The organism is Glaciimonas sp. PCH181 (genome assembly GCF_003056055.1).
In the GTDB taxonomy this organism is placed as follows: domain Bacteria; phylum Pseudomonadota; class Gammaproteobacteria; order Burkholderiales; family Burkholderiaceae_D; genus Glaciimonas.
The window spans coordinates 1,095,758-1,153,428 of the sequence record NZ_PYFP01000001.1 but is presented as its reverse complement, the minus strand read 5'-3'; the positions used below and the strand labels follow the sequence as shown (position 1 = coordinate 1,153,428).

Here is a 57,671-nt window from a genome sequence, read left to right as displayed (position 1 = left end):
CAGGATTAGTGCCGCCGTGACCAAACGGCGACGTCCCGCCGGTGCCTATCCATTTATTGCCGCCTTCATGACGGCCTTTTTGTTCTTCCAATAGCTGCTTGATGCGATCCATCAGCTTGTCGTAGCCGAATTTTTCCAGCTGGGCAATTTGCTCTGGCGACAGATCACGTTTCATCCGCTGGACTAGCCAATCAAGCGGAATTTCCGGATTCTTGTCAAAGATGGTCTGAATGCCTTTGAAATACAGGCCGAATGCTTTGTCGAACTTGTCATAGTGGGCCTCGTCCTTGATCAGCGTGGTGCGGGCCAGATAATAGAAATTATCCAGAGAAGGCGAGATGACTTGTTTCTGCAAAGCCTCCAGCAGGATCAGAAATTCCTTGATCGAGACCGGAATTTTGGCGTCTTTGAGGGTATAGAAAAAATCAATCAGCATGGAAGATATGAACAGTTATTGCCATTAAACATACTATTAGCGATTTTTGCGTGCCATGAATATCAGGCGCTCGAACAAATGTACGTCTTGTTCGTTCTTTAGCAGCGCCCCATGCAATGGCGGAACGATGGTTTTAACGTCGCTGCTTTGCAAAGCAGCGGCTGGAATATCTTCTGCGAGCAGCAATTTTAGCCAATCGAGCAATTCGGACGTTGATGGCTTTTTCTTCAGACCAGCTACGTCGCGCACTTGATAGAAGGTTTCCAATGCCTGGGCCAGCAAATCCTTTTTTAATTGTGGAAAATGGACGTCGACGATGTCGCGCATGGTGTCCTTGTCCGGAAATTTGATGTAATGGAAAAAACAACGGCGCAAAAACGCATCCGGTAATTCTTTCTCATTATTCGAGGTAATGATGACTAGCGGCCGATGTTTTGCCTTCACCATTTCCCGCGTTTCGTAGACATAAAACTCCATTCGATCGAGTTCTCGTAACAAATCATTGGGGAACTCAATATCGGCTTTATCTATCTCATCAATTAACAAAACAACTTGCTGGTCTGCGTTAAACGCTTGCCACAGAACACCTTGAACTATGTAATTGTGGATATCCTTGACCCGTTCATCCCCGAGTTGCGAGTCACGCAAACGAGACACGGCGTCATATTCGTACAATCCTTGCTGTGCCTTTGTTGTCGATTTAATATGCCATTGCAGCAAAGGCATGTCCAACGCGGCTGCGACTTCTTCCGCCAGCATGGTTTTGCCCGTGCCCGGCTCTCCCTTAATTAGCAAAGGTCGCTGCAGCACTAGCGCTGCGTTAACAGCCAGCTTCAGGTCGTCGGTGGCGACATAATTGCTGGAACCTTCAAAACGTGTCTGTTGTCGCATAATCTGTTGTCATTTGGAAGAAAATAAAATGCAGTATAAAGGAGAACTATCCAGAGAGCTGCCGGGCATGATGCGCAACGTTTATGAGAAATATCTGTTGGGAAAATTTATATGCGTACACTGCGAAGCTATTTGTTCATATCAACCTGTATTTGCGGTCATCAATTCCATCAAATAATAATTAAAAAATGAAAATATTCCTTCTTCGCCTGCGTGTCATGTGGCGGCGATTTCGTCAAGGTGAGCGCTCTCCCGATCAGCACGATGCACAATATGCAACCGAAATAGAAGCGCTAATGCGACGCGCCAATCCGTTCGCAACCTGGCAGGAACGCGCTAATTGGACTATCGATATTGCTGAGTGGATTCGTCATGAGCCGACTGTTTCTCTATTAGAGGAGGGTGCATGGCGACGCGTAAAGCAGCAGCGGGTCGTTTTCATGCTGGACTGGCTGGATGCAAATCGGGATGTGCGCCGCGTAGTGCAGACTACTTTGCAAAAAACGCTACGGGAAGCAGCGGGCCCAGAGCTTTTTAGCGCCACCGGTCTGCCGAACGAGCCCGCTTTTTTCAATGAGCTTTCAGAGCACGTTATTAAGTATTTGTTGCCGAAACCGCCTGCAGAAGCGGATCTTTCGGTGCTATTCACCGCGATGTTCCCGCATCCCGAAGATGCAGAATGGTTGTTAGAACTTGATGCACAGACGGTTGAGCGGATTTGGAAACTGACTGCGGACGATGGCATTTCGCACATGTATCACCAGCAGATCGACGAAGCGTTGATCTATCTGGTCACCGCCGTTTTGGCGGACGGGATTAGCAAGGCGTTTCGCTATCGGCTCGATCCAAAGATGCCATTGCAGGCGACGCCATTTATGGTGCTGCGGCGTGAATTGGAAAAGTATTTATATCTCAGTCCGACCGATGAAGGAGCTTTGCGCAGCGTGCGTATGTTGATCGCGGTTTGTCAGGCGCAGACCGATAGGATTTATGCGCATTTGGATGAGCATGGCGTATCGGTGAGTCTGGTATATCGTGTCGAGCGCATGCGAGCGCATTTGAGCCGCATGACGCGTCTGATCGACTTACGCGCTGCGGTGGCAGCTAGTCAAGAGTTTGATGTATCGCAGATTTTGCGCGACGAAGCGGAGTTAGAGTTGCATGCCGGTTTAGCCGATCAGCCTGAATTTGCAGCGCAGGGCGATATCGTTAAGCCGAAGAGGAAAATCGCTGCAATGTCGGGTGAATGGTCGGTCGATAAAACAAAGTTGGGCACGGGGCAAATTCAGGCTTTATTAGTTGACTTTATTCTGGCGCATCATCATCGGTCGTCTATTCGCGGCTTATTGCGGCGCAGCTTTTCGCTGTTGGCGCGGAAAATGGTGGAGCGCAATGCCGATCACGGCGAGCATTATATTGCGCGTGATAAGGCCGGTTATCGGGCAATGCTGCTGGCGGCCTGTCGTGGCGGCGTTGTTACCGCGTTTACTGTGCTTGGTAAAAGCCTGCTGTCAGCCGCTGGCTTTGCCAGATTTTTCGAAGGTTTGTTTGCATCGTTAAATTATGCAGTCAGCTTTTTGTTGATATCCTCCGTTGGGGGTGTGTTGGCGACCAAGCAACCAGCCGTTACGGCACCTGCGCTGGCTGCCAAGATGAGTCAGTTGGATACGGTTGAAGGTTTGCGGACATTGCTGGCAGAGGTGGCATTGTTGTTGCGCTCTCAGGCTGCGGCGGTATTCGGCAATCTGATCGCAGTCGTGCCGACTATGTTGCTGATCTCTATGGTCATTCTCTTCACGACGCATGCGCCAATGATGGGGGCGGCAGAGGCGCACAAAAATATGGATAGCCTGTCGATAGTCGGGCCGACGCCGTTGTTTGCCGCCCTGACCGGTATCTTGCTATGGTTATCCAGTCTGGCATCCGGCTTTGCCGATAATTGGTTTGCGTTACGCCGTCTGCGCGAAGCTTTGACGCATCAACGTCGCCTGGTGCATGTCTTGGGACCGCTCAGAGCGCAGCGTTGGGCTGCTTGGCTAGAGCGTCATATTGCGCAGATTGTCGGGAATATTTCGCTGGGCTTATTGCTTGGCATGTCGCCTGTCATTGTGCAGTTTTTTGGCTTGCATCTGGATGTGCGCCACGTGACGCTGGCTACCGGTAGCTTAACTGCTGCTGCCAGCAGCCTAGGTTGGTCGGTGCTATTGTTGCCGCATTTTTGGCTGGCTGTGGCAGGTATCGCCAGCATCGGATTATTGAACGTCGGCGTTTCGTTTGGCTGCGCGCTTGTGCTGGCCTTGCGTGCGCGTGAAGTGCCTGTGCGGATTCGTAGACTAGTATTCAGAGCGGTATTGCGGCGTTTCAGTGCTTCGCCACGGTCTTTTCTGTTTCCCGAGGCGGCATCAACAACGGTGACGACACCTCAGGGTGACGAAATTGTTGAGGGCGAAACCGACGCAGAAGAGGCGACTATCGTGGATCAGGATTCTGCGGATGTTATCGCGCAGGTAGCGACGTCAGACACTTCATCGACTGTGCAGTTTGTTGACGACAAGCGACACGGTTGAGGAATGCCGCGCCGCAGCGTGGACTGGGGGCTAATCTTGAGTTAAACTTAACCGTTTTTGGTTTCGGATAGCGGCACATTTTGCTACGCATGTGAATTTAATGCGCAATAAATGGGGCGTCGATAGTGGCTTTAATCGTCACTGGAAGCGGCAAGCGCACTGAAAATCAAACCGGTTTCGCTACAACTACTCGGCTATTTACCCACAGCTATTATGAAAAAATTAATTGCACTTCTCGCGCTCGCGGGTATTGCCAACTTCGCCGCAGCTGCGGATGTTGTCGGCAACGCTAAGGCAGCTGAAAACAAGGTATCCATGTGCATCGGATGCCACGGCATACCTGGCTATAAAGCCAGTTTCCCTGAGGTCTATCAGGTGCCTATGCTTGGCGGCCAATCCGCCAAGTACATCGAAAATGCATTAGCTGCCTATAAAAAGGGTGATCGTCAACATCCAACGATGCGTGGCGTAGCAGCTTCTTTGTCGGACCAGGACATGGCCGATCTTGCGGCTTACTACTCTCAGCAAAAATAAGGAACCCACACTATGAAAAAAATTCTTGCTGGCGTGGTGTTTTTTCTTTCCGCGAGTGCTTCAGTTGGTGCGCTGGCTAGCGGTAATATCGCCGCTGGCGAAGCCGCAGTAAAAAAATATTCTTGCGCGTCGTGCCATGGCGCCAATTTGCAAACGCCGATTGATCCGGCCTATCCGAAATTGGCTGGTCAGCATGAGGATTATCTGAAGCATGCGCTGATCTCTTATCAGCGCGGTGCGGCAGGCCCGAACGGTCGTACCAATGCGATTATGGGTGGCGTGGCTAAAGCGCTGACTCATCAGGATATCCAGGATATTGCAGCTTATCTGCATAGCTTGCCAACGTCGTTGGTATTGCGTAAGTAAGGTATATTATTTCTCGAATCGCTTATTCTTAAGCTGATTAACCGAGAGTTGCGATCATTAAAAAGCCACCAGAGAAATCTGGTGGCTTTTTGTTTGGTTTTCTCGGTTTTCAACCGATTTTTGATGCCAATGCATTTATTAGCTTGAACAACGCTTGTCGGTCAATTTATCAAAAGCAGTATTAAATCTTTAAACCTTCTTTTTTACACATTCAATATATTCAGCGCCATTTGGCGGTAAGCCGCTGCGTTGTGAGTTCCAGATCATTTCGCCTAAACATTCCATGATGTGGTGATAGGCGTCGTGTTCCGATTGCAGCCGCTGCGCAAGGGAGGTGGAAGCAGCGCGAATCCCGGGCGGTTGATCAATCGATATTTGCTCAGCAATCGATAAATGCATTGCCAGATGCAGAAAGGGATTGGTCTGGCCATTTTCAACTGAATAGTCCGCTGCCAGCGCGGCTTCTATATCGGCGAGATCGTCGGCATATTCCGGATGCTGGATGATCCAGTCGCGTGCGATGGCTTCAATTGGCGTCAGTATTTCATTTGCCCGTTGCTTGCGATAAGTTTCGCAAAAAAAACGGCGTACGTCGTGCTGAGAAGGATTGAACATGGTGTGATTCTAGCTAATGAGTTTGGCAATGCTAAAGGCGGTCGCTGCGGCCAGACCGCCGACGAGCAAAGTTTGTACGGCAGATTTTAACCCTCCAGTGCCGGTGACGCTGCCCTTCAGATAGCCGAATATAAATAATGCTAATAGTGTTACCACTGTCGACACCGTCAATGCGCTTTCGGTCGTTTTCAGAAATATGTAGGGCGAAAGCGGAATCAGGCCACCAACGAGATACGAAAGGGCGATGGTCAGCGCACTTTTTCTGGCGGCGGCTGGATGTGGTTCTTCCAGTCCAAGTTCAAAGCGCATCATGAAATCACGCCAAGCTAGTGGAGTCCGTTCAAGCCCCGCCAGCATGGGTTCGCATTCCTGTTTGGTGACACCGTATTGGGCCATGATGTCGATGACTTCTTTGCGTTCACGATGCGGTACGGTCAAAATTTCTTGTTCTTCGCGATGGCGTTCGGCGAAATAATGCTGGCGTTGGGTGCGTGCGGCCAAATAGCCGCCCAATCCCATCGCGATTGAACCGGCGGCAATTTCTGCCACTCCAGCGGTGACGACTATGTCGATTGCTATTGCCGCGCCGCTGATTCCGGCTGCTAGCGCAAATGGTACTGTCAGGCCATCGGCCATGCCGATAACGATGTCGCGGACGGTATCACTGGCTTCGAAGTGATGTTCTGTGTGTGGGATAGACATGGCGGATTAGATACCTTTTTCTGGTAACGGCGTTTTGGTTTTATAGTCGCAGAGGTCGGCGATGGTGCAGTTCCAGCATAAAGGCTTGCGGGCGATACAGGTGTAGCGACCGTGCAAAATTAACCAGTGATGAGCGTCTAGCTGAAATTCCTTCGGTACTAGTTTCATCAATTTATGCTCAACTACAACCACGTCTTTGCCGGGTGCGATCCCGGTTCTGTTTGAGACCCGAAAAATGTGTGTATCGACGGCAATCGTGGCCTCGCCGAAAGCGGTGTTAAGAACGACATTAGCAGTCTTGCGACCTACGCCGGGTAAGGCCTCCAGCTCTTCGCGTGTGCGAGGGACTTCGCCTTTGTGACGCTCAATGAGAAGGCGACAGGTCTCAATAGTGTTCTTGGCTTTGGTGCGAAATAACCCGATGGTCTGAATATAGGGAATCAGTCCATCCACGCCGAGCGCCAGGATTTTTGCAGGTGTATTGGCGATCGGATACAACTTGCGCGTGGCTTTATTGACGCCGACATCAGTGGCTTGTGCTGAGAGTAGTACCGAGATCAACAATTCGAATGGCGAGGTGTAGTCCAACTCGGTTGTTGGGTGCGGCATCGCAGTGCGTAGACGGGTGAATATTTCACGTCGTTTTTCTGCATTCATAGCGTGTCCTTAGGTTGCGTGCCACGCTGGTCGTCCGAGGCTATTTGTTGTTCAGCTTGCTGTTCTTTTTTTATGCGAGCACGCTCAATGGCGGCCTGAATGATCGCTTTTTTACGGTCTTGCTCGGCGCGTTGCTCAGGATTGGTAGCGACTTCTGTGGCAATTACTTTTAATTTTTCTGCGGCTTTGGCGGCCAGACGGTCATCGTTTTCCTGCTTTTCGCGCTTTAAACGCGCAGTGCGCAGATCGTGGCGTTCGCGTGCATCGTCGGCTTGCTGCTGGGTCCATGCTTCCCAACCGGTTTTGTCTTGTGTGACATCGACCATGGTGATGCAGTCGACCGGGCACGGGGCAACGCATAAATCACAGCCGGTGCATAAATCCTCAAGCACGGTGTGCATTTGTTTGGCTGCGCCAAGGATCGCATCAACCGGGCACGCTTGAATACACAACGTGCAGCCAATGCAAATGGCTTCATCAATGACGGCGCGCGGTCGTGGACGTTCCGCACCGTTGGCTGGATTGAGTGGAATAACCGGCTGATTCAGCAGTCGCGCTAATCGGACTACACCTTCTTGTCCTCCCGGCGGACATTGGTTATAGCTGGCGCTACCTTCGGCGATTGCCTCTGCATAAGGATGACAGCCTGAATAGCCACATTTAGTGCATTGCGTTTGCGGTAGCAGTGCTTCAATACGGGCGGCGAGGGAAGGGAATGTTTGGTTGGACACAGCAGACGTTAACAACATAAAAGTCTATTATCCGCGTAAATCATCGGTGCGCCAAATGGAAAAAGCCACTCTATTTGAAAGAGTGGCTTTTATCTCGTGCAACGATTCTCATCAGCATTTGGATCACTGCTTAATCGCTATCAGATCAACTTTGACGCCATCTTATCAGGCGTGGGCCTTGATAAATTCGGTGATCTTCGGCGCAATCAATTCACGCCAGCGACGTCCAGAAAAAATTCCGTAGTGGCCGCATTTTTCGGCCGTGAAATGCTGCTTATCGGCTTCAGGAATTGAGGAGCACAAATCGTGCGCGACTTTAGTCTGACCTGGGCCGGAAATATCATCGAGTTCACCTTCAATCGTAAACAAGGCAACGTTCTTGATATCTTGTGGCTTGACCAGTTTGCCGCCAACTTCCCATGTGCCTAATGGCAAGCTGAAATCCTGGAAGACCGTTTTGATGGTTTCCAGATAGTAATCAACCGGCATATCCAATACGGCATTGTATTCATCGTAGAACTTGCGATGATTTTCTGCCGACTCGTTATCGCCTTCGCGCAAGTGCATGTAAAAATCCCAATGACTTTGTGCATGACGATTCGGATTCATCGATACAAAGCCTGCATGTTGCAGAAAACCTGGATATACCTTGCGGCCTGCGCCGGGATAATTCGACGGTACGGTATAGATAACGGTATTTTCGAACCAGCTAAATGGCTTCTCGATCGCCAGATCATTGACCTCAGTTGGTGAGATCCGAGCATCAATCGGGCCGCCCATCATTGTCATGCTTTTCGGCAATTTAGGATCGTTGTCGGATGCCATCAGTGCAATCGCCGCTAATACCGGAACGGTAGGCTGACACACGGAAATAACGTGCAGGTCAGGTCCTAGCAAACGGATGAAGTCCTGAATGTAATAGATGTAATCGTGTAAATGAAAGGCACCTTCCGCTTCCGGCACCATGCGGGCATCGGTCCAGTCAGTAATATAGACATCGTGGTCGGGGAGCAGGCCTTTGACTGTGTCGCGCAGCAGCGTCGAATGATGGCCTGACAATGGCGCGACTAGCAAAACTGTTGGCTGTTTTAGTGCTGCTATTTCTTTCTTGCCTAAATTTTTCTTGAAATGCAGCAAGCGGCAGAATGACTTTGTCATTTCTACTTCTTCAACGATACCTACGTCGGTACCATTGATGGTGGTGGTCTCAATATTGAAGTTTGGTTTTTCGTAGTCTTTACCCAATCTGTACATCAGCTCGTAGCCAGCCGCAATTCGCTGAGCGAAAGGGGTATGGGCCAGCGGTGAGACTGGATTGGTAAAAAGCTTGGCGCTCGTTTCTGCGAATTGCACCAGAGGTGTAAGTAGCGAACGACTGAATTCGTGCATGTGATAAAGCATACAAACCTCTTTGGTGTCTCTTGCCGGGAAGTCGGAAAGCTATGCTGCAATGCAGCAAAGGCAATATTCTAACTGAATTCGTGTCTTTAAAAAGTGTGCATTTCAGTACTTTTTAAAACTGTCGCATATTTGTTAATGAGAAATAAAAATATGCAACCATTTAGTTAAATTTTTTTCATTATATAGTGTTTAGCAGAAATGATCGTTTTGCCCCATTCCTTCCGCTAGCGGTTCTTTTTACGATGATATCGCTAACAAGAGACACATTGTATAAAAATTAATTTTCCTTATTGCGCCCGGATAGCGTCACTCATAGTAGATATACGGCCAAATTCTGTTTTTTGAAGCGCCATTTTTGATGCATAAGTAGAAACCGCAACGGATGGTCGCGATGTAATAGCAGCAAGCGTGCGGCTGCCCTCATTGGGCCGCGCGGTTAATCTATGGGTTGATGCGAGGGATGCTTACTTGGTAACCAGATCGGGCGACATCACGGCTTTTAGAAAAGTGGTCGTAATATCACCGCGTTCGCGTTGTGCAATCCACCATGCATTGCCTTTGCGAATTGACCATTCTTTTTTCTCACTGGCGATCAGCATCGCGGCGACCTGGCCTAGGGTGGGTTGATGACCGATGATCAGGACCGGTTCACGCGAATCCGGCCAGTGGGCTGCTGCCAGCAATTGCTCTGGTGTGCAGTTTGGCGCAAGGTCGGGATGAATTTTGAATTTGCGACCTAATGCTTCGGCGGTTTGGCGCGTGCGCATGGCGGGACTGCAAAGTATCTTGCAGGTATTGGGTAAATTCTGGTCAAGCCATTCGGCCATTTTCCACGCCTGCTTATGTCCTTTGCCAGTCAGGGCGCGGCCTTCGTCAGGTTCGCCAACTTCAGCCTCGGCGTGTCGCCACAGTATCAGTTCCATGATGTTTTCCTTCTTGCAATGCGGTTAATTAGCTTCTGAGGAAGCGCCGAGAAGGGACATCAAGTGTTCCTGCACACTAAACGCCGCTCGCCGCCGCCCTGGTGTACATTTTTGCCAGTTGCCATCGGATGACAGTTCCCACGCGTTGGTGTTGTCTTTCAAGTAGGGCGTCAGGCCTTCATTAATGACACGTCGTTTGAGGGCTTTGTCTAATACCGGGAATGCGACTTCTACGCGCCGGAAAAGATTGCGATTCATCCAGTCGGCGCTGGCAAGGTAAACATCGTGCTGTAAATTATTCCGAAAGTAATATATCCGCGTATGTTCCAGAAAACGCCCGATGATCGACCGTACCGAGATGTTTTCCGACAACCCCGGTACACCTGGCCGCAAGGCGCACGCGCCGCGAATGATGAGTTCTATTTTTACGCCATCTGCAGAGGCCGCATACAGCGCTTTAATCACAGATTCGTCAAGCAGCGCGTTCATTTTTGCAACGATCCGTGCCGGCCGGCCCTGACGAGCGATATCTGCCTCATTGCGAATGGCGCGAATCAGTTCTTTTTGCAGCGCAAAGGGTGCCAGCCATAAATAATCCATCTTTTTCGGCTTGGTCAGACTGGTCAGATGAATGAATACTTCATTGACTTCTATTGCCAGTTTTTGATTCGCGGTCAGCAAACCAAAGTCGGTATATAGCTTGGTCGTGTTCGGGTGATAGTTTCCGGTCCCCAAGTGGGCATAAAAACATAATTCACTGGCGCTACTATCTTTAGCCGCACTAGCTTGTTTCACGGGTTCGCGACGGATGACGAGGGCAAGTTTGGCGTGGGTTTTAAGGCCGACCACGCCATAGACGACATGTGCTCCGGCCCGCTCAAGGCGATCTGCCCAATTGATGTTGGCTTCTTCATCAAAGCGCGCCATTAATTCGACGACTACGGTGACTTCTTTTCCGAATTGTGCGGCCATGATTAATGACTCGATCAAATCAGAATTCATTCCGGCACGGTAAATTGTTTGTCTGATGGCAACGACCTGCGGGTCATTTGCCGCACTGCGGATAAAATCGATGACCGGTTGGAAGGACTGGAACGGATGGTGCAGCAAAATATCTTTTTGCTTAAGTAGCGTAAATATATCGTCGGATAACAAATACGCAGGAAGACCGGGCGTAAAAGGTGGGAAACGTAATCCCGGCAGAGATATCTGATCAATCATTTCGGATAATCTGACCAAATTAACCGGGCCATTCACGGCATATAAGCGATTCGGTGCGATTGAAAATTGTTTCAGTAGCAATTCGGATAAATGGGCGGGGCAGTTTTGCGCCACTTCCAACCGCACAGCTACGCCAAATTGACGGCTTTGCAATTCACTTTTTAATGCCTGACGCAGATTTTTTACTTCTTCTTCATCCACCCACAAATCACTATTACGCGTCACCCGAAATTGATAATAGGACAGTATTTGGCGACCACTAAACAAGTCGTTGATATGCGCGTGGATGATGGAGGACAACAGGCAGAATGAAATGCCGTTTGGGGATAAAGCATCGGGTAATCTGATCACTCGCGGCAATACACGCGGGGCTTTGATGATCGCAATCGTCGTATCACGTCCGAACGCATCTTTCCCTGCCATTTCAACAATGAAATTCAGACTTTTATTCAGTACTTGCGGAAACGGATGCGCCGGGTCCAGGCCAATTGGGGTAAGCAAAGGCCTGATTTCCTGCTCAAAATAGGATTTCACCCAAGCGCGCTGCGCTGGATTGCGGTCTTTTTGTCGTAGTAGATGGACGCCATTGGCAGATAATTGCGGCAATACGTCTTTATTCAGAATCGCATATTGGCGAGCGACGATATCGTGACATTCCGTGCTGGTGAGCTTAAGGGCTTCGGTCAAAGCAGGGGGATCGACAATATCACCAGCGCTGCTGATGCGACTGAGGCCTATACCGCTATCTGCATAGCTATTCGCCAGCAGACTCGCGATACGCACTTCAAAAAATTCATCCAGATTATTGCTGACGATGCAGAGGTAGCGCAAACGTTCTAGCAATGGAATATTTTGCTGCTCGGCTTGTGCCAGCACGCGTCTATTGAACGCTAATAGCGATAGCTCCCGATTTAAATAGGCGGGATTACTGCCAATATTTACAGTAGTTATTTCAGTACTTTCGTCCGAGCGGGTTTTTTTATCCATACCTCTGACAAGTAATTCAAATGGTTTTGCGCGGAGTGTATGCAGACAATATGACATCTTGATGACAAAAACGGAAGCGTTTTGGCACTATTTTGTGTCTCATTTTTTACTTAAGCGCAGTCTTGTTTACTGTCACAAACATGTCATAAATGTTGGTTACAGTTCGGCCTGTCTTGGTGGAAGTTGTGAAATCGGCGGTTGAAAGCACCTCAATTTCTAAACGACGCGCTCTTGGCAGCTATCTAAAGTTTATTTAAGTCTGATCTTCATTTAAAAGTAAATATGGGAGTAACGAATGCGTCTCAATAAACTCTTTACATCCGTCGTCTTGGCGTTGGGTGCAACATTTTCAGTTTCATCGGTTATGGCAGCGGAAATCACCGGCGCTGGTGCATCGTTTCCTTATCCTATTTACGCAAAATGGGCTGAGTCCTACAAAGCTGCAACCGGTAATAGCCTGAACTATCAATCGATCGGCTCCGGCGGCGGTATCAAACAGATCAAAGCGAAGACAGTCGATTTCGGCGCCTCGGATATGCCATTGAAGGCAGAGGAATTGGCTGCTGACAGCCTGATGCAATTCCCAGCGATCATGGGCGGCGTCGTGCCAGTCGTGAATCTGGACGGCATCGCACCGGGTCAGTTGAAGCTGACCGGCGCGGTATTGGGCGATATTTATTTGGGCAAAGTTACAAAATGGAATGCTGCAGAAATCGCTGCACTCAATCCAGGTGTAAAGCTGCCTGATAGCGACATCACTGTCGTGTATCGCGCTGACGGTTCAGGTACTTCGTTCGTATTCACCAGCTATTTGTCAAAAACCAGCCCTAGCTTCAAGAGCGGCGTTGGTGCTGGTACTGCAGTTAAATGGCCAGTTGGTGTAGGTGGCAAGGGTAACGAAGGTGTTGCTGCGAATGTTCAAAAAATCAAGGGTGCAATTGGTTACGTTGAATATGCTTACGCTAAAAAGAACAAGCTACAACACACACAATTGAAGAATCGTGACGGTGGCTATGTACAACCTGATGACGCCACTTTCAAAGCTGCTGCTGCTGGCGCTGACTGGGCAAAAACACCAGGTTTTGCTGTTGATTTCACTGATGCAGCGGGTAAAAACAGCTGGCCTATCACCAGCGCTTCTTTCATCTTGTTGCACAAGTCGCAAGCTGATGCAGCAAAGGGTAAAGAAGTCTTGAAGTTCTTTGACTGGGCGTACAAAAACGGTGGCGCGGCAGCAACTGAACTTGATTATGTTGCGATCCCGTCATCGGTTGTAAAGCTTGTGAATGACGCTTGGAAATCAGAAGTTAAAGATACAGCTGGCAAGTCAATCTGGTAATACGTCGTTTTGTATTGGCAAATTTGTCGATATAAAGTGGTGGAATAGCATTAAAGAAGCTGCAATAAAAAGTTGAAGCTGGCAAAAACAGGCAGGCCTTATCGAAAAGGCTTGCCTGTATTAAGTAATCAGAAATGATCAGAATTCATTTGCGTCGAAAAGCCGTCATTTGATACATCGCAGAGCAGTGCTGCCGATTGGCAAAGCAGATGTGTCAGATTCACGGAAAGTAGGCGAATACGGCACACACTTCATCGGATATCGCTACTCATGAGTGCAAATATTCCTGTTATGGCACAACCACTATCTCTCCAGGCCAAAAGCGTTGAACAGGCCGGTTTGTCGCAGCAAGCATTGCTTGCCACTATGCGCAAACAACGCATCCAGGATTTCTTCTTTCATAAAGTCACGATGGCGTTTTCGCTGATCGTGCTATTCGTCTTGATGGGGATTATCGTTTCGCTGGCAATTGGCGCATGGCCGGTATTTCATGAATTCGGGCTGTCGTTTATTACACGCGTTGAGTGGGACCCCGTGAATGACCAGTATGGCGCGATGATTGCGATTGTCGGCACGCTGGTGACATCTTTTATTGCGCTGCTGATCGCGTTCCCGATCAGCTTTGGCATCGCGTTATTTTTGACCGAAATCTGCCCGGCAAAACTACGTCAGCCGTTAGGCACCGCTGTCGAATTGCTGGCAGGTGTACCTAGTATTATTTACGGTATCTGGGGCTTGTTCGTTTTTGCACCGCTGTTTGCCGAATACGTGCAACCAATTTTAGGTGACACCTTAGGTCACATTCCGGTGATCGGTATTTTGTTTTCCGGACCGCGGATGGGGATTGGTATTTTGACTGCCGGACTGATTTTGGCGGTCATGATTATTCCCTTTATCGCCTCAGTCATGCGGGATGTGTTTGAAGTTGTACCGGCGGTATTAAAAGAATCGGCTTATGGCCTGGGATGCACCCGTTGGGAAGTAGTGCGCAAAGTAGTGCTGCCGTATGCCAAGACTGGAGTAGTCGGCGGTGTCATGTTGGGACTTGGTCGGGCGTTGGGCGAGACCATGGCGGTGACCTTTGTGATTGGTAACTCGCACCGCTTGTCATGGTCGCTGTTCGGTGCCGGTAATAGTATTGCATCGACGCTGGCAAACGAGATCGCCGAAGCTTCTTCAACCTTGCACGTATCGGCGTTGTTCGCCCTCGGTCTTATCTTGTTTGTCATTACTTTCCTGGTGTTGTCTGCGGCTAAGTTGATGTTGATGGGAATGTCTCGCAAAGAAGGTGCTAAATGAGCGCGCAAAACCCAGTTTCTTCGATGGAAAACTCCCCATCTCAGGGCTTCCAAACTAATCCATCTGCAAACAAGGTGTATCGCAAGCGGATTTTGACCCACAAAATAGGCATGGTGCTGTCGTTTCTGGCGATGGCATTTGGGCTGGTTGTGCTGATGTGGATTTTAGCGACGCTGGTGTTCAAAGGCGTTGGTGCGATGAATCTTGGCTTGCTGATCCAAAACACGCCATCTCCAGGTGGCGAAGGCGGCGGTTTGCTGAATCCGATTATTGGTAGCTTGATGCTGGTTGGTCTGGCGACACTGATTAGTACACCGATTGGCATCTTGGCAGGTATTTATCTGGCGGAGTATGGCGAAGAAAGCAAACTTGCCCAAATCACTCGTTTTGTGACTGACATTATGTTGTCAGCGCCATCGATTGTGATTGGTTTGTTTGTGTACGCGATCTATGTCGCCAAAATCGGCCATTTTTCGGGCTGGGCCGGTACTTTTGCCCTGTCATTGATTGCGGTGCCAGTAGTGGTGCGGACAACTGACAATATGCTGAAACTGGTGCCCGGCAATCTGCGCGAAGCGGCATTTGCGCTTGGTGCGCCACGCTGGAAAGTCGCATTGACAGTGCGTTTGCGTGCGGTCAAAGCGGGTGTGGTAACGGGTGTGTTGCTGGCTGTGGCAAGGATTGCCGGTGAAACTGCGCCGCTACTATTTACCGCACTGAATAATCAGTTCTTCAGCACCAACATGAATAAGCCAATTGCCAATCTGCCGGGCGTGATAAATCAATTCGCGAATAGCCCTTACGACAACTGGGTGGCGCTGGCATGGGCAGGTGCGTTGCTGATTACGTTGGGTGTACTTGTATTGAACATTGTTGCACGCACTTTGTTCAGCCAAAAAATCCCGAGTTGATAAGGTCAGCAACGCCAGACCTTGCTGACTCTGCTGAACAAGATATTGATGGCGCAGAAGCATTTGTACCATCCACTGAAAACTGCATTTAATGACTGCGATTGCCATGACACCTCAAACACTGCAAAGCAACGATTACAGCGCGGCTAAAAAGCCAACCATAGAGATTTCGAAGCTGAATTTTTTCTACGGTCATTTTCAGGGATTGAAGGATATTAATCTGAATATCAATGAAAAGAAGGTCACCGCATTCATCGGACCATCCGGTTGCGGCAAGTCCACTTTGCTGCGAACGCTCAATCGGATGTACGACCTATATCCAGGTCAGCGTGCCGAAGGCCAGATCATGTATGCGGGCCGGAATATTCTGGAAGCCGGGCAGGATCTGAATATGTTGCGCGCCAAAGTTGGCATGGTGTTCCAGAAGCCAACACCTTTTCCGATGTCGATCTACGACAACATCGCTTTCGGTATTCGCTTATACGAAAACTTGCCAAAAGGCGAAATGGACGAGCGCGTCGAATGGGCGCTGACTAAAGCGGCATTATGGGGCGAGGCTAAGGATAAGCTGAACAAGAGCGGCTTGAGTTTGTCCGGCGGTCAGCAGCAGCGTTTGTGTATCGCCCGCAGCGTGGCGGTTCGCCCTGACGTTCTTTTACTGGATGAGCCGACTTCAGCATTGGATCCTATTTCTACCGCGAAAGTAGAAGAGTTGATTACTGAACTCAAACAGGATTACACCATCGCTATCGTTACCCACAACATGCAACAAGCAGCGCGCTGCTCAGATTTCACGGCCTATATGTATTTGGGCGAGTTGGTGGAATTCGGCCAGACTGATCAGATATTTATGAATCCTGCCCGTAAAGAAACACAGGACTACATTACCGGTCGTTTTGGTTAATCATCATCTCATTGTCGTTGCTGATTAGCGGGTAAGACACCGCTCACGCAATCCTGTTGCACTCATAGAATTGTAAGGAATTACCAGATGACTGGCGAACACTCTTCAAAGCAATATGACTCCGACCTGGAAACTATCCGCTCCAAAGTTTTGTTGATGGGCGGTTTGGTCGAGCGACAATTTCAGGAGGCCATGAACGTCTTCCGCAACGGTAATATTGCCGCTGGCGAACGGGTCATCAAGGACGATGACGAAGTCAACACATTAGAAGTCGAGCTGGATAACGCCTGTAGTCATTTAATCGTGCGTCGTCAGCCTACCGCCAACGATTTGCGCACCGTGATGGCCACGATCAAAGTAATTACTGATCTGGAGCGCGTCGGCGATGAAGCTGCCAAAATTGCCCGCACAGCGATACATTTGCATCAGCGTGGTATCGGCAGCATCGATCATATTGAAATGGTTCGCGTGATTGCCGCCGCTGCTGCTGATTTGTTGCACGATGCATTGGATGCATTGGCACGTCTGGATGAGAAGCAGGCGATCCAGCTGATCTCGCATGACGCGATTATCGATCGCGATTTCCGCTCCATCATGCGCAATGTCATTACCTACATGATGGAAGATCCACGCACGATTTCTGCGTTGATGGATACGTTATGGGTTGCCAAGGCAATCGAGCGGATCGGTGATCATGCAAAAAATATTGCTGAATATGTGATTTATATCGTCGAAGGCAAAGATATTCGGCATACCGATTACGCAGCAACCCAGCTGGGCAACGGCGCTTAAATAGCAACCGATGCAGCTTGTGGATAAAAGGCAAAACGTTAATGTTTTCTATTAATAATGGTGTGATCGCAGGTTTAATTCGTGCTAATGATTTCTGATAAAACATCTATCCTGATCATCGAGGACGAGCCTGCAATCGCCGAGTTGATTGAATACACAATGGTGGAAGCCGGTTGGAGTCCGACTGTCGCGTACACCGCAGCGGATGGCTGGGCGGCAATTCAGCGCCGTCCGCCGCATCTGGTTTTGTTGGACTGGATGCTGCCGGATCAGAGTGGATTGCGGTTTCTGTCGCGTTTGCGTGCAGAACGGCAATTGCAGTCGATGTTAGTGATGATGCTAACGGCAAAAAGCATGGAAGAAGACAAGATAGCTGGCCTGGATAACGGTGCCGACGACTATATGACCAAGCCGTTTTCACCGCGTGAGCTGACTTCGCGGGTGAAAGCATTATTGCGCCGCAAAAATCCCGATCAGGCATTGGGAATCATGTCTGCAGGCGGGGTTACGCTTGATCCTGCGAGTTGCTCTGTATCGATGGACGAACAAAAGATCGATATCGGCCATGCTGAATATCGTTTGCTGAAGTTTTTTATGGCAAATCCGGATCGTGTTTTTTCACGCAGTCAATTACTCGATAAAGTATGGGGCGACCACGTCGTCATTGAAGAGCGTACCGTTGATGTGCACATATTGCGTTTGCGTAAGGCGCTGCGTGAAGCGGAAAATCTGATCCGCACGGTGCGTAGCGTTGGCTACATGCTATCGACTAAATAGACATTTTTAGTTGGTCGTTTTTGCGTAATGCGGAATTACGCACATCATCTTGCCGCGTTACTTTGCCTTTTCGACGCTGCAGTTTATGCGATACGCTCCTTCATAACTGCCTGTTCCAGCTGGTGCGATAATCACCTTGCTGGAACGATCCTGGGTAATCCCTTGTAATCTCTTCCTTACTGAATACCCTATGAATCCTCAGATGTTATTTTGGATACCGGCAGCGTTACGAATGCTGCTGATTTTTGCCGTTTCCGCAGTAGCCTGGTTTTTTTGGGGACCTGTGTGTGGCTTATTGCTGTGCTTGATGAGCATGGTGGCGATGGTAGTGTTGCAGCTTTATTATCTATACCGTTTGGGTGGCTGGCTCGATAATCCTCGTGGTGAGAAATTGCCGGATGGGTGGGGCGCCTGGACCGACATTTTTTCGCGTTTATACCGCTTACGGCGCGATGACGAAAAAAATCAGGCTGAACTCTCTGAATGGCTGGCGCGCTTCCGGCAGGCCATGCATTTGTTGCCGGATGGCGTCGTTATCATGGACGATGTCTTATTTCTTGAGTGGTGCAATCCTGCTGCCGAGCGGCATTTGGGATTGCAGCATGGGCGCGATAAGGGGATGCGTGTTACCAATCTGATTCGCAATCCAGATTTCATCGATTACATTATTTTAGGTCGCTATGACCAGCCATTAATGTTGACATTGCGTGAACGCAAGTTGGTGGTGCAGATTATTCCGTTTGAAAATCGTCGGCAAATTCTGGTTACGCACGACGCCACCGAGTCGGAGCGGATCGATATGATGCGGCGCGACTTTATCGCTAACGCATCGCATGAACTGCGCACCCCGCTGACAGTGATTAATGGATTTTTAGAGATTGCGCAGGCGCATCCTAATCTGGACCCTAATGTACGCGCTGGACATTTGAAGATGATGACGGAGCAGGGACATCGCATGCAAAATCTGATTGGCGATATGTTGACATTAACCCGATTGGAATCGATCGATTATCCCATGCGGCCGGAGCGAGTAAATATCCACGCTATGCTGAAAAATATCTTACAAGAAGTGGAGGTATTGTCGGCTGGTCAGCACGTTTTTTCCTTGCGCGTTGAAGGTCCGGATATTAACGGCAGCACGGAAGAACTGCGCAGTGCTTTCAATAATCTCGTGTCTAACGCGGTACGTTACACACCGCCCGGCGGAAAAATCGATTTGCTTTGGCAAAACACTATGGCGGGGCCGCAACTGGTCGTACGCGATAGTGGGATTGGGTTTAGCCCGGAGCATATTTCTCGTTTAACCGAGCGGTTCTATCGCGTCGATAAAAGTCGCTCCCGCGAAACGCAGGGAACCGGGCTTGGCCTTGCTATCGTCAAGCACGTGCTGCTGCGTCATGGCGGCACGCTGGCGGTAGAGTCTACACCGGATAAAGGGAGTGTCTTTACTGTGCGTTTGCCCGCCTCAATCGTGGTGGAGAAGGCTGATTTATTGAATGATTGAGATGCGGCCCATGGCATGTTGTCATGGGCGCGTTTAGCCCGCGTATCCTGGGGAATAATTTCCTTCGGGAAATAAGCCGCCTTATCAGGCAATATTGCCTATATTCAACAATTAGCCCTTCTTTTTCTATCCGCGCTGAACTGACGCGCTGCTGATGTAGAATCCACGTTCTCGTCGTGTTGCTTACTCCATGAATCTATTTTCTTTACACCGCCGGTCTCTGCGACCAATGCGTTTGCCGCTGGCGGGTTTGCTGGCCTTCTCTCTACTGACTGCTTGCCAGACGACTGTGCCGCCGCCTGCTGTACCAATCCCTGTAGTAGTGGTCCAGAAGGAAGCGCCGCGCCCAATCAAAATTGGTTTGGCGCTAGGTGGCGGTGCGGCACGTGGTTTTGCCCATATCGGCGTGATCAAGGCTCTGGAAGCGCAGGGGATTGTGCCTGATATAGTCGTTGGGACTAGCGCGGGCAGTGTGGTTGGTGCGCTTTACGCCGCGGGTAATAACGGCTTTGCGCTGCAACAGATGGCGTTGAAAATGGATGAAGCGGCCTTCTCGGACTGGTCGATACCGCTATTTGCGAAAGTAAGTGGCGTTTTGAAAGGGGTGGGCTTACAGAACTACGTCAATCAGGCCGTGCATAACGTGCCTATTGAAAAATTGAAAATACCATTTGGCGCAGTCGCTACCGATCTCAACTCCGGCCAGCCGATTTTGTTTCGACGCGGAAATACCGGATTAGCAGTACGTGCCTCTTCTGCTGTGCCAGGTGTGTTTCAGGCAGTGAAAATTGGTAGTCATCAATATGTCGATGGGGGGCTGGTCGCACCGGTTCCTGTACGTTATGCCAAGGAAATGGGCGCCGATTTTGTCATTGCAGTGAATCTATCTGCAGCACCGGAGTCGCAGGCTGCATCTAGTTCCGTGGACGTGCTGTTGCAGACTTTCGCCATCATGGGGCAAAGTATTAATAAAAATGATTTAAAAGAGGCGGATATTGTGATTCGTCCTAACCTGAATACCATGAAAGGCAATGATTTTAATGCCCGGAACATGGCCATTCTGGCTGGCGAGCAAGCAACGATGGCGCAAATGACGTTGATCAAAAAGAAGTTGCAAGAGAAGCGCGGGGAGTAATCTCTGACGCGCAGGGGGAGGTTGCGAATAGACTCCCCTTGCACGGGGATATTGGGGGCCAAAGGTATAAGTATCTGTTTATGAGCATTAATGATTTGCCCAATAAAAAAGCCACATTTCTATAAATGTGGCTTTTTTATTATGCAACGTTTTGAGCAATTATTGCTGTGTTGCTGAAATGTTCGCTACTGTCGCTGGATCGAGATCGCTAATGCGCCGTGCGCCATTAAAGCGATTTTTCCAATACGCAAGGTCCATACTTTCGATCCGTACTGCAGCACCGGTGCGCGGTGCATGAATAAATTTGTTATCGCCTAAATAAATGCCGACATGTGAAAAGCTGCGTCGCAAAGTGTTATAAAACACTAGATCGCCCGGTTTCAAATCTTGCTGATCAACTCGTTCGCCTTCGCGGCTAAGTTCAGCCGAAGTCCGTGGCAAATTGATTCCTAGCGCTTCCTTAAATACATAACGTACCAAACCGCTGCAATCCAAACCTGTTTGCGGAGAATTCCCACCATATTTGTAATGGATGCCGATCAAGCCTATGGCACTTTGTGCAAGATCGGAAGCGCGCTCGGTAATTTGTTCGGTGAATTGCTGAAATTTACTGCGAGGTGCGGGATTGGAAGGAGGCGGAGCGTTATACAGGTCGGTAATATCAGTACCCCATGCCGGACTGGCTAACCAGCAACCTGCCAGCATCGTAGCTGTCAGTGCAAATGTATGAAATAGGGGGGAGGCTGTTTTAATCGTCATCGTGTTTGAGGCTTGGGTCAAATATGACCGCATGAAGGTAAGTGAATAGGAGTCGTATTAACAAAGGCTTAACTCAAGATGCATGACCTGATGGCAAAGCGGGCTACAAGTTCCCAAAACGAATAAATTAATGGATGATAATAATCGAAAAAAGCTATTTCGTACCTGATTTTTTCGTTTATCTATATGCCTGCAAGTATATTTCATCTCACTCAAGTACAATAATCTCCATTATCCAAGGAGAAATAATGAAATCCAAGCAAGTGTTGACACTCGATGATGTAAAAAAAATTGCACATGCAGCTGAGGCAGAAGCCGTAGCAAACAAATGGGCAGTGACGATTTCTATCGTTGATGACGGTGGTCATTTATTGTGGTTGCAACGTCTGGATGGCGCTGCGCCGATTTCTGCGCACATAGCTCCTGCCAAGGCTAAAACTGCATCGCTAGGTCAGCGTGAATCCAAAGTCTACGAAGATATGATCAACAACGGTCGTTTTTCGTTTATTACGGCCCCTAACCTCGAAGGTCTGCTTGAAGGCGGCGTGCCGATCATTGTTAATGGCGAATATCTGGGTGCTGTTGGCGTGTCTGGCGTCAAGTCATCGGAAGATGTGCAAATTGCCAAGGCAGGTATTGCCGCCCTGACTGCATAAGTTAGTGTTTGGTATTTGCTTGTATGATCGGGGTGGCGATGTGTTATGTACTCGTCGCCCCAAATACCGATAGTAATTAATTGTAATTTTAAGATGACGATTAGTTATTGCGTTAAGCGCCAATTAATGCATTAATCTTTGTACTTTTCGATAAGCAGAATTTTCTTCATAATACTAAGTCATAGCTACTTCAGATTGTCGGAAAAGTAGTTCTGCGCTATACTCGCACGGTTTAGCCCAATTTACTCCGTCGTAGCGCATACATCCCCATTTCGTCCCAAAAAGACTATTAATACTGCCAAATTCTTCTCTTTTGGGGTTTTTTAGCGGTCATCTGGCACAGCGCAGCGACGGTAACAACATCAGGAGTTACCTTTGCCGCCATTTTTTTCTGGCCATGCTGTTCCGGCCGTCCTCGCGCTTGCAGATGGGACAATTTTTAAAGGTTTTTCGATTGGCGCAGTTGGCCATACGACCGGTGAGGTGGTATTTAATACCGCAATGACCGGATACCAGGAAATTCTCACCGATCCTAGCTACAGTCGACAAATCGTCACACTGACTTATCCCCACATCGGCAATACTGGCGTGAATTCAGAGGATATTGAGTCCTCCAAGGTCCATGCCGCTGGTTTAATTATTCGCGATTTACCGCGTCTGGTTTCTAATTTTCGCTCTACTAAAACGCTTGAAGCTTACTTGCAAGATGCGAACATTGTCGCTATTGCAGGAATAGATACGCGTAAGTTGACACGCATTTTGCGCGAAACAGGTGCGCAAAGCGGCGCGATCGTGACTGGCGAAGCAGATATTGCTATCGCTACAGCCGCGGCGCTGGATTTAGCGCGAAGCTTCCCCGGATTAGCGGGAATGGATCTGGCGAAAGTAGTTTCAACAACTAAGCCTTACAGCTGGAGCGAGACAGAATGGCGTCTCGGCCGCGGCTACGATCAACAAATCACCCCTAAGTACCATGTCGTGGCCTACGACTATGGCGTCAAGTTTAATATCTTGCGGATGTTGGCTGAGCGCGGTTGCAAAGTGACTGTACTTCCAGCGCAAGCAACAGCTGCTGAAGCGTTGGCATTGAATCCGGATGGCATCTTCCTGTCGAATGGTCCTGGTGATCCTGAGCCGTGCGATTACGCGATTGCAGCGACGAAGGAATTGATCGAACGTGGCGTGCCTGTTTTTGGCATCTGTCTGGGGCATCAAATCATGGCACTGGCTTCCGGCGCGAAGACTTTGAAGATGAAATTCGGTCATCACGGCGCAAATCATCCGGTTCAGGATCTCGATTCGAAAAAAGTCATGATCACTTCGCAGAATCACGGTTTTGCCGTTGATTCAGCCACCTTGCCGGCCAATTGTCGCGTTACGCATGTTTCGCTATTTGATGGCTCCTTGCAAGGTTTTGAGAGGACTGATAAGCCAGCATTTTGTTTCCAGGGCCATCCAGAAGCATCGCCCGGCCCAACTGACGTCGCCCCTTTGTTCGATCGCTTTGTGGCGATGATGGAGAAAAATAAAAATGCCTAAGCGTACCGATATAAAAAGCATCCTGATTATTGGCGCTGGTCCGATCATTATCGGCCAGGCCTGCGAGTTCGATTATTCCGGCGCACAAGCTTGTAAAGCATTGCGTGAAGAAGGTTATAAAGTCATTTTGGTCAACAGCAATCCTGCGACCATCATGACCGACCCGGAGATGGCTGATGTAACGTACATTGAGCCAATTACCTGGCAAGTGGTAGAGCGCATTATCGCTAAGGAAAAGCCGGATGCGATTTTACCGACGATGGGCGGCCAGACTGCGCTGAACTGTGCGCTGGATTTGCATCACCACGGTATTCTGACCAAGTACAACGTCGAACTGATCGGCGCTTCGCCAGAAGCAATCGACAAAGCTGAAGATCGCTCCAAATTCAAAGCGGCGATGACCAAAATTGGCCTCGCTTCGGCGCGTTCAGGTGTGGCGCATACGATGGATGAGGCTTGGGCGGTTCAAAAAGAACTCGGATTTCCTAGCATTATTCGTCCATCGTTTACCATGGGCGGTACTGGCGGCGGAATTGCTTATAACGCTGAAGAATTCGAAGCGATTTGCAAACGCGGCCTGGAAGCGTCGCCGACCAAGGAGCTGCTGATTGAAGAATCGCTGATTGGTTGGAAAGAGTTTGAGATGGAAGTTGTGCGCGATAAGGCAGACAACTGCATTATCGTCTGCTCTATCGAAAATCTGGACCCGATGGGCGTGCATACCGGCGATTCAATCACGGTAGCGCCAGCGCAAACGCTGACGGATAAAGAGTATCAAATCATGCGTAACGCTTCACTTGCGGTGTTGCGTGAAATTGGTGTTGATACTGGCGGTTCGAACGTGCAGTTTTCAGTCAATCCGGCGGATGGTCGGATGATTGTCATCGAAATGAATCCGCGTGTTTCACGCTCTTCTGCATTGGCGTCTAAAGCAACCGGTTTCCCGATTGCGAAAATCGCGGCGAAGCTTGCTGTCGGTTTTACATTGGATGAATTGCGCAATGAAATCACTGGCGGTGCGACGCCTGCCTCGTTTGAGCCATCAATCGATTACGTCGTCACCAAGATTCCGCGTTTCGCATTTGAAAAATTTCCGGCTGCTGACGATCACCTGACCACGCAAATGAAATCCGTTGGCGAAGTGATGGCGATTGGCCGCACTTTCCAAGAGTCATTTCAAAAGGCTTTGCGCGGACTGGAAGTCGGCGTTGATGGCATGAATGAAAAAACTCAAGATCGCGAAGTCATCGAAGAAGAACTCGGCGAACCTGGTCCGGATCGTATCTGGTATGTCGGTGATGCTTTCGCGCAAGGTTTTAGCTTGGAAGAAGTGCATCAACTGACGCATATCGATCCATGGTTTCTGTCGCAAATTAAAGAAATCGTCGATACTGAATTGTGGCTCGAAAGCACCCAAACGCTAGAGGGACTGGATCGCGATACATTGTTCAAGCTCAAGCAACAAGGTTTTGCGGATCGCCGCCTGGCTAAGTTGCTGAAAGTTACCGATACGGAAGTGCGTGCCAAGCGCCATGCTTTGAATCTGCGTCCGGTCTACAAACGTGTCGACACCTGCGCGGGTGAGTTTTCAACGAATACGGCCTACATGTATTCGACCTACGAGGAAGAGTGCGAGTCGAATCCGACTGACAAAAAGAAAATTATGGTACTTGGCGGCGGTCCTAACCGTATCGGCCAAGGTATCGAATTCGACTATTGTTGCGTGCACGCGGCGCTAGCGTTGCGTGAAGACGGTTACGAGACCATCATGGTCAACTGTAATCCAGAAACAGTATCAACCGATTACGATACGTCTGATCGTTTGTACTTTGAATCGTTGACGTTGGAAGATGTACTGGAAATCGTCGACAAAGAAAAGCCTTATGGCGTCATCGTTCAGTACGGTGGTCAAACGCCATTGAAGCTCGCTTTGGATCTAGAAGCGAATGGCGTACCTATCGTTGGTACTTCGCCAGACATGATTGATGCGGCTGAAGATCGTGAACGTTTTCAAAAGCTGTTGCACGACCTGAATCTGCGTCAGCCGCCAAATCGGACTGCACGTACCGAAGAGGACGCATTGCGTCTGGCACAAGAAATCGGCTATCCGTTAGTCGTTCGTCCATCGTACGTTTTAGGTGGTCGTGCGATGGAAATTGTCCACGAGCAACGCGATCTTGAGCGCTATATGCGTGAGGCGGTTAAGGTTTCACATGATTCGCCGGTATTGCTAGATCGCTTCCTGAACGATGCAATTGAAGTCGATGTGGATTGTTTGTCGGATGGCGAACGCACTTTCATTGGCGGCGTCATGGAGCATATCGAGCAAGCTGGTGTCCATTCGGGCGATTCAGCATGTTCGTTGCCGCCATATTCGTTAGCGCAGGAAACTATTGACGAATTGAAGCGTCAGACCGCGTTGATGGCTAAGGGCTTGAACGTGATTGGTCTGATGAACGTGCAGTTTGCGATTCAACAGATTGACGGCAAAGATGTTGTGTTTGTCCTGGAAGTGAATCCACGTGCCTCGCGTACGGTGCCATTTGTTTCAAAGGCAACTGGCTTGCAATTGGCGAAAATTGCAGCACGCTGCATGGTTGGTCAATCGCTGGATAGCCAAGGCATTAAAGACGAAGTTGTGCCGAAGTATTTCAGTGTCAAAGAAGCTGTATTCCCATTCGTTAAGTTCCCTGGCGTAGATACCATTCTCGGCCCGGAAATGAAATCAACCGGCGAAGTGATGGGAGTCGGAAAAACCTTTGGCGAGGCCTTCGTTAAATCGCAATTGGGAGCAGGAATCAAGCTGCCAACTTCAGGCCAGGTATTCTTAAGCGTCAAAGCAGGTGATAAACCACGTGCAGTGAAGGTTGCTAAAGATTTGGTCGGAATGGGATTTTCGGTCGTTGCTACCAAAGGAACTGCTGCCGCTATTCAGGCCGCTGGCATCCCGGTGAAGACCGTGAATAAGGTGGTTGAAGGCCGTCCGCACGTCGTCGACATGATTAAAAACAATGAAATTACATTGGTCATTAATACTGTCGAAGAAAAGCGTAGTGCGATTGTCGATTCCAGGGCAATCAGAACGTCTGCATTGCAAGCGCGGGCGACGACTTACACGACTATCGCTGGCGCTGAAGCTGCGGTTGAGGGCATGCGTCATCTGAACGAGCTGAATGTCTACGATTTACAAGGTTTGCATAAAACCTTACACTAAGCTCGACACGTAGGATTTTTATAGAAGTGCATGCGGAGGTCGCAGGCAATGCCGAAATTCGGTACTGCCTGCGACCTCCGCGATCTTTTATTGCATCACTGTCATGATGTCTGGTGAAGGAATGTATTCTGCGCCAGAAGTAGTGGTCTAAATAGATTAGCAAAATAACGCTAGTGAAGAGCGCTGCGAGAGTGTTGACCTCGACGTCACATCTCCAGGCAATTTGCTAAATTGACAAACTGTAGTAGATTTTTGAATAATATTCCTATGAGCTCAGTACCTCTTACCAAGTTTGGCGCCGAATTGTTGAAAGACGAGCTGATACGCTTGAAAACCAAAGAGCGCCCATCCGTTATCAATGCAATTGCAGAAGCACGGGCGCACGGCGATCTGTCGGAAAATGCAGATTACGATGCAGCGAAAGAACGTCAGGGCTTTATTGAAGGCCGAATTGCCGATTTGGAAGGCAAGTTGGGCGCTGCTCAGGTGATCGATCCGACTACACTGGATGCTGATGGCCGTGTCGTGTTCGCTGCGACAGTTGACTTGGAAGATTTGGAGACAGGTGACAAGGTCACGTATCAAATTGTTGGAATGGATGAAGCTGACATCAAATTCTCAAAAGTTTCGGTTACCTCGCCAATTGCACGTGCGTTAATCGGAAAAAGCGCCGGTGATGTAGTCGGCGTCCAGGCACCTTCTGGCATCCGCGAGTATGAAATTCTGGAAGTGCGTTACATCTAATTTTTTCTAAAATCCGGCGGCCATAGTTTGTACTTATCCTGATGGAATGCAGACATGGTTGCGTAGTTTAGGCGCGCCGTAACGATCAGAGTGCTGCTTTTTCACTCTGATTTATTGGTTAGTTTGCCGGATCAGAGAATCAAACAGCTAGTATATTTCCCATCGAAATCCGGTCAATAGCGGCCGTTTCAGGAGTCACGATGATAGTAGTCCGTGCAAGATTGTTGCTTGCGACCTTGTGGGTAGGTAGTTTATGGACCGTAGGGTATTTGGTTGCGCCGACCTTGTTTTCCACGTTGCCAGATCGCGTTTTGGCTGGCACGATTGCTGGGGGCTTGTTTAGAGTGGAAGCCTGGTTGGGAATCGCATGTGGATTATTGCTGACGTTATTATTTGGTTTTCGGACCGCAGACGACAATGCGCCATTGCGTAAGACTGTCTTGCGTTTGACGCTGGCGATGCTGGTGTGCACCTTAATCGGTTATTTTGGCGTCCAGCCGTTTATGGCTTCGTTGCGTGAGGCCTCAGGGCCGGGCGGTGTGATGAGTTCAGGTGCGAAGACGCAATTTGCCATTTTGCATGGCGTTGCAAGCGGTATTTATCTGATTCAAAGCCTGTTAGGCATTGGCTTGATTTTGAAATTACGGACATTGCGCTAACGTCATACAACGCGTGCGGGTGCAGGGGAATTAACCTTGAACGGCCTGTAAACTCGCCACTTCAGGTAGAATGCGCCTGCTCCCCGGATGTTATAAGCACATCTGCTTAAAGCCGAATTATTGGCCCAGAGCAGATTTCTTGCGGCTCTTCTGACGCGGTTTTGTACGCTTGATGTTGCCACCTGCTGTTACGCGTTCATTGCCTTTTACCATTACCTTAGTAACTGATGGTCGTTTTGTACCACTTGGGCTTGGCTTAACGATAGTTACTTCGCGCATACCTTTTCCACGTGTTTCAGTACGTGCCTTAACTGCATCTTTTTGTGGACGATACAGTATCAGGAGTTTGCCGATGTGTTGTACCGGCGCGGCACCGAGTTTGTCGCAAATGGTTTCGTAGATTGCAATTCGTGCTTCGCGGTCGTCGCCAAATACGCGCACTTTGATTAGCCCATGAGAACTCAGGCTGTTATCAATTTCCTTTAGCAGTGATGGTTTTAGGCCTTCTTCACTGATCAGTACGACTGGACTTAGTGCGTGGGCTTCGGCGCGGAGTTCGCTGCGCTCGGCGGGTGTGAGTTTCAACATAAATAAAAAATTCCTTAAAAACGGTATTCTACGCGAATGGCAAAGAAGAAATTAAACAAAAACTGGCTGCACGATCACATTAATGATCCCTATGTGAAGCTGGCACAGAAAGAAGGCTATCGCGCCCGGGCTGCATATAAACTAAAGGAAATCGACGAAGTTGATAAGCTGATTAAGCCAGGGCAGATTATTGTTGACCTCGGATCTACTCCCGGAAGTTGGTCTCAATACGTACGTAATAAACTCGCCGGGCAAGAAGGTGGCGGTATTCATGGCCTGATTATCGGATTGGATATACTGGAGATGGAGCCGATTGCGGATGTCCATTTTATTCAAGGTGATTTTCGTGAGCAGGATAGCTTGTTGCAACTTGAGCGTCTTTTAGCCGGACGAAAAGTTGATCTGGTATTGTCGGACATGGCCCCCAATCTGTCAGGTATCGCGATTGCCGATGCGGCGCGGATGGAAGAAATTATTGATTTAGCAATTGAATTCGCCCAGAATCATATGAAACCATCCGGTGTGTTGCTAGCGAAATGCTTCAACGGCAGAGGATATAACGAAATATTAGGCGAATTCCGCTTGGCATTTGAAACTGTCGTCTCCAGAAAGCCGAAAGCTAGCCGTGATAAATCTTCGGAGATTTTTTTATTAGGCCGAAATTTAAAGAATTCATCTTAATTTTGAAGTTTGATCAATTTTTTGGGGATTTATCCTTGATTTTTCAGGGGCACGTCCACATATCGAGCCTAGTAACGACTGGTGATTCCGAGTAAAATCAGAAATTCAACCCGAAAGCATTAAATATAGTGCGAAGCCACACCGAAGCACCACGTATATCGGCGCAACGTCGCTCAAGGAGTTCAAGTGAATAACATGTTTTCAAAAGCTGCTATCTGGGTGGTCATTGCCTTGGTGCTTTTTACCGTATTTAAACAGTTCGATACCAAGGGACTGGCAAACGGTGCGACGCCGATCGCGTATTCGGACTTCATCAATGAGGTTAAAGCCGGGCACGTGACCGATGCTGTGATTGAAGATCGCAGTATTATTGCGAATACGTCCGACGGTAAAAAAGTTAAGACAACGGCCACATTCCTAGATCGCGGCTTAGTCGGTGATTTGTTGAATAATGGTGTCAAATTTGATGTAAAACAGCCAGAAGAGCCATCGTTCCTGTCGCAAGTATTTATTTCCTGGTTTCCGATGATTTTGTTGCTCGGTGTCTGGATATTCTTCATGCGCCAGATGCAGGGCGGCGGCAAGGGTGGGGCATTCTCGTTCGGTAAGTCAAAAGCACGGATGCTGGACGAAACGACAAATACGGTTACCTTTGCTGACGTCGCTGGTTGCGATGAAGCAAAAGATGAAGTGTCCGAAATTGTTGATTTTTTGCGCGATCCTACTAAGTTCCAAAAATTGGGTGGCCGGATCCCGCATGGCGTTCTGATGGTTGGTCCTCCAGGTACTGGTAAAACATTGTTGGCGCGTGCGATCGCTGGTGAAGCAAAGGTGCCATTCTTTACTATCTCCGGTTCAGACTTTGTCGAAATGTTTGTCGGTGTCGGCGCATCGCGCGTCCGCGATATGTTCGAAAACGCCAAAAAACACTCACCTTGTATTATTTTCATTGATGAAATAGATGCGGTTGGTCGTCATCGCGGCGCAGGAATGGGCGGCGGTAATGATGAGCGTGAGCAAACATTGAATCAAATGCTGGTTGAGATGGACGGCTTTGAGGTTAACTCCGGCGTTATCGTGATTGCTGCAACGAACCGTGCCGATGTACTGGATAAAGCGCTGTTGCGTCCGGGTCGTTTCGACCGTCAGGTTGTGGTCGGCTTGCCAGATATTCGTGGTCGCGAACAGATTCTCAATGTCCATATGCGTAAAGTACCTATTTCGACCGACGTGAAAGCAGATATTCTGGCACGTGGTACGCCGGGCTTTTCAGGTGCGGATTTGGCTAACCTTGTCAACGAAGCTGCCTTATTTGCAGCGCGTCGTACGAAGCGTTTGGTAGAGATGCAGGATTTTGAGGATGCCAAGGACAAGATTGTGATGGGTCCTGAGCGTAAATCAGCGGTTATGCGCGAAGAAGAACGCCGCAATACTGCTTATCATGAGTCCGGTCATGCTGTGGTTGCTAAATTGTTGCCAAAAGCTGATCCTGTGCATAAAGTTACCATCATGCCACGCGGCTTTGCGTTGGGCTTGACTTGGCAGTTGCCTGAGCATGATCGTGTCAATATGTATAAAGACAAAATGCTTGAAGAGATCGCCATTCTGTTTGGTGGACGTATTTCTGAAGAGATCTTCATGCACCAAATGTCGACCGGCGCATCCAATGACTTTGAACGCGCTACAAAGTTGGCCCGTGCAATGGTGACGCGTTACGGTATGTCTGAAACGCTGGGCACGATGGTGTACGAAGATACGGAGCAAGATGCATATTTTGGTCGCATGGCTTCCAAGACTGTTTCAGAAGCGACTCAGCAAAAAGTTGACGCTGAAATTCGCAGCATTTTGGATCAGCAATACGCGTTGTCACGTCGTTTGCTGGAAGAGAATCGCGAAAAGGTCGAAGCGATGACCAAGGCGCTGCTGGATTGGGAAACCATCGATGCAGACCAGATTAACGACATTATGGAAGGCCTTGAGCCGCGTCTGCCAAAGTATGGTATTCCGGTCAAGAAAACGCCGACTGATAGTTCGTCCGGTGGCATTTCTCCTACCGCGACTGCGCCAGCCTGAGCGGCTGATAGTCCAGTGGTGACGTTATAGTGAGTCGAGTATCTTCGATGTGATTTAAGTAAGGGTGAGGATTAATCCTCGCCCTTTTTCTTTATGCGAATAAAAGATGCAACCATATTTTCAATGCGGTCGTTACCGCTTGCCGGTAAATACGCCAAATGCGCGCCCTTTGGTGATGGGGATACTTAATGTCACGCCGGATTCATTCTCTGATGGCGGTCAGTTTTATTCTCTTGAGTTTGCGTTGTCACATGCTGAGCAGATGATTGCAGATGGTGTTGATATTATTGATATCGGTGGTGAATCAAGTCGGCCCGGTAGTCCTCCTTTATCGCTGTCGGAAGAGTTAGATCGGGTAATGCCGGTTATTTATGCGTTACGCGATTGCGGTAAGCCACTTTCGATTGACACTTATAAGCCAATAGTAATGCGCGAGGCATTAGCTGCCGGTGCTGATTTAATCAATGATATTAATGGCTTTCGGGCGGAAGGCGCGCTGGATGCCGTTAAAGATAGCGATTGCGGCTTATGCGTGATGCATATGCAGGGGCAGCCTGAAACGATGCAGCAGCAGCCGGAATATGAGGATGTGCTAAATCAGGTGAGTACATTTTTGCATAGTCGTGTCGCGGCTATGGAGGCAGTAGGAATCGATCGATCGCGCATGATGATCGATCCCGGTTTTGGCTTTGGTAAAACGGTTGAACATAATGTGGCATTGTTAAAAAATATCGGAAAATTGCAGCAATTGATGGATCTGCCGTTATTGGCCGGTATGTCGCGTAAAACTATGATCGGTGATCTGACTGGAAAACCAGTCGAGCAGCGATTAGCAGGTAGTTTAGCGGCTGCACTGTTTGCGGTTGCGCAGGGCGCTAAGGTGGTGCGTGTGCACGACGTTGTAGAAACGATCGATGCGCTTGCAATCTGGCGTGCCGGAAGTGCCGGAAGTGCCGTAAGTTAAATAATTCTTATAAAGATTCTTTCGTATTACTGCATATGCATTTTGTATCTGATTATCGTAAGTAAGTGCTAGGTTGATAGATCGTTAGGCTGGTTTACGTTTTTAATCGTAACGATTGTGCAGAGTAAAGTTCAGATAGCCTCTAAAATAGCGGTTTTGGCGAAAAAATAACAATCATTTGAAAAAAAATGGGAGTAATAAATAAATGACACGAAAATATTTTGGCACTGATGGTATCCGTGGCCGTGTAGGTGTATCTCCTATCACGCCGGATTTTGTCATGCGACTCGGTTATGCGGCTGGTAAAGTTCTGGCGCAGTCCGAGTCCTCAGCCGTTAAGCCGACAGTACTGATCGGCAAGGATACCCGCGTATCCGGATATATGCTGGAAGCCGCGCTGGAGGCTGGATTTGCGGCCGCTGGCGTCGATGTCATGCTGGCTGGGCCGATGCCAACACCTGCCGTCGCGTATTTGACGCGTGCCTTGCGATTGTCGGCCGGTGTGGTTATTTCCGCTTCTCATAATCCGTTTGATGACAACGGGATTAAGTTTTTTTCGGCACATGGCAACAAGTTAGATGACAGCGTCGAAGCTGCAATCGAAGCAGCTTTAGAGCAGCCGATGGATTGCGTGACGTCGGATAAATTAGGTAAGGCAAAACGCCTGGATGATGCGCCAGGTCGGTATATCGAATTTTGCAAAAGTACCTTCCCCACTGACCTCGATTTACGTGGCATGACCATTGTGGTCGATACCGCGCATGGTGCCGCTTATCATATCGCCTCGCACGTTTTTCATGAGTTGGGCGCTGAGGTCATTGCGATCGGTAATCAGCCAAACGGCTTCAATATTAATGCTGGTTTTGGTGCGACTGCGCCGGAAGCGCTCGCACTTGCGGTAATCGAACATGGCGCGGACGTGGGTATCGCGCTGGATGGTGATGCCGATCGATTGATCATGGTCGATGCTTCCGGGCGCATCTACAGCGGCGATGAGTTGTTGTATGTGATTGTGAAGGATCGACTCAAAACAGGCGTCGTTAAAGGCGTTGTCGGCACCTTGATGACGAACATGGCGTTAGAAGTGATGTTCAAGCAAATGGGCCTGGAGTTTGCCCGCGCCAAGGTGGGTGATCGTTATGTGCTGGAACAGCTTAAAGAGCGCGGCTGGATACTCGGCGGCGAAGGTTCCGGTCATTTGCTCTGCCTCGACAAACACACCACCGGCGACGGTATCGTATCGGCACTGCAAGTCTTATCTGCATTAAGCCGCAGCGGCCAATCGTTAGTTGAAATCACTGCTGACATTAGTATGTATCCGCAGACCTTAATTAACTTGCGAGTGGCGGCAGGTTTTGACTGGCAAAAACAGTCGCCTGTCGTCGCTGAAAAAGCGGCGGTGGAAGCGGAGTTGGGTGAAAACGGGCGCGTGTTAATTCGGGCGTCGGGAACTGAACCGCTGATACGCGTTATGGTAGAGGCTAAGACAGCTGATCTGGCGCTAGCGATGGCGCGTCGTATCGCCGATACAATTTCTGTTTGAGTATTTTTTAGTTTTATTTAAATAGTATTTTTTTGCTCCGATTATTCTTATCGATTTTTTACGCTATAGATGTCAAAACATCACACCAATATTCTCATCGTCGAAGACGAACCCGGTATCGCTGAGCTATTGCGCTTCACACTTGACGACGCAGGGTTTTCTTGTGAAATTGCGTATAGCGCGAGCGAGGCGAGAGAGACGATTGCAGCGATGTTGCCGCAACTTGTCTTGCTCGACTGGATGCTGCCAGATACTTCTGGTTTACTGTTGCTGCAAGAATGGCGCGGGCAGGCCCGGACTGCCGCATTACCTGTCATCATGCTCACCGCGAAGGGAATGGACGAAGACAAAGTGCGCGGCTTGAATGATGGGGCGGATGATTACGTTACGAAGCCTTTTTCACCGAAAGAATTGGTCGCGCGGATTCAGGCTTTGTTACGGCGCAAAGTGCCAGAGCTTGGTCACAGTGCGTTAAAGTATGGCGCGATCAGCATTGATACAGATCGTTATCAAGTCTCGGTCGAGGACCGAACCATAGAGTTGGATCAGGCAGAATTCAAATTGTTGCGCTTTCTGATTGCGCATCCAGAGCGTATATTTTCACGCGCACAATTACTCGACAAGGTATGGGGCGATCATACTTTTATTGAAGAGCGTACCGTTGATGTCCATATCATGCGATTACGGAAATCATTAGGACCAGCAGCAGATTACGTGAAGACGATTCGTGGCGTTGGCTACAAAATTACGTCTGAGTTGGTTCCATGAAATGCCTTTGAACCCTTACCAGCGGGCGAGTCGTAAAGGCAGTACTTTTTGGGTGCCGGCGTTTTTGTGGTTCGCTTTATTGTGCCTGGTCGTGCTGGCTCTCGGCGCGTCTTTCGGCTATGTCATTGGTTTGATTTGTTTTGTACTGTCGCTGGTAGTTCTATTATTTTTGCAGATGTGGTCGCTATATCGCATCGAGCAATGGTTGGATCGAGCGGCCGGTACGCCGCGTCCCAAAACCTGGGGATTGTGGGCACACGCAGCAACGCGGCTGGAAGATATTCGACGCGAAGATGAGCGTTCTCGCGTCGACATGGCGGAGTGGCTGGCGCGGTTTCGACAAGCTATGAGCTTGCTTCCGGACGGTGTCGTGATTGTCGATAGCGTCATGCATCTGGAGTGGTGCAATCCTGCGGCGGAACGACATTTAGGGCTTGATCGTACGCGCGATGAAGGTCGTCTTCTGACCAATTTAATCCGTGCGCCAGAGTTCGTTGACTATATGTTGTCGGGCCGTTTCGAGCAGCCTTTGCCGTTCGTTCATCATCGGCGAAAAATCCAATTACAATTAATATCTTTCGACGATCGTCGCCAAATATTGGTCACGCATGACCTGACGCAAACTGAAAAACTCGATACTTTGCGACGTGATTTTATTGCGAATGCCTCGCATGAATTGCGCACGCCATTAACTGTCATCAACGGGTTTTTAGAGCATGCCTTGTCGAGTGAAATGGATCAGAAGACGCGCCAGCGCCAACTCAATTTAATGGTTGAGCAAGGCCATCGCATGCAGCGTCTTGTGGCGGATATGTTGACGTTGACCAGACTGGAATCGTTGGTCCAGCAACCCTCAACCGAGACGGTAAAAATTGTGCCGATGCTCGATCATATTCTGCAACAAGCTCAGGCATTATCTGACGGAAAACATTTGATTACGCTGGATGCGCAAGAGATTGATCTCAAAGGTAATCGTGATGAATTGGAGAGTGCGTTTACTAATTTATTGACGAATGCTGTGCGCTATACACCCGATGGCGGAGCGATTCGGATTAGTTGGAAATTGCTTGGCGATGGCGCGGCGCTTACCGTGGTGGATGACGGAATTGGGATTGCTGTCGAGCATTTAAGCCGCTTGACTGAACGCTTCTATCGCGTCGATAAAACGCGTTCCCGAGTGACGCAGGGAACCGGTCTTGGCCTTGCAATTGTTAAGCATGTTTTGCTGCGACATCGTGGTCATTTGGCGATTACTTCCGAGCCGGGGAAGGGGAGTTGTTTCAGCGCTATTTTTGAACGCGCGCAATTGATCCTTCCCGAAGAGTAATAACAAGTTTTTATAAAAGTTTGCATAAACGTATTGACCAAAATGATGTTGCCGAGTATGATTCTGTTCTTCGGAGTGTAGCGCAGCCCGGTAGCGCACCTGGTTTGGGACCAGGGGGTCCAAGGTTCGAATCCTTGTACTCCGACCAATATAAAAGCGGGCTGTCTTAGGACAGCCCGCTTTTCCATTTGGAAGTTTGAAAAGTGATACGATAAAATCGTATCAAAATGTTGTTCGGTAATTTTTTAAACGATCACGCAACGTCAAAATACAATTGCAATACACCGCAAAAAAAGTAAGTGAAATCGTGCATTTTTAATGCGGAACGATGCGCCTATTTTGGAATAGCAGTATCCCTTTTGCGGTTGTTTGTTGTTGTGGATTGAAACTGCTAAAGTCCGTCTATGCGTCGGTAGCTCAGCTGGATAGAGCAATGCCCTTCTAAGGCATGGGTCGGGGGTTCGAGCCCCTCCCGACGCACTTCTTTCTTCCCCATAAATACCAGGTTATTTTTCTGATGCAGCCAACCGATTTCGGGCTTGGCTTTGTCTTTGCGATTCACCATTCCAAACCAGGTTACGTTTATTAGAGATCAATCTGCTGCATGCAGATAAAATTAATCTCGATCCTTGTCCCGCATGAAGCGTCATCACAGTCAATCAGGCTGGCGCCATAAAAATTCTCCGGACCGCAGCAAAAATTCAGTCAAACATTTCATCAAATTTTAGCCAAATTTTAGCCAAATTTTAGCCAAATTTTAGCCAAATTTTAGCCAAATTTTAGCCAAATTTTTCCACACTTCCTTCTTGCATTGAGTAGATATTTCTCTAGCTATTTCTTGTCTTTCAGAAATATTGGTTTCTGCTTCATCCTGGCTTCTGGACCTATTCGTTGGTGAAGAAATCAAGCGATTGAAAATTCAGGTTTGAGCGCGGTATATAAACGCCGATAACGGGCGAGTCGTTCCGGTAATATTGCGCGTAATGTCGCGTTTGGACTGATTTCTTCTGCAACTGGCGGCATGGTGCAAACGCTTTCAGGCATTTCTCCCGTCACGGCGAGTCTTGCCAGTCGTGATGCGCCGTAAGCGCCGCCAAAATCGCCGTCCTTGTGGCGTAACAAAGTAATACCCGTGGCGGAGGCAATCAACTCGGCCCAGAAGCGGCTGCGGGAACCCCCTCCGACGAACGAAGCATGGGTGACGACGGTTCCTGTTGATCGCAATGCCTGATAGCCATCTGCCATTGCAAAAGCAACTCCCTCCATGACGCTGTAGGCCAACGCGGCACGCTCCGTGGCCCCCCGCAATCCAAAGAATACGCCTGACGCCTGCGCATTGTTGTGGGGGGTACGTTCGCCACTTAAATAGGGCAGAAATATCGGTGCTTGCGCAGCATCTGCTGTCTCGGCTAGTTGTGCTAACTCGCCCGCTTCAGGGGTTTGGGTCACGCGCGCGGCCCATGCAAGACTTGATGCTGCTGACAAAATCACGCTCATTTGATGCCAGCGCTGCGGCAGGCAATGACAAAACGCATGTACGGCTTGCTCAGGATTCGGCATAAAGCGATCGTTGCAGACAAACAATACGCCCGATGTGCCCAGTGACAGAAACGCGTTGCCCGGTGCAATCGCACCCATCCCAATTGCGGTAGCCGCATTGTCGCCAGCACCGCCAGCAACCATCACTGGATGTTCCAAGCCCCAATTACGCATTAAACTACTGCATAACTGGCCAGCAATCTGATTTCCTTCGATCAGTCGCGGCATATTTTCTCTACTGAGACCGGTGGCCAATAACATCTCGTCTGACCAGTCTCGTTTCGCTACATCAAGCCACAAAGTCCCTGCTGCATCGGACATATCAGAAGTAAATTCGTCGGTCAGGCGGAAGGCGATGTAATCCTTGGGCAGCAAAACTTTATCAATTTGTTCGAAAATTGCCGGTTCATTTTTTTTCAGCCAAAGCAGCTTAGGAGCAGTGAAACCGGGCATGGCCAGATTGCCGGTAATAGCACGACTGTGTGGTGCTAGCGCTTCCAGTTCAGCGCACTCTGCATGGGCGCGGGTGTCGTTCCAGAGTATTGCGGGCCGCATCACCTTATGCGCTTTATCCAGCAGCGTGGCGCCATGCATTTGCCCTGATAAACCGATACCCTGCAAATTTGAAAATGGGTAAGGTACCGAGGCACGTACGATGCCGACCGCTTGTAGCGTCGCTTCCCACCAGTCTTCGGGATTTTGCTCGGACCACAGTGGATGCGGATTCGACAGGTTTAGTTTGACGCTGCCGGTGGCCAGGATATCCTGTTCGTCATCGACCAGTATTACCTTCACTTCTGAAGTTCCTACATCAATTCCTAAATATGTCATTTTTTTGCGTGGCTTAATTATTGTTAGAATTTTTTCGATCTGGCGTACTGAAAGGAGCGGCGAACGTCATTCGCTACCAAATCTGCCTTCAGATTGCGCTCTGAATTCCTTGGGTGTAATTCCCTTCATTTCAAGAAACCGGCGATTAAAATTTGCCACGTTATTGAAGCCGACTTCATAACAAATATTTGTCACGTACTGGTCGGAATTCATTAACAGCTGACAAGCTTTATTGACGCGAATCTGATTGACGAAGTCGGTGAAGCTATTGCCAGTTGCCTTACGGAAAAATCGGGAAAATTTGGCCGGCGACATGTTCAATCGTGTTGCCAGAAAATCAGCAGAAATAGGGGTGCGGTAATTTTCCGTAATGTAATTAAATACCGTATTGATTTGTGCCATGGAAGCATCATCATCAAACGATTGCATTTGTGAACTGGACAATAAACGGTAGGTATTGCTTTTCGCCAATGTGCCTAGCAATTTCAAAAATTCGGCGAATCGATTGACATCTTTTGCGTCGCGTATCCGGTAGAAATCCCGCTCTGCCTGCTCGCTCATATTGAAGAATTCGATGCCGTATTTAGCGCGTTCCAACAACGGCATGATTTCGCGCATTTCCGGTATGTATTTAGCCGCTAATTCCAGTGGAGCGTGACCAAACTGAATCGCCATATCGCGGCTAGGAATGCCTTCCTTCGGGATTTCTGTAGAAATCCAGTTGTGCGGCAAACGTGGCCCGGTCAATACCAGATTGCCGGGGCCGAATTCGCCGATATAGTCGCCCACAAACAGCTTTCCACAACTTTTGATAATGTAATGCAATTCGTAGACATCATGGTAATGCCAGCGAATCAAAGGGTCCGGTACGCCATGCTCCAGAAATCGCAGAAATTCACTGAACTCGTGATATTCCAGCTCTGGAGTGCGGATGGGAAGTTTAGTAGCCACTGTTGTCTCTTTATCGTTAAACCGTCGATTGCGGTGTTAACTCATTACATTACCACCGTCTACATTCAGCGTCTGCGCGGTGATATAAGCGGATTCTGCGCTAGCAAGGAAAATGGCTGCGCCTGCAATCTCGTTTGGATGGCCCATGCGGCCCAGCGGCACTGCTTTTCCGACCGCTATTTTCTTTTCCCCCGGCTGCAATCCTTCGTAACGTGCAAACAGTCCATCGACATGACTCCACATCGGTGTGTCGACGACGCCGGGTGAAATGGCATTGACCCGGATACCGGATGGTGCCATCGCCAGCGCAGCTGACTGGGTATAACTAATGACCGCAGCTTTGGTCGCGCAATAATGCGCTACCAGTGCTTCGCCCCGACGACCCGCTTGCGAGGCCATATTGATGACCGTGCCGCGAGTTCCTTCGCGTACCATTTGCGCCAGAATTTTTTGCATCGTGAAGAACATCCCTTTCACGTTGACATCAAACAGGCGCTCATACATTGCTTCATCCGATTCCAGCAAAGGGGCCATATCAAACACGCCAGCATTGTTGAAAAAGACGTCTACAGGACCGAATGCTTGCGTGGCCCGTTCTATCATCGCTGTGGCAGAAGCAGATTGCGTAACATTAGTCGCGACATAAATTAATGAAGCCGGATGTTGCATCATCAATTGCGCTAGTTCTGCAGATGGCTCAGCAGGCAAGTCGGCCACTGTGCAACGCGCACCTTCATGCAAATAGGCTTCCGCCACGGCTAGCCCGATACCGCCATTTGCGCCGGTTAATATTGCGTGTTTGTCTTGCAGACGAGTGAGGCTTGCCATTATGAATGTCCTTTTAATGAAAGATACGCGTGGCGGATGGTCGCCTCCAGCGTTTGATTGCCTGCGAGCGCGCCCCACAGAATCGGGCTGCTACAAAAAGCGTGCACACTATCGGGCGCGCTAAGAATGTCCTGGACCACAGTTTCATCCATGGCCTGATCTTTATAGTTGAAAGCAATTTTTCCGGCCGCTCTATGCTCCAGGAAAAGCAGAAAGAGTGCTGGCAAAACGGCAGTGCTGTCGAATGGCTGTTGCTGCGCTATCCGTTCGGCGATAGTCGGTGCAATAAAGCCCGGTATCTTGGCAAAACCGTCAGCGGCAACGCGTTCAATGGTGTCTTTAATGTAGGGATTGCTAAACCGTTCTAATACCGTATCGCGATAGGCCGCCAAATTAATCACGCTTGGCGATAAGCAGGGGATAACATCGTCCGTGACGTAAGCTCTCGCCATCTGTGCGATGGTCTGGTCGGCTAATGCTTCATCGATAGTATTAAAGCCCTTCATGGCACCGGCCCACGCGATGCAACTATGGCTGGCATTCAAGATGCGGATTTTAGCTTCTTCATATGGCAATACAGAAGACGTCATTTCTACGCCAACCTTTTCCCACGATGGTCTACCGTTACAAAAGTGGTCTTCTATTACCCACTGGCAAAAATCCTCTGCCATCACGACGCATTCATCGATGTAACCAGTAGCCGCTTTTACCCGGTCTTTTGCTTCCGCTGGCGGTTTAGGGGTAATGCGATCGACCATGCCATTCGGACAAGTGATGTTCTCATGCGTCCATAGCAGGAGATCGGTTTCGCCACGGCGATTTAGAAAATCGATCAGGCCGGTTTTGAAATGATCGCCATTACTGCGGATATTGTCGCAGCACAGCAAGGTCACGGGACCCGCATCATCCGCCATGCGTGCACGAAGGATATTGCAGATCGCGCCGTAAATGGTCAACTGCGTACCCTGTTCAAGATCAGAGCGCAAATCCGGGAATGATAAATCAAGCTGCTGATGTTGATTCTGGTAATAACCAGCTTCCGTGACCGTGAAGGAGATGATGCGTGTATCGGGCTGTCGGCCGATTGCGATGACCGCATGCAAATCAGCTGTCCAAGGCAAAATCTCGCTGATTGCGTTGATGCGCTCATACGAAAATACACCCGCTGGCGTCACCGTTTCCAGCGTGTATTGGCCGTTTTGCACGCTTAAATCTTGCAATAGCTGCGCCATATCAGGTCGGATATTACCTGCGGCCAGTGTCCATTTTGTGTCGCCATTATCAATCAGGCGATTTAAATACCATGCTTGATGGGCGCGATGGAACGCACCCACGCCAAGATGCAGAATGTGTTTAATGGATACTGGATTTGTATGTGGCATAAGGCTGAGGTTAGCGTGTTGTTGCATGTACTTTGCCTGCGCGGTCGAAAATATGCATTTGCTGTTGGTTTAAAAGAAGGCTGACGCGGTCACCCGGGTTGAACGCTGTACGTTCGTTCCGTCTTGCGACGATCTGCAAGCCATTTTCCATCGTCGAATAGATCAACGTTTCTGCGCCTAGCGCCTCTACCACATCGATCGTGGCTGGATAACCTTCTGCAGATGCGCTGCCAAGTTCGACATACTCAGGGCGAATACCGATGAAGCCGCCATCCGGCAAAGTGACGCCGACCTGCGGGGGATGCGGCAGGCCTGAAAGCGGCAATACATTCATGCTCGGCGTGCCGATGAATTGTGCGACGAACTGATTAGCAGGGCGGTCGTACAGCTCCAGCGGCGATCCTACTTGTTCTATTTTGCCGTCGCGCAAAACAACTACACGGTCAGCCAAGGTCATCGCCTCCACCTGATCATGCGTGACATAAATCGTGGTTGCGCCCAACTCGCGGTGCAGACGGGCGATTTCGATTCGGGTTTGGCCGCGCAATGCCGCGTCGAGATTGGATAGCGGCTCATCGAATAGAAATACTTTTGGTGCGCGCACGATAGCGCGGCCAATTGCCACCCGTTGTCGCTGGCCGCCAGACAAGGCCTTCGGCGTGCGTTCCAGATATTCGGTCAGGTTTAGAATGCTGGCGGCTTTGTTGACCTTCTCGCGGATTATGGCTTTATCAACGCCTGCAAGTTTCAACGCGAACGACATGTTTTCGAACACCGTCATGTGCGGATATAGCGCATACGATTGAAATACCATTGCCAGGTCACGTTTGGACGAAGGCAAATGGGTAATATCCTTGCCATCCAGCGTAAGACTGCCGCCATTGACCGGCTCAAGGCCAGCTATCAAGCGTAATAGCGTTGATTTTCCACAACCGGACGGGCCAACAAAAACGATAAATTCGCCTTTTTGGATTTCTAAATTAATCCCCTTGATGGCGTGGTGCGCATCAAAATACTTCTCGATATTATTTAATGTCAGGAAAGCCATGATGTGTCCTTAGAATATTTTTTGTACATGTACTTACTTGACCGCGCCAAAGGTCAATCCTTGCACCAACTGCTTTTGGCAGAACCAGCCAAATACGATAATCGGTGCGATAGCCATCAACGATGCGGCCGAAAGCTTGGACCAGAACAATCCTTCCGGGCTGGAATAAGAAGCGATCAGGGAGGCCAGTGTTCCGGCATTCGCAGCGCCCAGATTGAGTGACCAGAACGATTCGTTCCATGACAGCACCAGACACAGCAGGGCGGTTGACGCCAGTCCGCCCAGACCCAATGGCAAGACTACATAGCGGAACTCTTTAAAAATACTGGCACCGTCCATCCGTGCTGCTTCTAAAATTTCACGTGGGATTTCTTTAAAATACGAGTACAACATCCACACCATAATTGGCAGATTGGACAACGTGAAAATCAGAGTCAGTCCCCAACGTGTATCGAGCAGTCCAAACTTTTGATACAGCACATAAATAGGCACTAGCACGCCGACAGCAGGCAACATCTTGGTCGATAGCATCCACATCAAAATGTCTTTGGAGCGTTTGGTTGGCGAGAACGCCATCGAATACGCGGCCGGTGCGGCAATCAGCAAGCCCAGAATCGTCGACCCCACGCTGGTGATGATCGAATTCATCGCGTACAGCAAATAGTTGCTGCGCGCCTGGACTTCGACAAAGTTATCCAGCGTTGGCGTAAAGAATAGTTGCGCCGGTACTGCGATCGCTTGTAACTCAGTTTTAAATGCCGTCAATCCCAACCAGAAAATTGGAAAAAACAGCAATAAAGCCAGCACCCACGCTAACCCTGAACGACACAGCAGGGCAAGTTTAAAGGCGTTGGTACGGGTTATCTTGGGGGCCGCAAGCGGCGTTGCAGAGTCTGCAATTGTTGGCATGGTCGACTCCTATTTATCTAAGTTTTTGCCGATCAGGCGAATGAAGAAAATCGCTGCGATATTCGCCAGCAACACCGCAAACAAACCACCGGCCGAAGCAACACCGACATCAAAACTGGCTAGTGCTTGACGGAATATCAGGAACGCTACATTCGTCGTCTCGAAGCCAGGTCCGCCGCCAGTCGTCGTAAAGATTTCCGCAAAAACCGATAGCAGGAAAATCATCTCGATCATGATTACGACAGCAATCGAGCGGCCTAAATGCGGAAGATAGAGATAGCGCAACTGTTGCAGATAATTCGCGCCATCCATACGCGCAGCCTCAAGCTGTTCGCGGTCCATCGATTGCAATGCAGTCATGAAAATCAGGCAGGCGAAAGGCAGCCACTGCCATGCGATCATCAGAATGATGGAAAACAGCGGATATTCAGATAGCCAGTCAATCGGCGTAAAGCCCAGGAAATGACTGAGTTGCGCGAACAGGCCGTAGATCGGGTTCATCATCATGTTCTTCCACATCAGCGCGTTTACAGCTGGCATGACGAAGAAGGGCGAGATTAATAAGATACGAACAAATGCTCTGCCTGGAAAAGGCTCATTGATGAGCAAAGCCAGCGCAATGCCAACTACAACCGTGATGCCCATGACTGAAAATAGCAGTACCAGGGTATTTTTGACGGCAGGTGCAAATGCATCGTCGGTAAAGAAATAGTGGTAATTGTCGAGGCCGGAAAAAGCATGCTCGCCCGGCTCAAGCAAGTTATAACGCAATAGGGAAAAATAGATCGTCATCACGAGTGGGACGATCATCCAGACGAACAGGGTCGCCATCGCAGGCGTAAGTAGTAGCCGCGCTGTGAGTCGTTTCATGGTGTGTTTAGTACGTAAGCGAGAAGCAGGCGGGAAAATATTGCCTGCTTCCTGCGGTCAATCGGAACAATCCTTATGTGCTTTTTATGTTCTTACGCACGGGATTATTTGTAATAGCCGCTCTTACGCATTTCGCGATCAGCAGCTTGCTGGGAGATTTCCAGCGCTTTATCTACTGTTTCCTTACCTAGCAATGCTGCGCTAAGTTGTTGCCCGGTTGCTGCGCCAATCGCCTGAAATTCTGGAATCGCGGCAAACTGCACACCGACATACGGAGACTTCGGTAGCGTGCTGTTATTTGGATCGGCAGAGTAAATAGCCTTCTGTTCAGCAGCTGCAAATTTAGCAACCTTCAGAAATTCCGGATTGGCGTAAGTTGATTTACGTGTGCCAGTCGGAACATTGTTCCAGCCAGTTTCCTTTGCGACCAAGGCGATATATTCCTTCGAAGTGGCCCAGTTGATAAACTTCTGTGCAGCCTCAGTGTGCTTGGAGCTTTTTGGAATTGCTAGTGCCCATGCCCACAACCAGTTTGCGCCGCGATCAGTGACGGCAACTGGTGATTGTGCAAATGCGACTTTATCAGCGACTTTGCTCTGCTTAGGATCGGTAATGAAAGAAGCTGCAATCGTGGCGTCAATCCAGATGCCGCATTTTCCCTGATTGAACAAAGCGAGGATTTCATTAAAACTATTTGATGAAGATCCTGGTGGGCCGTAATTTTTCAACAGATCAACATAAAAATTGACTGCGTTTTTCCAGGGTTGACTTGTCAGTTGCGGCTTCCATTTCATGTCAAACCATTGCGCACCGAACGAGTTAGCCATAGTGGTGATAAAGGCCATGTTATCGCCCCAGCCCGGTTTGCCGCGCAAACAAATACCATACACGCCGTTGGCAGGATCGTTGATTTTTGCTGCGACGTCGCGGATGTGCTCCCATGTCGGACGATCTTCAATCGTCATTCCAGCTTTTTTTACCAGATCGGATCGGTACATGATCATCGAGCTTTCGCCATAAAATGGCGCGGCATACAATGTCTTTCCTACCGATAAACCAGCACGGATTGACGGCAGAAGATCGTCAACATCGTAAGCCGCATCAGGCTTAAGAGGAATCAACCAGTCTTTCTTGCCCCAGATTGGCGCTTCGTACATGCCAATGGTCATGACATCGAACTGACCGCTACCGGTGGCGATATCGGTGGTAACGCGCTGACGCAATACTGCTTCTTCCAGCGTGACCCATTTCAGTTTGATATCCGGATTGTCTTTTTCGAAGAATTTGCCGAGCTTGGCCATTTCGATCATATGGCCATTATTGACTGTTGCAACCACCAGGTCGGTGGCAGCAGATACGTTGGTTGCTGCGAATATGCCAAGGCACAACGCACTTGTAGCGATGAGTTTCATGCTGATTGTCTCCGTTTGATTTATTTTTTTAGTACTGCAAAAGATCTTAGCACTGGCTTTCGATACCCTCTGATACTTTAGGGTCAACCTTCAATACTATTTTTCGACTATTAATATAGGAATGGGGTTGTATATGGCAATTTTGGTATTGCTTAAGCAGTGTCTTAGCATTGTGCTAGCCGTCGTGGATATTTCGCAGGACCATGAGTTGCGAAGCTGTTGCATCCATTCATCGAAGTATCACGAGAAAGATTCGCGTAATTTTGCGTGTTGCGGCTGATGTAAAAAGGCGCGTCCGAGTTCGCAGATACATTTGGTTTTTAATGATTGGGCGGGCCGATAAAAACATGGGCTGCGTTGTGAATTGCTGTTTTCGATTTATTGTAAATTTGTATCGAAGCAAATCTAATATCTACGAAATGCAGTGGGCCGCTTTTTCAGTCGTAGAAGTGAATAAATAATCGATGCGAAAAAGATGTGACGACGGAGGCGCTAGTGCATCAATGTCAGCTTAAAAATGATGCATCTTGCCGCATGCAATTTCTATTTTTCTTTGAGGATTCTGAGCGATTATTTTGGCGCATAAAAATAAATTAAGGTAATTGTAAAATTGTTTTGCTAGCCTTGGCGGTTACGTGTATTATGCGTGTCTTCGGAGTGTAGCGCAGCCCGGTAGCGCACCTGGTTTGGGACCAGGGGGTCCAAGGTTCGAATCCTTGTACTCCGACCATATTGAATAAAAAAGGCCTGTCTTTGACAGGCCTTTTTTATTTTTTGCGACGGTATTAAGGTCGAGAAAATCCCTTCCTAATAAAATCGTATAGCAAATTTATTGCTTACTGATCCTCTTCGTGCGGTCGATATTTTATCGGCGCTTCTCCGCAATACATCAATTCAAATAAGATGCCTGTGTGCGTTACTAAATGCAAATGGCCACCCAATTTCATAAAGAAACTGCGTGGCCATTTTTAGTGTGACTACTAATTATTACTGCTATTTATCCAGATGAATTAACGACCACGTCCACCCGAGCGGTGCGGTGCAGCCGGACGGGCTTGCGAATTGCCGCCACCGGTTCTCGCTGGCCCAGTGTTTGGCTTAGCGCCTTGCGATGGTGCTTTGCCTGCCGTGCGCTGACCTTGTGAGCGTCCGCCACCGCCACGATTGCCTCCACCGGCACCGCCGCCACCGCTACGCAGTTGAATCGGTTGTGCGCGGGCATTTGGGTCTGGTTCAAAGCCGACGATAATTTCTTTCGGCAATTCGCGTTTGATGAGTTTTTCGATGTCTTTCAACATCTGATGTTCATCAACACAGACCAGCGACACCGCTTCACCAGTAGCGCCAGCGCGACCAGTACGGCCGATACGATGAACGTAGTCTTCTGGTACGTTCGGCAAGTCGTAGTTAACCACGTGCGGCAATTGATCGATGTCGATGCCGCGTGCAGCGATATCGGTAGCGACCAAGACTTGCAAACTGCCATCTTTAAATTCGGCTAGTGCCTTGGTGCGTGCAGATTGACTCTTGTTGCCATGAATCGCCATGCCACTGATGCCATCTTTACCCAGTTGCTCAACCAATTTGTTGGCACCATGTTTGGTGCGGGTAAACACCAATACTTGCGGCCATGAATGGGTCTTGATCAGATGCGCTAACAAAGGATGTTTGCGATCGCGATCAACCGGATGGATTTTTTGCTGAATGACTTCGACGGTCGAATTGCGACGCGCAACTTCGATCATCGCCGGTGAATTCAGCAAGTTATCGGCCAGGATTTTAATGTCGTCCGAGAAGGTTGCAGAGAACAGCAAGTTCTGGCGTTTTTTCGGCAGTACTGCAAGGATCTTTTTGATGTCGCGGATGAAGCCCATATCCAGCATACGGTCTGCTTCGTCCAGAATCAAAATCTCGACATGCGTCAGATTGACCGTGCCTTGTTGCATATGATCCAGCAACCGACCCGGCGTACACACCAGAATATCTACGCCATGTTTCAGTATTTTGATCTGTGGATTGATTCCCACGCCGCCAAAAATTACCGCTGATGTCAGTGGCAAATACTTGCCATACAAACGTACGCTTTCTTCAACTTGCGCCGCCAGTTCACGCGTTGGTGTCAGGATCAGTGCGCGAATCGGACGCTGCGAACCGGTTGGGTTAGTGGACGAAGTAGATAAGCGATGCAGCACAGGGAGCGTGAAGCCTGCGGTTTTTCCGGTGCCAGTTTGCGCGCCTGCGAGCAAATCGCCACCCGCTAGTACGGCGGGAATCGCTTGTGCTTGAATCGGCGTCGGCGTGGTATAGCCGTGCTCAGTAACGGCACGAACGATGGCATCGGACAAGCCGAGTTCAGAAAATAACATGGTAGCTCTTAGAAGAATATCGGCCCGTCGCCGCTCAGGGCGCCAGTCGCAGGCAAACGGATTAAAAAATGTAGGAGTTGATTAGATTTGATTTAAGGCTGCGAAAACATGTGCGTGCAACCTAAAACATTCTATTTCCTTTACGGCGGCATTTGACTGGAGAATGGCCGCGCCCGCGGAGTATAGCAGCGAACATCATCGCCATAGCCAAAAAACACGCGTTGGCGTGGATTGGCGATAAGATTTGTGTATTCCTGAGGCCAGGCTGAAGCCGCAGGGCCGTGTTTATTACTTTTAAGAGCCAATTAAGCTTTGTCGCCCTTCATGGCTGCGCAAGCACGTTCTTTTATTTCATCCTCGGAGTAATCCGCGATATGTGTTGCGAGCGTCCAGACGTGGCCAAAAGGATCCTGAAGCGTGCCTGACCGGTCGCCATAGAATTGATCCTGTAATGGCTTGAGTTGCTTGCCGCCAGCAGCAAGAGCCTGTGCAAACAGACTGTCAACATTCTCGACATACAACAACATGCTGACGCCTGCGCTACCCGGTGTTTGTGGACTAAGAAATCCCATATGCGGATTTTCATCGGCCAACATCATGCGTGCATTGCCTATCTGGATTTCTGCATGACCAACTTTTCCGTCTGGGCCATCCATACGTGTCACTTCGGTTGCATTGAAGGCTTTTTGATAAAACATGATGGCGTCTTTTCCGCCTTTCACGATGAGGTAAGGCGTGATGGTCGTGTAGCCATTGGGGATTGCTTTAACCGCCATGATCGTTCTCCTAAATATTGTAAAGGGAGGGGATCTGCTATCAAAATATTGTCTGCTGCCTAGCAATGGATGCCGGTTTGACTGGTTTTATTGGTTTCGATATAAAAATGGCATCATATGTAAACATATGATGCCGTCGTGTGGCAATGCATTGTTAGCGTTGATGGTTTCTTAACAACGCGCGATACACCGTGATTTCCTGAAGTCGCTTTGCAATGTCATTCCGGCATCCGTTTCCAGCATAGGACGCCGTTTGATTTTTTGCTACTTGGTTGCGTAAGGTGATAGCAGGCTCACCAGTTGTGCAAAAATCTTAGGATTGCCCGCTAGAACATCGCCCTTATAAAGGTAATCGGAGTCGCCGACGAAATTGCCCACGATACCGCCGGACTCAGTGATTAGCAGCGTGCCAGCAGCGATATCCCAAGGTTTCAGACCTTTTTCAAAGAAACCATCAAGGCGACCAGCAGCAACATAAGCCAGATCAAGTGCAGCAGAGCCTGGGCGACGCAAGCCGGCACAGTTTTGGGTCATGACGCGGAACATCTTGATGTATTCGTCCATTACCGGGCCGTCAGTGACGCTGAACGGAAAGCCGGTGCCGATCAGGCCATCAGCGATGCGCACGCGCTTGCTGACGCGAATGCGTTTTTCGTTCAGATAGGCACCGGCGCCTTTGCTGGCGGTGAACAAATCGTTGCGGGTAGGATCGTAAATGACCGCTTGGGTAATCTGGCCGCGATGCTGCAAGGCAATCGATACACAGTATTGGGGGAAGCCGTGGATGAAATTCGTGGTGCCGTCGATAGGATCGATGATCCAGACGTTTTCGTTTTCGTCGTGCAGATTGGCGGAAGCGCCGGATTCTTCGGCCAAAATCGCGTGATCCGGATAAGCATTCTTCAACACGTCGATGATGGCTGCTTCGGCAGCCTGATCGACTTGCGTAACAAAGTCGTTATGGGCTTTTTTTGCCACTTCAAGCAAGTCAAGATCAAAGGATGCGCGCGAAATAACTGCGGCACCGCGGCGGGCGGCCTTGATGGCCGTATTGAGCATAGGATGCATATCTGGATTCGGTTCCGTTAAAATGGCGGCACTGTGCCTAACGGAACAGAACCACCTATATTAATAATAATGAGCGATGCAGGCGGTCTTAATAGTGTTGGCTGACACTTAACATCAGCTTTTCCCTGAAAATTACCTGCGAATGGCGCTATTTTAAATGAACCTGACAAAAACCAACACGTCTCTTTTCAATCGCTTGCGCTTTGTGCTGGTTGATACCAGCAGTCCCGGCAATGTTGGCGCTGCTGCGCGCGCTATAAAAACCATGGGATTTTCCGAGTTGGTGCTGGTAAATCCCCGTTATCCGGATGTGTTGCAGCGTGACGAAGCCATTGCCTTGGCAAGTGGTGCGCAGGATATTTTGGCCTCGGCCAGGATTGTGGAGACTATCGAGCAGGCTCTGCTCGGATGCAATTTTGCAGCGGCGCTAAGCGCCCGTTTACGTGAGTTTTCGCCGCCGGTAACCGCGCCGCGGGCATTAGCACTGCAACTTGCTGAGGATGTCACGCTTACTGGGGCTGTCATATTTGGCAGTGAGCGTTACGGCTTGCCGAATGAAATCGTCGAAAAGTGTAATGTATTGATTAACATTCCTGCTAATCCCGATTACTCTTCACTGAATTTGTCGCAGGCAGTGCAAGTATTGGCATATGAATGTCGGGTTGCTGCCAGTGCGCAAGAAACATTGCAAGGGGAGGTGGCGGCTAGCGGGATCGGTTTTCAAGGCGATACTGCCAATCTGGTTGAGATCGAAGGGATGTTTGCACATCTGGAGCGGGCGTTAATCGAAATCGACTTTCTTGATCCTGCTCATCCGAAAAAATTGATGCCACGGTTAAAGCGCTTGTTTTCTCGCGCCGGGCTTGAGACCGAAGAGGTGAATATTCTGCGCGGTATAGCGAATCAAATTTTGACCAAACGCCGACGTCTCGATCGTTAGGCGCGTGTATGTCTGATTGATTGATTGATTGATTGATTTATGGTGTGGGTGATCAGAATGCCTGTGTATTAGTGGACCTTCATGGTCCACTAAATATTTAATCAGGTCCAGTTACGCAATAATCCGACAACCAGCCCTTCGAGCGCAAAATCATCTTGATCTTCATTGACAACGATGGTCTCGAAATCTGGGTTTTCCGGCAGTAGTTCAATCGCGGAGCCTGTTTTTTTATATCTTTTTACCGTAACGTCATCACCCAGTCGCGCAACAACAATTTGCCCGTTTCTAGCATTTTCGGATTTTTTGACCGCGAGCAAATCGCCATCCAGAATGCCAGCATCGCGCATCGACATGCCACGTACTTTTAACAAATAATCCGGCTTGGCACTAAACAGTGCCGGATCGACGTTGTAGTTTGCCTGTATATGCTCTTGCGCAAGAATAGGCGACCCAGCGGCGACCCGCCCGACTAGCGGTAAATTAAGCTGCATCAACGCTGGATGCGGCAATGTGAACTGCTTGCCTGTGTCGTCAGCGCTGAGACCGCGTGCTAACGCGGGTTTGATGAGGCGAATACCACGCGATGTGCCCGGTGAAATTTCAATTGCGCCTTTGCGCGCAAGCGCTTGTAAATGTTCTTCGGCTGCATTGACCGAGCGAAACCCAAGTTCATTCGCGATTTCTGCCCGCGTTGGTGGAAAACCGGTGTTTTCGATGGCATTCGCAATCAAATCAAGAATTTGTTGTTGGCGAGCAGTAAGTTTGAGCATAGTAGTGGCTATCTTGAAATGGCGGACGTTGGCTAGGTAAGCTAGGCGAAATAATGCTGTGTATATAGTCAGACTGTATTTTTGTACAGTATTCATGTGAATGCAAGCAAATTCACATGCTTTAGACACCACAGTGCGTACTGATTGATGGCATTGAATTTTCTTGCATTACCCTGTATAGTGCTTGGTTTTCCTCTTCCCACACTCGTCTTGACGCCGGGGTGGGCTATCTCAACAGTCCAAAAAGGAGCTTACATGCGTCATTATGAAATCGTATTTATCGTCCATCCGGATCAAAGCGAGCAAGTGCCTGCAATGATCGAACGCTACAAGGGTATCGTCACTACACGTGGTGGTATCGTTCATCGCGTTGAAGATTGGGGCCGTCGCCAACTAGCATATCTGATTCAAAAATTGGCAAAAGCGCATTATGTTTGCTTAAATATCGAATGCGATAGCGAAACATTGACTGAAATCGAAACTGGTTTCAAATTCAATGATGCCGTTTTGCGTCATTTGACAGTCAAACTGAAAAAAGCTGAAACTGGTCCATCGCCGATGATGAAGGCCGTGCAAAAGGAAGATGCTGCTAAAAGCCATCGTACTGAAGCACCTGCCGCAGCTTCGGCACCAGCACCAGCTGCAGCCGCCTAATTTCGCCGATTAACTTGCAAACATTGCGTTATCAATTTTCCAAATAGACCGGAGTGAGCCAACCAAATAACGTGCTTCAATTGATTGCCGAAATCGCAGAACGTGAAGTATTGCGTTATACGCCAGCTGGCATACCGATCGTTTCGGCAATATTGCTGAGCCGTTCGTCACCAAATGAAGCAGGAATACAACGTCAGGTTGAATTCGAAATTGCCGCGCTTGCCATAGGCGAGATTTCGGGAAGGTTTAATCAGACGGTGTTGGGTGGTCAATACTGGTTCACAGGTTTTTTGGCACGCAAGAGTCGCAACGGACGAAGTCTGGTATTTCACATCACTGAATTTGCTGCAGTTGAGACTGTGGCCTAATTATTTATACAGGAGCCAAAAATGGCATTCGGTAAAAAGTTCGATAAAAGTAAACTGAAAAATAAGCGTCAACAACAAAATCCGCTGTTCAAGCGTAAAAAGTTTTGCCGTTTCACAGCAGCTCACGTTGCTAGCGTTGATTACAAAGACGTCGATACGTTGAAAGATTTCGTTCAGGAAAATGGCAAAATTATGCCAGCACGCCTGACAGGTACTAAGGCAATTTACCAACGTCAAGTAGACACCGCGATCAAACGCGCACGTTTCCTTGCTTTGTTGCCTTACACCGATCTGCACAACGTTTAATTGACGACCTGAAATAGGAGAAAAACATGCAAATTATTCTGTTAGAAAAAGTCGTTAATGTCGGCAATCTGGGTGAAGTTGTTAAAGTTAAAGATGGTTACGCACGTAACTTTCTGATTCCAAAACGTCTGGCTCGTCGTGCTACTGCTGCAGCAATCGCTGAGTTTGAAGTAAAGCGTGCTGAGTTGGAAAAAACTGCAGCTGCAAAATTGGCTGCTGCTCAAGCCCAAGGTGAGAAATTGAACGGTCTGACCGTAAAGATTTCACAAAAAGCAGGTGTAGATGGCCGTTTGTTCGGTTCAGTTACCAATGCGGATATCGCTGAAGCGTTGACTAAGCAAGGTTTTGCTGTTGAAAAATCGCAAGTCCGTTTGCCAGTCGGTCCATTGAAACTGGTTGGTGATCACGCTGTTGCCGTGTCATTGCACACTGATGTTTTGGTTGATGTCACTGTTGCTGTTATCGGCGAGCACGCTTAATTTATTAAGTTTGTCGCGACTACTTGTTGTATTGTAAAAAGCCGGGCTTGCCCGGCTTTTTTATCGCCCTTTTTTATGCGCCGCAACAGAGCTAAACATATTGCTAAGCAGGTATAATTCGCGCCATGCATGCACCTTCAGATCCACAGTTAGATTCCCTACGTGTCCCACCCCATTCAATCGAAGCGGAACAATCCGTTCTAGGCGGGTTGCTGCTCGACAATGCGGCCTGGGATAGAATCGCCGATTTTGTTCGGGCTGACGATTTCTATCGTTATGACCATCGGATTATTTTTCAGCATATCGTCAAGCTGATCAACAATACGCGACCAGCCGATGTCATTACTGTATTTGAATCCTTAAGCAGTACTGGCAAGGCTGAGGAAGTCGGCGGTCTGACCTATCTCAATGCGTTAGCACAAAATACACCGTCTGCTGCCAATATTCGCCGTTACGCCGAAATCGTGCGCGACCGTGGCATCTTGCGCAAACTGATTACCGTTGCCGATGAAATATCAGGACAGGCTTTCAGTCCGCAAGGCAAAGAAGTTAAGCAGATGCTGGATGAGGCCGAATCAAAGATTTTTGCGATTGCCGAAGAGGGCTCACGCGGCGCGCAGGGGTTTCAAGAAATTCAACCATTGCTGACGCAGGTTGTAGAGCGCATTGATGAGCTTTACAGCCGCGACAACCAAAGTGAAATTACCGGTGTACCGACTGGCTTTACCGACCTGGACAAGATGACTTCGGGCTTACAACCGGGGGATTTGATTATTGTTGCCGGTCGTCCATCGATGGGTAAGACCGCATTTTCTATCAATATCGGTGAAACGGTCGCTATCGAAAGTGGTTTGCCAGTTGCCGTTTTTTCAATGGAAATGGGCGGAACCCAATTGGCGATGCGTATGTTAGGTTCCGTTGGTCGTCTGGATCAGCATCGTTTGCGTACAGGGCGATTGAATGACGAAGATTGGCCACGTCTGACGCACGCGATTCAAAAGATGAACGACGCCCAGTTATACATCGATGAAACCCCCGCGCTGAGTTCGATGGAATTACGTGCGCGTGCCCGGCGATTGTCGCGCCAGTGCGGCAAGTTAGGCCTGATCATTATCGATTACTTGCAACTGATGTCAGGGAATAGCGCTGGCGAAAATCGCGCCACTGAAATATCGGAAATTTCACGAAATTTAAAAGGTCTGGCGAAAGAACTACAATGCCCGGTGATCGCTTTATCGCAGTTGAATCGCTCGCTGGAGCAGCGCCCAAATAAACGTCCCGTCATGTCTGACTTGCGTGAGTCCGGCGCGATTGAGCAGGATGCCGACGTTATCTTGTTTATTTACCGCGATGAGGTATATAACCCTGATTCCCAGGAAAAAGGCACCGCCGAAATCATTATCGGTAAGCAGCGTAACGGGCCGATTGGTAGCGTACGACTGACGTTCCTCGGGCAGTACACCAAGTTCGATAATTATGCCGGTGGCTTGGCAGCGCCATATGGCGGAGATTAACGCATCAACGATTAACCACGGTGTGTCTGCTTTTCACCGCAAAATGTGTCCCTTTTAACCTCAACACCTTTGGTTTTGAGGGAGTATTTCAAAAATATGTAACAATCCGGTCTGAGAAATAAGTACTAACTTTATTACATTTCAATAAAACGTCCTAAGTTTTCGGTAATGCAGTACAGATTTAACCCAGCTTTAATCAAGAAGAGAGAATACATATGTTTGCACGATTGATGCCCACCGAGGGCAAATTCTTTGAGCTCTTTAATCAGCATGCCGAGTTGTGCGTGAAGGGCGCGAAAGAAATGGTGGCATTAATGACGAATTTCGACGATCTGGAGATTCGGGTCCACGCCATTGAAGGCATCGAAAAGCAGGCCGATAAGATCACTTACGCGGCGATTGATATGCTGCACAAGACCTTCATTACGCCGATTGATCGCGACGATATTCATACCCTGATTACGCGTATGGACGACATCTTGGATTTGCTCGAAGATGCTGCGCAGACAATTTCCCTGTACGACATTAAGGCCATTACGCCAGAAGCTAAGCGTCTTGCAGAATTGTGCCTGTCCTGCGCTGAAAGAGTCAAAGCGGCGGTTGCCCTGTTACATAACATGGATAACTCGTCCAAAATTCTGGAAATTTGTGCTGAGATCGACCGTTTGGAATCGGATGCGGATCACGTCATGCGCGCCGCAATGTCGAAGCTTTTCCGCGACGAACCGGATGTACGTACGCTGATTAAGTTGAAGGCGATTTATGAAATTTTGGAAACTGTGACAGATCGTTGTGAAGACGTCGCGAATATCATTGAAGGCATCATCGTAGAAAACGCTTAAGTCCTTCGCCGCAGCATGTATGAAAAAGCGTGTTGCGCCATGGTGGGGTAGCTGGTAACGGCTACCTTTGCGGTAATAAAGATGCACTATCGTACCGCCTCGATGTAATTCAAAAACGACTCAATTTTCCATGCAAACTCTTCATATCAGTATTTACGTTCTTGCTTTCCTTGTTGCACTGGCGTTGGTGTTCGACTTTATGAATGGCTTTCATGATGCTGCGAACGCCATCGCCACGGTTGTTTCAACCGGTGTTTTAAAACCGCAGCAGGCCGTAGCAATGGCTGCCGTATTCAACTTTGTTGCGATTGCGGTGTTTCAGCTGCATGTGGCTGCCACTGTAGGTAAGGGCACCATTCATCCTGAAGTGGTTGATCATTATGTTGTCTTTGGCGCGCTGATTGGCGCCATCTGCTGGAATATCCTGACTTGGTACTATGGCATACCGTCATCGTCGTCCCATGCGTTGATTGGTGGCTTGGTCGGCGCTGCTGTAGCGAAAGCCGGTACAGGTGCTCTGATTTCGTCCGGTCTGATTAAAACTATCGCATTTATCGTTCTTTCACCATTGCTTGGCTTTATTTTTGGCTCAATTATGATGGTGCTGGTGTCATGGATTTTTGTGCGCTCCACGCCCCGCAAAGTGGATAAATGGTTCCGTCGCCTGCAATTGGTGTCGGCATCGATGTATAGCCTTGGTCATGGCGGTAATGATGCCCAAAAAACCATCGGTATCATCTGGATGCTATTGATCGCGGCCGGTGTGTCGAACGGGGCTGATTCGTTACCACCTTGGTGGGTTATTTTGTCTTGCTATAGTGCTATTAGTCTGGGAACATTATTCGGCGGCTGGCGCATTGTTAAAACGATGGGTCAAAAGATCACTAAATTGAAACCTGTTGGTGGTTTTTGCGCTGAAACAGGTGGTGCAATCACGTTGTTCATGGCGACTATCCTTGGCGTACCGGTCTCTACGACTCATACCATTACTGGCGCGATTGTTGGCGTTGGCGCGTCGCGCCGATTGTCTGCAGTACGCTGGGGTGTGGCGAGTAATATTGTCTGGGCCTGGATATTCACCATTCCGGCATCGGCATTCATTGCAGCGATTGCCTGGTGGATTGGGCGGCATTTGTTGTAAGCATTTGATGACTAACTGAGTTGTTGTCAGTATTTCAAGGCCGTGCAAATTTACTTTGCACGGCCTTTTTCATTTGTAAGGGGGATAGTAAATTCTATTTCAGTTATTGAGGATAAAGGGCAATCACTGTCGCCGTGCTTTTCTGGTTTATGGGGAAGGGGAGCCGAATGAATCAGGGTTGAGCAGGTTTGCAATATGCTGCCAGAAATAGTTAGCTGTCTGGCCTTTACGATGCGCTCAAGGCCGCCTTGTAAAGGTGTTGCAGGCTATTTGTAGTTGGTTAATGTAGGTGTACGTGCGCAACTTCAATTTGAAAGTCTTTGAGTGGGGATTTCTCATTTGCGCGAGATCCAAGTGCAAATAAAAACGGGCGGTGCGTAATTTATACACACCACCCGTTTTGCATTACCGCTACTTGATTAAATCTTAGTGCGCGCCACCAGCATCAATCGGCACACTTGATCGTAGTG

Annotated in this window: 54 protein-coding genes and 3 tRNA genes (2 of these 57 running past the window's edge); 33 read left to right on the top strand and 24 right to left on the bottom strand. The window is 49.0% G+C overall.

What is annotated here, in order from left to right:
- Positions 1 to 436, bottom strand: the 5' portion of a protein-coding gene (locus C7W93_RS05180; protein ID WP_108439061.1) for a VWA domain-containing protein. Its footprint begins 734 nt before the window's first position; 436 of the gene's 1,170 nt are visible here — the first part of the coding sequence; it begins with the start codon at positions 434 to 436; its stop codon lies off the left edge, out of view.
- Between the two features lie 36 nt (positions 437 to 472).
- Complete coding sequence (locus C7W93_RS05175; protein ID WP_108439060.1) at positions 473 to 1,327, bottom strand: MoxR family ATPase; 855 nt, start codon at positions 1,325 to 1,327, stop codon at positions 473 to 475.
- Between the two features lie 188 nt (positions 1,328 to 1,515).
- Here C7W93_RS05175 and C7W93_RS05170 point away from each other — a divergent pair, with 188 nt between their 5' ends.
- The 3 genes from C7W93_RS05170 (at position 1,516) to C7W93_RS05160 (ending at position 4,794) form a co-directional block, all read left to right on the top strand.
- Positions 1,516 to 3,894, top strand: coding sequence for a site-specific recombinase (locus C7W93_RS05170; RefSeq protein WP_108439059.1), 2,379 nt, complete (start codon positions 1,516 to 1,518; stop codon positions 3,892 to 3,894).
- Between the two features lie 213 nt (positions 3,895 to 4,107).
- The gene (locus C7W93_RS05165; RefSeq protein WP_108439058.1) at positions 4,108 to 4,428 is read left to right on the top strand and encodes a cytochrome c; all 321 of its coding nucleotides are present in this window, start codon (positions 4,108 to 4,110) and stop codon (positions 4,426 to 4,428) included.
- Between the two features lie 12 nt (positions 4,429 to 4,440).
- Positions 4,441 to 4,794, top strand: a complete 354-nt coding sequence (locus C7W93_RS05160) for a cytochrome c (RefSeq protein WP_108439057.1) — start codon at positions 4,441 to 4,443, stop codon at positions 4,792 to 4,794.
- Between the two features lie 189 nt (positions 4,795 to 4,983).
- Here C7W93_RS05160 and C7W93_RS05155 read toward each other — a convergent pair whose 3' ends face one another.
- From C7W93_RS05155 to ppk1, 7 genes are all read right to left on the bottom strand, one after another.
- On the bottom strand, positions 4,984 to 5,409 hold the full coding sequence (locus C7W93_RS05155) for a DUF1841 family protein (protein ID WP_108439056.1): 426 nt from the start codon (positions 5,407 to 5,409) through the stop codon (positions 4,984 to 4,986).
- 9 nt (positions 5,410 to 5,418) lie between these two features.
- Entirely contained in the window at positions 5,419 to 6,111 is a 693-nt protein-coding gene (locus tag C7W93_RS05150; RefSeq protein ID WP_108439055.1) for a VIT1/CCC1 transporter family protein, read from the bottom strand.
- Positions 6,112 to 6,117: 6 nt separating this feature from the next.
- A complete protein-coding gene (nth, locus tag C7W93_RS05145) occupies positions 6,118 to 6,768 on the bottom strand; it encodes an endonuclease III (protein ID WP_108439054.1) in 651 nt (216 codons plus the stop codon).
- Positions 6,765 to 7,517 (bottom strand): electron transport complex subunit RsxB, encoded by a 753-nt coding sequence (rsxB, locus tag C7W93_RS05140; protein WP_108439053.1) that lies wholly within the window; start codon positions 7,515 to 7,517, stop codon positions 6,765 to 6,767. The genes nth and rsxB overlap by 4 nt, the downstream gene beginning before the upstream one ends.
- Before the next feature lie 147 nt (positions 7,518 to 7,664).
- Positions 7,665 to 8,900, bottom strand: coding sequence for a polyhydroxyalkanoate depolymerase (locus C7W93_RS05135; protein ID WP_108439052.1), 1,236 nt, complete (start codon positions 8,898 to 8,900; stop codon positions 7,665 to 7,667).
- A gap of 464 nt (positions 8,901 to 9,364) precedes the next feature.
- Positions 9,365 to 9,823 (bottom strand): histidine phosphatase family protein, encoded by a 459-nt coding sequence (locus C7W93_RS05130; protein ID WP_108439051.1) that lies wholly within the window; start codon positions 9,821 to 9,823, stop codon positions 9,365 to 9,367.
- A 24-nt stretch (positions 9,824 to 9,847) separates the two neighbouring features.
- Positions 9,848 to 12,031: a polyphosphate kinase 1 gene (gene ppk1 / locus C7W93_RS05125; RefSeq protein ID WP_108439050.1), complete on the bottom strand. Its 2,184-nt coding sequence runs from the start codon at positions 12,029 to 12,031 to the stop codon at positions 9,848 to 9,850.
- Between the two features lie 295 nt (positions 12,032 to 12,326).
- On the opposite strand from ppk1, the gene pstS reads away from it, so the two are divergent.
- From pstS to C7W93_RS05085, 8 genes are all read left to right on the top strand, one after another.
- The gene (gene pstS / locus C7W93_RS05120; protein WP_108439049.1) at positions 12,327 to 13,370 is read left to right on the top strand and encodes a phosphate ABC transporter substrate-binding protein PstS; all 1,044 of its coding nucleotides are present in this window, start codon (positions 12,327 to 12,329) and stop codon (positions 13,368 to 13,370) included.
- 291 nt (positions 13,371 to 13,661) lie between these two features.
- Complete coding sequence (gene pstC, locus C7W93_RS05115) at positions 13,662 to 14,669, top strand: phosphate ABC transporter permease subunit PstC (protein ID WP_225869853.1); 1,008 nt, start codon at positions 13,662 to 13,664, stop codon at positions 14,667 to 14,669.
- 23 nt (positions 14,670 to 14,692) lie between these two features.
- Complete coding sequence (gene pstA, locus C7W93_RS05110) at positions 14,693 to 15,580, top strand: phosphate ABC transporter permease PstA (RefSeq protein ID WP_225869852.1); 888 nt, start codon at positions 14,693 to 14,695, stop codon at positions 15,578 to 15,580.
- A gap of 106 nt (positions 15,581 to 15,686) precedes the next feature.
- Positions 15,687 to 16,484: a phosphate ABC transporter ATP-binding protein PstB gene (pstB, locus tag C7W93_RS05105; protein WP_108440489.1), complete on the top strand. Its 798-nt coding sequence runs from the start codon at positions 15,687 to 15,689 to the stop codon at positions 16,482 to 16,484.
- Between the two features lie 87 nt (positions 16,485 to 16,571).
- Entirely contained in the window at positions 16,572 to 17,276 is a 705-nt protein-coding gene (phoU, locus tag C7W93_RS05100; RefSeq protein ID WP_108439046.1) for a phosphate signaling complex protein PhoU, read from the top strand.
- Between the two features lie 87 nt (positions 17,277 to 17,363).
- Entirely contained in the window at positions 17,364 to 18,053 is a 690-nt protein-coding gene (locus tag C7W93_RS05095; RefSeq protein ID WP_108439045.1) for a winged helix-turn-helix domain-containing protein, read from the top strand.
- 190 nt (positions 18,054 to 18,243) lie between these two features.
- Positions 18,244 to 19,557 (top strand): phosphate regulon sensor histidine kinase PhoR, encoded by a 1,314-nt coding sequence (gene phoR, locus C7W93_RS05090; RefSeq protein ID WP_108439044.1) that lies wholly within the window; start codon positions 18,244 to 18,246, stop codon positions 19,555 to 19,557.
- Positions 19,558 to 19,747: 190 nt separating this feature from the next.
- On the top strand, positions 19,748 to 20,692 hold the full coding sequence (locus C7W93_RS05085) for a patatin-like phospholipase family protein (RefSeq protein ID WP_108439043.1): 945 nt from the start codon (positions 19,748 to 19,750) through the stop codon (positions 20,690 to 20,692).
- A gap of 159 nt (positions 20,693 to 20,851) precedes the next feature.
- Here C7W93_RS05085 and C7W93_RS05080 read toward each other — a convergent pair whose 3' ends face one another.
- Complete coding sequence (locus C7W93_RS05080) at positions 20,852 to 21,451, bottom strand: C40 family peptidase (protein WP_108439042.1); 600 nt, start codon at positions 21,449 to 21,451, stop codon at positions 20,852 to 20,854.
- Positions 21,452 to 21,699: 248 nt separating this feature from the next.
- Between C7W93_RS05080 and C7W93_RS05075 the strand changes: the two genes are divergently transcribed.
- The 5 genes from C7W93_RS05075 (at position 21,700) to C7W93_RS05055 (ending at position 28,263) form a co-directional block, all read left to right on the top strand.
- Entirely contained in the window at positions 21,700 to 22,107 is a 408-nt protein-coding gene (locus tag C7W93_RS05075; RefSeq protein ID WP_108439041.1) for a heme-binding protein, read from the top strand.
- 375 nt (positions 22,108 to 22,482) lie between these two features.
- Positions 22,483 to 23,646 carry a glutamine-hydrolyzing carbamoyl-phosphate synthase small subunit gene (carA, locus tag C7W93_RS05070; RefSeq protein WP_108439040.1) on the top strand — a complete coding sequence of 388 codons (1,164 nt, stop codon included), beginning with the start codon at positions 22,483 to 22,485 and terminating at the stop codon, positions 23,644 to 23,646.
- Positions 23,639 to 26,860, top strand: coding sequence for a carbamoyl-phosphate synthase large subunit (gene carB, locus C7W93_RS05065; RefSeq protein WP_108439039.1), 3,222 nt, complete (start codon positions 23,639 to 23,641; stop codon positions 26,858 to 26,860). The genes carA and carB overlap by 8 nt, the downstream gene beginning before the upstream one ends.
- A 267-nt stretch (positions 26,861 to 27,127) precedes the next feature.
- Positions 27,128 to 27,604 (top strand): transcription elongation factor GreA, encoded by a 477-nt coding sequence (gene greA, locus C7W93_RS05060; RefSeq protein ID WP_108439038.1) that lies wholly within the window; start codon positions 27,128 to 27,130, stop codon positions 27,602 to 27,604.
- A 200-nt stretch (positions 27,605 to 27,804) separates the two neighbouring features.
- Positions 27,805 to 28,263, top strand: a complete 459-nt coding sequence (locus tag C7W93_RS05055; RefSeq protein WP_108439037.1) for a DUF4149 domain-containing protein — start codon at positions 27,805 to 27,807, stop codon at positions 28,261 to 28,263.
- 117 nt (positions 28,264 to 28,380) lie between these two features.
- Here the strand turns inward: C7W93_RS05055 and C7W93_RS05050 are convergent, their stop codons facing one another.
- On the bottom strand, positions 28,381 to 28,851 hold the full coding sequence (locus tag C7W93_RS05050) for a YhbY family RNA-binding protein (RefSeq protein ID WP_108439036.1): 471 nt from the start codon (positions 28,849 to 28,851) through the stop codon (positions 28,381 to 28,383).
- A gap of 36 nt (positions 28,852 to 28,887) precedes the next feature.
- Between C7W93_RS05050 and C7W93_RS05045 the strand changes: the two genes are divergently transcribed.
- The 8 genes from C7W93_RS05045 (at position 28,888) to C7W93_RS05010 (ending at position 36,687) form a co-directional block, all read left to right on the top strand.
- Complete coding sequence (locus C7W93_RS05045) at positions 28,888 to 29,532, top strand: RlmE family RNA methyltransferase (protein ID WP_108439035.1); 645 nt, start codon at positions 28,888 to 28,890, stop codon at positions 29,530 to 29,532.
- 186 nt (positions 29,533 to 29,718) lie between these two features.
- On the top strand, positions 29,719 to 31,605 hold the full coding sequence (gene ftsH / locus C7W93_RS05040; protein ID WP_108439034.1) for an ATP-dependent zinc metalloprotease FtsH: 1,887 nt from the start codon (positions 29,719 to 29,721) through the stop codon (positions 31,603 to 31,605).
- A 106-nt stretch (positions 31,606 to 31,711) separates the two neighbouring features.
- Complete coding sequence (gene folP / locus C7W93_RS05035; RefSeq protein WP_108439033.1) at positions 31,712 to 32,569, top strand: dihydropteroate synthase; 858 nt, start codon at positions 31,712 to 31,714, stop codon at positions 32,567 to 32,569.
- Between the two features lie 205 nt (positions 32,570 to 32,774).
- A complete protein-coding gene (gene glmM, locus C7W93_RS05030) occupies positions 32,775 to 34,112 on the top strand; it encodes a phosphoglucosamine mutase (protein ID WP_108439032.1) in 1,338 nt (445 codons plus the stop codon).
- 69 nt (positions 34,113 to 34,181) lie between these two features.
- The gene (locus C7W93_RS05025; protein WP_108439031.1) at positions 34,182 to 34,880 is read left to right on the top strand and encodes a response regulator; all 699 of its coding nucleotides are present in this window, start codon (positions 34,182 to 34,184) and stop codon (positions 34,878 to 34,880) included.
- A 7-nt stretch (positions 34,881 to 34,887) separates the two neighbouring features.
- On the top strand, positions 34,888 to 36,207 hold the full coding sequence (gene phoR, locus C7W93_RS05020) for a phosphate regulon sensor histidine kinase PhoR (RefSeq protein WP_225869751.1): 1,320 nt from the start codon (positions 34,888 to 34,890) through the stop codon (positions 36,205 to 36,207).
- 71 nt (positions 36,208 to 36,278) lie between these two features.
- Positions 36,279 to 36,355 (top strand) — tRNA-Pro (locus C7W93_RS05015).
- Between the two features lie 258 nt (positions 36,356 to 36,613).
- Positions 36,614 to 36,687 (top strand) — tRNA-Arg (locus C7W93_RS05010).
- A 423-nt stretch (positions 36,688 to 37,110) separates the two neighbouring features.
- Here the strand turns inward: C7W93_RS05010 and xylB are convergent.
- The 8 genes from xylB to C7W93_RS04970 all read right to left on the bottom strand — a co-directional run bounded on the left by xylB (position 37,111) and on the right by C7W93_RS04970 (position 45,977).
- A complete protein-coding gene (gene xylB / locus C7W93_RS05005; RefSeq protein WP_108439029.1) occupies positions 37,111 to 38,577 on the bottom strand; it encodes a xylulokinase in 1,467 nt (488 codons plus the stop codon).
- A gap of 66 nt (positions 38,578 to 38,643) precedes the next feature.
- Positions 38,644 to 39,528 carry an AraC family transcriptional regulator gene (locus tag C7W93_RS05000; protein WP_108439028.1) on the bottom strand — a complete coding sequence of 295 codons (885 nt, stop codon included), beginning with the start codon at positions 39,526 to 39,528 and terminating at the stop codon, positions 38,644 to 38,646.
- Between the two features lie 36 nt (positions 39,529 to 39,564).
- Complete coding sequence (locus C7W93_RS04995; protein WP_108439027.1) at positions 39,565 to 40,356, bottom strand: L-iditol 2-dehydrogenase; 792 nt, start codon at positions 40,354 to 40,356, stop codon at positions 39,565 to 39,567.
- A complete protein-coding gene (dalD, locus tag C7W93_RS04990; protein ID WP_225869750.1) occupies positions 40,356 to 41,765 on the bottom strand; it encodes a D-arabinitol 4-dehydrogenase in 1,410 nt (469 codons plus the stop codon). The genes C7W93_RS04995 and dalD overlap by 1 nt, the downstream gene beginning before the upstream one ends.
- Positions 41,749 to 42,786, bottom strand: coding sequence for an ABC transporter ATP-binding protein (locus tag C7W93_RS04985; RefSeq protein ID WP_108439025.1), 1,038 nt, complete (start codon positions 42,784 to 42,786; stop codon positions 41,749 to 41,751). The genes dalD and C7W93_RS04985 overlap by 17 nt, the downstream gene beginning before the upstream one ends.
- 33 nt (positions 42,787 to 42,819) lie before the next feature.
- A complete protein-coding gene (locus C7W93_RS04980) occupies positions 42,820 to 43,695 on the bottom strand; it encodes a carbohydrate ABC transporter permease (RefSeq protein WP_108439024.1) in 876 nt (291 codons plus the stop codon).
- Positions 43,696 to 43,704: 9 nt separating this feature from the next.
- Positions 43,705 to 44,565, bottom strand: a complete 861-nt coding sequence (locus C7W93_RS04975) for a carbohydrate ABC transporter permease (RefSeq protein ID WP_108439023.1) — start codon at positions 44,563 to 44,565, stop codon at positions 43,705 to 43,707.
- Between the two features lie 104 nt (positions 44,566 to 44,669).
- Positions 44,670 to 45,977, bottom strand: a complete 1,308-nt coding sequence (locus tag C7W93_RS04970; protein ID WP_108439022.1) for a sugar ABC transporter substrate-binding protein — start codon at positions 45,975 to 45,977, stop codon at positions 44,670 to 44,672.
- Positions 45,978 to 46,630: 653 nt separating this feature from the next.
- Here C7W93_RS04970 and C7W93_RS04965 point away from each other — a divergent pair.
- Positions 46,631 to 46,707: transfer RNA gene (locus C7W93_RS04965), tRNA-Pro, on the top strand.
- 280 nt (positions 46,708 to 46,987) lie between these two features.
- Here the strand turns inward: C7W93_RS04965 and C7W93_RS04960 are convergent.
- The 3 genes from C7W93_RS04960 to C7W93_RS04950 all read right to left on the bottom strand — a co-directional run bounded on the left by C7W93_RS04960 (position 46,988) and on the right by C7W93_RS04950 (position 50,187).
- Positions 46,988 to 48,343 carry a DEAD/DEAH box helicase gene (locus tag C7W93_RS04960; protein ID WP_108439021.1) on the bottom strand — a complete coding sequence of 452 codons (1,356 nt, stop codon included), beginning with the start codon at positions 48,341 to 48,343 and terminating at the stop codon, positions 46,988 to 46,990.
- A gap of 305 nt (positions 48,344 to 48,648) precedes the next feature.
- Positions 48,649 to 49,119 carry a VOC family protein gene (locus C7W93_RS04955; protein WP_108439020.1) on the bottom strand — a complete coding sequence of 157 codons (471 nt, stop codon included), beginning with the start codon at positions 49,117 to 49,119 and terminating at the stop codon, positions 48,649 to 48,651.
- Positions 49,120 to 49,383: 264 nt separating this feature from the next.
- Positions 49,384 to 50,187, bottom strand: a complete 804-nt coding sequence (locus C7W93_RS04950) for an inositol monophosphatase family protein (protein ID WP_108439019.1) — start codon at positions 50,185 to 50,187, stop codon at positions 49,384 to 49,386.
- 157 nt (positions 50,188 to 50,344) lie between these two features.
- On the opposite strand from C7W93_RS04950, the gene C7W93_RS04945 reads away from it, so the two are divergent.
- The gene (locus C7W93_RS04945) at positions 50,345 to 51,127 is read left to right on the top strand and encodes an RNA methyltransferase (protein WP_108439018.1); all 783 of its coding nucleotides are present in this window, start codon (positions 50,345 to 50,347) and stop codon (positions 51,125 to 51,127) included.
- A gap of 101 nt (positions 51,128 to 51,228) precedes the next feature.
- Here the strand turns inward: C7W93_RS04945 and lexA are convergent, their stop codons facing one another.
- Positions 51,229 to 51,897 carry a transcriptional repressor LexA gene (gene lexA, locus C7W93_RS04940; RefSeq protein ID WP_108439017.1) on the bottom strand — a complete coding sequence of 223 codons (669 nt, stop codon included), beginning with the start codon at positions 51,895 to 51,897 and terminating at the stop codon, positions 51,229 to 51,231.
- Between the two features lie 255 nt (positions 51,898 to 52,152).
- Here lexA and rpsF point away from each other — a divergent pair, with 255 nt between their 5' ends.
- The 7 genes from rpsF to C7W93_RS04905 all read left to right on the top strand — a co-directional run bounded on the left by rpsF (position 52,153) and on the right by C7W93_RS04905 (position 57,201).
- Positions 52,153 to 52,551: a 30S ribosomal protein S6 gene (gene rpsF, locus C7W93_RS04935; protein ID WP_108439016.1), complete on the top strand. Its 399-nt coding sequence runs from the start codon at positions 52,153 to 52,155 to the stop codon at positions 52,549 to 52,551.
- Between the two features lie 53 nt (positions 52,552 to 52,604).
- Positions 52,605 to 52,919, top strand: a complete 315-nt coding sequence (priB, locus tag C7W93_RS04930) for a primosomal replication protein N (RefSeq protein ID WP_108439015.1) — start codon at positions 52,605 to 52,607, stop codon at positions 52,917 to 52,919.
- Between the two features lie 21 nt (positions 52,920 to 52,940).
- Entirely contained in the window at positions 52,941 to 53,225 is a 285-nt protein-coding gene (gene rpsR / locus C7W93_RS04925) for a 30S ribosomal protein S18 (RefSeq protein ID WP_108439014.1), read from the top strand.
- 26 nt (positions 53,226 to 53,251) lie between these two features.
- Entirely contained in the window at positions 53,252 to 53,704 is a 453-nt protein-coding gene (gene rplI, locus C7W93_RS04920) for a 50S ribosomal protein L9 (RefSeq protein ID WP_108439013.1), read from the top strand.
- 125 nt (positions 53,705 to 53,829) lie between these two features.
- The gene (locus tag C7W93_RS04915) at positions 53,830 to 55,218 is read left to right on the top strand and encodes a replicative DNA helicase (RefSeq protein WP_108439012.1); all 1,389 of its coding nucleotides are present in this window, start codon (positions 53,830 to 53,832) and stop codon (positions 55,216 to 55,218) included.
- 215 nt (positions 55,219 to 55,433) lie between these two features.
- Positions 55,434 to 56,060, top strand: a complete 627-nt coding sequence (locus tag C7W93_RS04910; RefSeq protein ID WP_108439011.1) for a DUF47 domain-containing protein — start codon at positions 55,434 to 55,436, stop codon at positions 56,058 to 56,060.
- Between the two features lie 130 nt (positions 56,061 to 56,190).
- Positions 56,191 to 57,201, top strand: a complete 1,011-nt coding sequence (locus C7W93_RS04905) for an inorganic phosphate transporter (protein WP_108439010.1) — start codon at positions 56,191 to 56,193, stop codon at positions 57,199 to 57,201.
- A 426-nt stretch (positions 57,202 to 57,627) separates the two neighbouring features.
- On the opposite strand, the gene C7W93_RS04900 is transcribed toward C7W93_RS04905, so the two are convergent.
- Positions 57,628 to 57,671 carry the final stretch of a DHA2 family efflux MFS transporter permease subunit gene (locus tag C7W93_RS04900; protein ID WP_108439009.1) on the bottom strand. The gene runs 1,516 nt beyond the window's last position, so the window shows 44 of its 1,560 coding nt (coding positions 1,517-1,560); its start codon lies off the right edge, out of view; it ends in the stop codon at positions 57,628 to 57,630.

What these genes read in the sequence shown, in the direction of transcription:
- C7W93_RS05175 (WP_108439060.1), bottom strand. Translation starts at nt 1,327, where the DNA reads ATGCGACAACAGACACGTTTTGAAGGTTCCAGCAATTATGTCGCCACC.
- C7W93_RS05170 (WP_108439059.1), top strand. Translation starts at nt 1,516, where the DNA reads ATGAAAATATTCCTTCTTCGCCTGCGTGTCATGTGGCGGCGATTTCGT.
- C7W93_RS05165 (WP_108439058.1), top strand. Translation starts at nt 4,108, where the DNA reads ATGAAAAAATTAATTGCACTTCTCGCGCTCGCGGGTATTGCCAACTTC.
- C7W93_RS05160 (WP_108439057.1), top strand. Translation starts at nt 4,441, where the DNA reads ATGAAAAAAATTCTTGCTGGCGTGGTGTTTTTTCTTTCCGCGAGTGCT.
- C7W93_RS05155 (WP_108439056.1), bottom strand. Translation starts at nt 5,409, where the DNA reads ATGTTCAATCCTTCTCAGCACGACGTACGCCGTTTTTTTTGCGAAACT.
- C7W93_RS05150 (WP_108439055.1), bottom strand. Translation starts at nt 6,111, where the DNA reads ATGTCTATCCCACACACAGAACATCACTTCGAAGCCAGTGATACCGTC.
- nth (WP_108439054.1), bottom strand. Translation starts at nt 6,768, where the DNA reads ATGAATGCAGAAAAACGACGTGAAATATTCACCCGTCTACGCACTGCG.
- rsxB (WP_108439053.1), bottom strand. Translation starts at nt 7,517, where the DNA reads ATGTTGTTAACGTCTGCTGTGTCCAACCAAACATTCCCTTCCCTCGCC.
- C7W93_RS05135 (WP_108439052.1), bottom strand. Translation starts at nt 8,900, where the DNA reads ATGCTTTATCACATGCACGAATTCAGTCGTTCGCTACTTACACCTCTG.
- C7W93_RS05130 (WP_108439051.1), bottom strand. Translation starts at nt 9,823, where the DNA reads ATGGAACTGATACTGTGGCGACACGCCGAGGCTGAAGTTGGCGAACCT.
- ppk1 (WP_108439050.1), bottom strand. Translation starts at nt 12,031, where the DNA reads ATGGATAAAAAAACCCGCTCGGACGAAAGTACTGAAATAACTACTGTA.
- pstS (WP_108439049.1), top strand. Translation starts at nt 12,327, where the DNA reads ATGCGTCTCAATAAACTCTTTACATCCGTCGTCTTGGCGTTGGGTGCA.
- pstC (WP_225869853.1), top strand. Translation starts at nt 13,662, where the DNA reads ATGGCACAACCACTATCTCTCCAGGCCAAAAGCGTTGAACAGGCCGGT.
- pstA (WP_225869852.1), top strand. Translation starts at nt 14,693, where the DNA reads ATGGAAAACTCCCCATCTCAGGGCTTCCAAACTAATCCATCTGCAAAC.
- pstB (WP_108440489.1), top strand. Translation starts at nt 15,687, where the DNA reads ATGACACCTCAAACACTGCAAAGCAACGATTACAGCGCGGCTAAAAAG.
- phoU (WP_108439046.1), top strand. Translation starts at nt 16,572, where the DNA reads ATGACTGGCGAACACTCTTCAAAGCAATATGACTCCGACCTGGAAACT.
- C7W93_RS05095 (WP_108439045.1), top strand. Translation starts at nt 17,364, where the DNA reads ATGATTTCTGATAAAACATCTATCCTGATCATCGAGGACGAGCCTGCA.
- phoR (WP_108439044.1), top strand. Translation starts at nt 18,244, where the DNA reads ATGAATCCTCAGATGTTATTTTGGATACCGGCAGCGTTACGAATGCTG.
- C7W93_RS05085 (WP_108439043.1), top strand. Translation starts at nt 19,748, where the DNA reads ATGAATCTATTTTCTTTACACCGCCGGTCTCTGCGACCAATGCGTTTG.
- C7W93_RS05080 (WP_108439042.1), bottom strand. Translation starts at nt 21,451, where the DNA reads ATGACGATTAAAACAGCCTCCCCCCTATTTCATACATTTGCACTGACA.
- C7W93_RS05075 (WP_108439041.1), top strand. Translation starts at nt 21,700, where the DNA reads ATGAAATCCAAGCAAGTGTTGACACTCGATGATGTAAAAAAAATTGCA.
- carB (WP_108439039.1), top strand. Translation starts at nt 23,639, where the DNA reads ATGCCTAAGCGTACCGATATAAAAAGCATCCTGATTATTGGCGCTGGT.
- greA (WP_108439038.1), top strand. Translation starts at nt 27,128, where the DNA reads ATGAGCTCAGTACCTCTTACCAAGTTTGGCGCCGAATTGTTGAAAGAC.
- C7W93_RS05055 (WP_108439037.1), top strand. Translation starts at nt 27,805, where the DNA reads ATGATAGTAGTCCGTGCAAGATTGTTGCTTGCGACCTTGTGGGTAGGT.
- C7W93_RS05050 (WP_108439036.1), bottom strand. Translation starts at nt 28,851, where the DNA reads ATGTTGAAACTCACACCCGCCGAGCGCAGCGAACTCCGCGCCGAAGCC.
- C7W93_RS05045 (WP_108439035.1), top strand. Translation starts at nt 28,888, where the DNA reads ATGGCAAAGAAGAAATTAAACAAAAACTGGCTGCACGATCACATTAAT.
- folP (WP_108439033.1), top strand. Translation starts at nt 31,712, where the DNA reads ATGCAACCATATTTTCAATGCGGTCGTTACCGCTTGCCGGTAAATACG.
- glmM (WP_108439032.1), top strand. Translation starts at nt 32,775, where the DNA reads ATGACACGAAAATATTTTGGCACTGATGGTATCCGTGGCCGTGTAGGT.
- C7W93_RS05025 (WP_108439031.1), top strand. Translation starts at nt 34,182, where the DNA reads ATGTCAAAACATCACACCAATATTCTCATCGTCGAAGACGAACCCGGT.
- xylB (WP_108439029.1), bottom strand. Translation starts at nt 38,577, where the DNA reads ATGACATATTTAGGAATTGATGTAGGAACTTCAGAAGTGAAGGTAATA.
- C7W93_RS04995 (WP_108439027.1), bottom strand. Translation starts at nt 40,356, where the DNA reads ATGGCAAGCCTCACTCGTCTGCAAGACAAACACGCAATATTAACCGGC.
- dalD (WP_225869750.1), bottom strand. Translation starts at nt 41,765, where the DNA reads ATGCAACAACACGCTAACCTCAGCCTTATGCCACATACAAATCCAGTA.
- C7W93_RS04985 (WP_108439025.1), bottom strand. Translation starts at nt 42,786, where the DNA reads ATGGCTTTCCTGACATTAAATAATATCGAGAAGTATTTTGATGCGCAC.
- C7W93_RS04980 (WP_108439024.1), bottom strand. Translation starts at nt 43,695, where the DNA reads ATGCCAACAATTGCAGACTCTGCAACGCCGCTTGCGGCCCCCAAGATA.
- C7W93_RS04975 (WP_108439023.1), bottom strand. Translation starts at nt 44,565, where the DNA reads ATGAAACGACTCACAGCGCGGCTACTACTTACGCCTGCGATGGCGACC.
- C7W93_RS04970 (WP_108439022.1), bottom strand. Translation starts at nt 45,977, where the DNA reads ATGAAACTCATCGCTACAAGTGCGTTGTGCCTTGGCATATTCGCAGCA.
- C7W93_RS04960 (WP_108439021.1), bottom strand. Translation starts at nt 48,343, where the DNA reads ATGTTATTTTCTGAACTCGGCTTGTCCGATGCCATCGTTCGTGCCGTT.
- C7W93_RS04955 (WP_108439020.1), bottom strand. Translation starts at nt 49,119, where the DNA reads ATGGCGGTTAAAGCAATCCCCAATGGCTACACGACCATCACGCCTTAC.
- C7W93_RS04950 (WP_108439019.1), bottom strand. Translation starts at nt 50,187, where the DNA reads ATGCATCCTATGCTCAATACGGCCATCAAGGCCGCCCGCCGCGGTGCC.
- C7W93_RS04945 (WP_108439018.1), top strand. Translation starts at nt 50,345, where the DNA reads ATGAACCTGACAAAAACCAACACGTCTCTTTTCAATCGCTTGCGCTTT.
- lexA (WP_108439017.1), bottom strand. Translation starts at nt 51,897, where the DNA reads ATGCTCAAACTTACTGCTCGCCAACAACAAATTCTTGATTTGATTGCG.
- rpsF (WP_108439016.1), top strand. Translation starts at nt 52,153, where the DNA reads ATGCGTCATTATGAAATCGTATTTATCGTCCATCCGGATCAAAGCGAG.
- rpsR (WP_108439014.1), top strand. Translation starts at nt 52,941, where the DNA reads ATGGCATTCGGTAAAAAGTTCGATAAAAGTAAACTGAAAAATAAGCGT.
- rplI (WP_108439013.1), top strand. Translation starts at nt 53,252, where the DNA reads ATGCAAATTATTCTGTTAGAAAAAGTCGTTAATGTCGGCAATCTGGGT.
- C7W93_RS04915 (WP_108439012.1), top strand. Translation starts at nt 53,830, where the DNA reads ATGCATGCACCTTCAGATCCACAGTTAGATTCCCTACGTGTCCCACCC.
- C7W93_RS04910 (WP_108439011.1), top strand. Translation starts at nt 55,434, where the DNA reads ATGTTTGCACGATTGATGCCCACCGAGGGCAAATTCTTTGAGCTCTTT.
- C7W93_RS04905 (WP_108439010.1), top strand. Translation starts at nt 56,191, where the DNA reads ATGCAAACTCTTCATATCAGTATTTACGTTCTTGCTTTCCTTGTTGCA.